The organism is Brevundimonas sp. CEF1 (genome assembly GCF_051353055.1).
In the GTDB taxonomy this organism is placed as follows: domain Bacteria; phylum Pseudomonadota; class Alphaproteobacteria; order Caulobacterales; family Caulobacteraceae; genus Brevundimonas.
The window spans coordinates 623383-676679 of sequence record NZ_CP195593.1; the positions used below are offsets into that span (position 1 = coordinate 623383).

Sequence of the window (53297 nt, forward strand, 5' to 3'; positions counted from 1 at the left end):
GCGCCCATGATGGACCTGACCATCGGCTAGGATGTGTATTTTTTACAATTGACGCCTTTGCCGTAGGGGGAGAAGGGCGTTAACGGCTCGAATCATGTTCGATGTTTCCACAGGCGGGCGCGTCACGCCGCCTCAGCGCATGGATAGCCTGGATCTGCTGCGGGGGTTCGCCCTGTGCGGCATCCTGTTGGTCAACATCATCTCCATGGGCGGCATCTGGGAAGCCTATGTGCCGCAGACGGCGCCCAGTCTCGGCAATCCTGACTGGATGGCCTGGCTGGTGCAGCATGTCTTTCTGCAGGGCTCGATGCGCGGACTGTTCACCCTGTTGTTCGGGGCGGGGATGCTGCTGATCACCCTGCGCGGCGACGGCGGCAAGGGCACGATCGAGGCGGCGGACGTCTATTTCCGGCGCTGCATGACCTTGCTGGTGCTGGGGATCGGCAATGTGACGATCCTGCTGTTTCCGGGCGACATTCTCTACGTCTATGGCCTGTCCGGCTTCTTCCTGTTCGCCTTCCGGGCGGCGCGGCCGCGCACCCTGATCCTGGTGTCGGTGCTGCTGATCGCCTTGCTGACGGGGATCCAGGGAGCCAGCGCCTACAAGCGGGCGATGGAGACTCGCGAGGGGCGGGCGGTGGCCGAGAGCCATCTCTCTGTCGATCGTCTGAACTCGAAGCAGCGCGAATCGCTGGACGCCTACCAGGCGGCGGTCGCCGCGCGCCAGCCGTCGCCGGAAGCCCGCCTGGAGCAGGCTCAGCTTCGCACCGGCGGACCGCTGGGCTTGCTGAAGTGGAGCGTCCACACCTGGATCGACTACGCGGCCTCCAGCTACACCATCATCCTGGTCATGGAATGCGTGGCCTTCATGCTGCTGGGCATGGCCCTGTTCAAGCTGGGGGTGCTGAGCGGAACGCAGTCGCTGCGCTTCTATCTGCTGCTGATGGCGGCGGGCTATGCGGTGGGGCTGACCATCAACGGCGCCCAGGCGGCGTCCCTGTGGCGCAACGACTTCTCGCCGGAGTTGTGGCTGACGCGCGGCAGCTATGAACTGGGGCGTCTGGGCATGACCCTGGGCCATGTGGGCCTGATCCTGACCCTGTGGAAGCTGCGCGCCCTCGGCTTTATCGGCACGGGGCTAAAGGCCATGGGGCGGATGGCGCTGAGCAATTACCTGGCCCAGTCGGCCATCACCTCGCTGTTGTTCTACGGCCTGCACCTGTGGGGGCGGTTCGACTGGTGGACCCTGTGGGGCATCGCGGTCGTCATCTGGGTGGTGCTGGCGATCGGCAGCCTGATCTGGCTGCGCGCCTTCGCCTTCGGGCCGATGGAGTGGGCGCTGCGGCTGATCGCCTATGGCAAGGTTCCGCCGCTGCGCCGTGCCCCGCCGGTCACAGCCCCCTGAAGGTGTCGCACGAGGCCGGATCGCCGGTCTGATAGCCGCGCTGCAACCATTCGACCCGCTGGGCCGAGGAGCCGTGGGTGAAGCTTTCGGGCGAGACGCGACCGCCGCCGCGACGTTGCAGGGTGTCGTCGCCGATGGCCTGGGCGGTCTTCATGCCTTCTTCCAGATCGCCGGGCTCCAGGGCCACCTGACCGCCGGACACGGCGGCGGCGTTGCGCGCCCAGACGCCGGCGTAGCAGTCGGCTTGAAGCTCCAGGGCGACGGAATACTTGTTGCCCTCGGCCTGCGAGCGCGCGGCCTGCTGGGCGCGCTGCACCTGCTCGCTGGCGCCGGTCAAGGTCTGGACGTGGTGGCCGAACTCGTGGGCGATGACATAGGCCTTGGCGAAGTCGGCGCCCGAGGCCCCCAGCTTGGTCTCCATCTCGCGCCAGAAGCCGAGGTCGAGGTAAACCTTCTGATCGGCGGGGCAGTAGAAAGGCCCCATGGCCGATTGGCCCATGCCGCAGCCCGTCTGGGTGCCTTGTTCGTACAGCACGGTGGTCGGCGGGGTGTATCCGCGCAGCTTGGTCTTCCACACATCGTTGATGTTGGAGCCGATGACCTCGACGAACTGGCCCGCCTGATCGTCGGGGGAGCCGACCTCGCCGGTCTGCTGACCCTGGCTTGCGGCGCCGAACTGGCTGGCGACCTGCTGGGTGGTGTTGGGGTCGATGCCGAAGACGAAATAGCCGATGGCCGCCAGCACCAGAACGCCGATGCCGCCGCCCGCCACGGCGCCGCCGCCCATGCCGCGCCGGTCTTCAATGCCGCCGCCGCGCCGTCCGCCCTGCCAACGCATGATGTCGTCTCCGCCCTGAAATCTCGCCCAAGCTAGGCGAAAACGCAGGGAGCAGGGAAGGGATGCAATTGTAACGGGGGGTCAGTTCGGCCGACGGTCCAGCCAGGCGTCGATCTCGGTGACGCCGCGCGTCATCTCCTCGCGGCGGGCGTCCTGCGCCGCGCGCGCCTGGCGTTCCTGTTCCAGCGTGCGCGGGGCATAGGCGGTTGGCGGAGGCAGGGGCGGCGTCGGCTGACGCGCGACCTGAAGCTGCTGGATCGTCAGCTGGGTCTGCAATCGCTGCTGCTGGGCCAGGGCGTCGCGCTCGGCGGCCTGATTGCGCAGGCGGTCCATCTCGAGGCGGTGCTGATCGGCGATGGCCGAGCCGGGATCGTATCCGGGCGGCGGCGGTCCCGGCCATCCGGGCCAGGTCTGGGCGGTCGCCGCCAAGGGCATGGCGGCCAGCAGCACGGTCATGAGGATCAGGCGGCGCATGAAGCGAACATGGGCGCCCGAAGGCCCCGCGCCAAGCGTGGCCCTAGATGGCGAAACTGACGCCGCAGCCGCAAGAGGACGAGGCGTTCGGGTTGCGCACCACGAACTGCGCTCCCGCCAGTTCATCGACGAAGGCGATCTCGGACCCCTTGAGGAAGGGGATGGAGACGGGGTCGATCACCGCCGCCTGACCGTCGCGGCGGACGACCAGGTCATCGGCCTCGGGCGCGTCGACCAGTTCGAGCCGGTACTGGAAGCCCGAGCAGCCGCCGCCGTCGACGGCGACGCGCAGCATGACGGGCCTGCCCTCGATCTCGGCCAGCCTGGCCAGACGTTTCGCCGCGCTCTCGGCCAGAAGGATGCCTTCCGGGGCGCGGGGGGAAACCGAAAGCGACAGGTCGCGGGCTGATTCTGTGGATTGGACGGTGCTCACGCCTCTCTATATGAGGAGCTGACAGGCGTTCGCAAAGGCCTGTGCTGCAATAGAAGTGCTGTCCGCCTTGAGCCAGACCCGCGCGTCCTTCGCCGAAGACCCCGCCGCCAGCCGCGGCCGCCACGTCTTTGAGCCCGCCAGCCGCACCCGAACCCCCTTCGCTCGCGACCGCGACCGCATCATTCACGCCACGGCGTTTCGTCGTCTGAAGGAGAAGACCCAGGTCTTCGTGGCGCACGAGGGCGACCACTATCGCACCCGTCTGACCCACAGTCTGGAAGTGGCCCAGATCGCCCGGTCCCTGGCCCACGCCCTGCGGCTGGACGACGATCTGGCCGAGACCATCGCCCTGGCCCATGACCTGGGTCACCCGCCCTTCGCCCACGCGGGCGAGGACGAGCTTCAGGCCCAGATGGCCGACTACGGCGGCTTTGATCACAACGTCCAGAGCTTCCGAGTCATTACCGAGCTGGAAGTCCGCTATCCGAAATTCCTTGGCCTGAACCTGAGCTGGGAGACGGTCGAGGGCGTCATCAAGCACAATGGCCCGGTCCTGCATCATCTGGACGACCCGGCCTGGAAGGCGGTCGCGGCCTATGCGCCGGGCGGGGCGGCGAACTGGGACCTGCGCCTCGACACCTTCGCCTCGCTGGAGGCCCAGTGCGCGGCCATCGCCGACGACATCGCCTATAACAACCACGACGTGGACGACGGGGTGCAGGCGGGCCTGTTCACCCTGGCCGACCTGGTCGAGGTGCCGCTGATCGGGCCCTGCCTGGCCGAGGTGCGCCGCGACTGGCCTGCGCTGGACGACCGCATGGTGCGTCTGGAGGCCGTGCGCCGCATGATCGGCATCATGGTCGATGACGTCCTGGCCGAGACCGAGCGACGTCTGGCCGCGCACCGCATCGTCACCGTGGAGGACGTGCGCCTGGCCCCGCAGATGATGGTGCAGTTCTCGCCGCAGATGATGGCGGACCTGGGCGTGCTGCGCCGCTTCCTGTTCGAGCGGATGTATCGCCACTATCGGGTCAACCGCACCCGCAGTCAGGCCCGCCGCGTCCTGTCGCAGCTGTTCCACCTGTTCATGGAAGAGCCCGAGGTCATGCCGCCCGAATGGTCGGCCCCGGCCCTGTCGGAGGACCCGGTCAAGCGGGCGCGGGCGGTGTGCGACTATATCGCCGGCATGACCGACCGCTACGCCATCGAGGTGCACGGCAAGCTGTTCAGTCTCGACCTGGCGCTTGATCTGTGATTCGAAAGCGGCCACGGGCGGGCTAGACTGATACTTCCCGGCGCCGATTCGCGCGGGGCCGATCCAGAAAGCGCGACCCATGTCCTACGACGACGATCACCGAGGCAACCCCAACGCCGGCCGCGAGCGGGGGGCCTATACGCCGCCCACCGACGACGACCTGCCGTTCGAGCGTCGCAGCTATGATCCGCGTCGTGCGCCGGCCGCCAAGTCGCCGCCGATCACCCTGATCATCAGCGCCATCGTCCTGCTGCTGCTGATCGTGGCCGTGGTGGTCTTCTATCGCTCGGGCGTGCGCTCCTCGACCGACGCCCCGCCCGCCGTGGGCACGCCGGTTGAAAGCATGAAGGTCGAGGCGCCGCTGGACGCCCAGCCGATCGACCCGGAAGCGGGCGTGCGCGTTTATCGCGACGGCGGCGAAGCCGTCGGCGCCGCCCCCACCTTCACGCCTGAGCCGGAAGCGGTCGCGCCGCGCCCCGCGCCCCAGCCTCTGCCCGCCGCGCCCACGGCCTTGCCGCCGGCCGCCCCGGCCGTCGCCGCACCCGCACCCGCGCCAGCCAAGCCCGCGCCCGTGACCACAGCCCCCGCCGTCAAGGCTCCGGCGACGCCTGCGCCGACGGCCCCGGCCGCCGCCGGCGGTTCCTCGGGCGTGCAGATCGGCGCCTTCTCCTCGACCGCCATTGCTGACCGTGAATACGCCGCCGTGGCCTCGCGCTTCGGCCAATACGCCTCGGGCGCCGAGAAGCGTGTGCAGGAAGTCACCGCCGCCAACGGTTCGACCGTCTATCGCACCACCTTCACCGGCATGAGCCGCGACCGCGCCGTCGCCTTCTGCAACGCGCTGAAGGCCGCCGGCCGCGACTGCATCGTCCGCTAATGACCAATATGTCCGCTCATCCCCGCGGAAGCGGGGACCCAGTTCTTTGGCTAGATGCACGAACGGGTGACAGGAGGCTTTCGGCCTTCGTTACGTGCGCGGCTCAAACCTGGGTCCCCGCTTCCGCGGGGATGAACGGGAGAAAAATATGACCTCCGCCGCCATCTACGGCTGTTCCGGCCACAAGCTGACGGCGGAGGAGCGCGCCTTCTTCGCTGAGGCCAAGCCCTGGGGCTTCATCCTGTTCCGCCGCAACGTGGACACCCAGGCCCAGGTGAAGGCGCTGGTTGACGATCTGCGCGACAGCGTGGGGCGCGCCGACGCCCCCGTCCTGATCGATCAGGAAGGCGGTCGGGTGCAGCGCCTCGGCCCGCCGCACTGGCCCAAGTACCCGCCGGGATCGGCCTACCTGAAGGCCGTCAACGATCCGATGGCGGCGCGTGAACTGGTGCGTCTGGGGGCGCGGCTGATCGCCCATGACCTGCGCGAACTGGGCATCACCGTGGACTGCGTGCCGGTGCTGGACGTGCCGGTGCCGGGCGCTCACGACATCATCGGCGACCGCGCCTATGCCCAGGACCCCGCCACCGTGGCTCAGCTGGGACGGGCGGCGGCGGAAGGTCTGCTGGCGGGCGGCGTCCTGCCGATCATCAAGCATATCCCCGGCCACGGCCGCGCCTTCGCTGACAGCCATCACGACCTGCCGGTGGTCGAGACGGATCTGGCCACGCTGGACGCCTGGGACTTCGCCCCGTTCAAGGCCCTGTCGGACATGCCGATGGCCATGACGGCCCACGTCGTCTTCACCGCCGTCGACGCCAAGCGCCCGGCCACGACGTCCAAGAAGGGCATCCGCCTGATGCGCGAGCATCTGGGGTTCTCTGGCCTGATCATGTCCGACGACCTGTCGATGCAGGCCCTGTCGGGGACCCTGACCGAGCGCGCCGAGCAGTCGCTGAAGGCGGGCTGCGACGTCATCCTGCATTGCAACGGCGACCTGACCGAGATGCGTCAGGTGGCTGAAGGAACCGTCAAGCTGAAGGGCGAGGCCAAACGCCGGGCCGAGGCGTCGCTGAACCGCATCGTCCACACCCCCGAACCGCTGGACGTGGCCGAGGCTCGCGCCCGGTTGGAGGCGGCCTTGTCGGGCCGCTTCGACGCCGCCAAGGGGCCGGATGTCGGCGAGGCGCAAGCCTAATGATGGATCAGGCGTTCCAGCCCAATCTGGACTTCGCCGCCGTCGATGATGCTGACGCCGCCGAGGCCTTCGTCGTCGATCTGGAAGGCTATGAAGGACCGTTGCACGTCCTGCTGGCCCTGGCGCGCACGCAGAAGGTGGACCTGCTGAAGCTGTCCATCACCAAGCTGGCGGAACAGTATCTGGCCTTCGTTCACGAGGCGCGGCGGCGCAACTTCGCCATGGCCGCCGACTATCTGGTGATGGCCTCCTGGCTGGCCTATCTGAAGTCGCGCCTTCTGCTGCCCCGTAATGAGAAGGGCAAGGCCGAGGAGCCGCCGGCCGAGGAAATGGCCGCTGCCCTGGCGTTTCGCCTGCAGAAGCTGGAGGCTATGCGCCGCTCGGTCGAGGCCATCACCAGCCGCCCGCAGCTGAAGCGCGACGTCTTCACCCGCGGCGACCCGGAAGCCACCGTCATCATCCCCTCCGACCGCGTGGACGCCAGCCTCTATGAGCTGATGGCAGCCTACGTCGCCCAGCGTCGCCGCGAGGAGCGCCGCAACTACGCCCCCGGCCAGCGGGTCGAGGCCTTCCAGCTGGAGGCCGCGCGCGACTGGCTGCGTTCCATGATGCCGCGTCTGGCCGACTGGACCCCGCTGGATCAGGTGGCGCCCGCCCGCGAGGACGAAGACGGGGAGGGGCCCAGCCAGGCCAGCTATACCGCCTCCACCCTGTCGGCCAGTCTGGAGCTGGTGAAGGAGGGGGCCATGGACGTGCGCCAGGCCGAGGCCTTCGCCGACCTTTTCCTGAAACGCCGGGGCTTCGGCCAACCGCTGGAGCTGACGCCGTGAGGCCTCAACATCCGCTCATCCCCGCGGAGGCGGGGACCCAGTGCTTTGGCCATGCCCCGGATCATTTGCAGTTTCTGACGCGCAGGTCGGTTGGCCGCAGCCGCGCCGCTCAAACCTGGGTCCCCGCCTCCGCGGGGATGAGCGGGAGTTTCCATGTCTGACCTCAGCTTCAAACCCGACGATACCGAGATCGAACGCCGGGTCGAGGCCCTGCTGTTCGCCGCCGCCGCCCCCTTGTCGGCGGCCGAGATCGCGCGCCGTCTGCCCGAGGGCGCCGACGCGGGCCGGGCCATCGCCGCCCTGCGCCAACGCTATCAGGGACGCGGCGTTGAGCTGGAGTGCGTGGCTGACCGCTGGCGCTTCCGCACCGCCGCCGACCTGGGCTTCCTGATGACCGAGGAGCGCGAGGAACCGCGCCGCCTGTCCAAGGCCGCGCTGGAGACCCTGGCCATCATCGCCTACCATCAGCCCTGCACCCGCGCCGAGATCGAGAGCGTGCGCGGCGTTTCCCTGTCCAAGGGGACGCTGGACCTGTTGCTGGAGATGGACTTCGTGCGGCTGCGCGGGCGTCGGCGCACGCCGGGGCGGCCCGTCACCTACGCCACGACCGACCGCTTCCTGGAGCATTTCAGCCTGGCCAGCCTCTATGACCTGCCGGGCGTGCAGGAGATGAAGGCGGCCGGCCTGCTGGACCTGTCGATTCCCGTCGGCTTCGAGGTGCCCGACCCGACCCGCAGCGGCGACTCGGAAGGCGAGGACCTGTTGGCCGGGCTGGACGAGGGATCGCCCGAGTTCGCCCAGGATTTCGTCAGCGAGGACTAGATTCTTTCGACCTGCGACGCCTTGGCGCGGGCGACGCGGCGTCCGCGACAGCGGCGCATCGCCACGCCTGGGTCGGCGTGGGAAAGAAGGCTAGATAATCCAAGGCCTTGCAGGTCTTCTTCCGTATCTTGACCTTCAAGCCCCTCGCCTATAGGTTCCGCGCCGAATTCAGACCTGCCACGGCGTCCTTGCCGGGGCGCTGAGCGCACAGGCCATGTCCCCAACGATGGAATCGCGCGAAGAGGCGATCAAACGTCTCAACGAGCAGGCCGATGCGCTCAAGGCCCGGGCCGTGCCGACGCCCCCCGACTATGGGGCGAACGCTGCGGGCTACGGCTATCGCCTGATGGGCGAGATGATCGCCGGCCTGGCCGTCGGTCTGGGGCTTGGGTGGGGTTTCGACCTTTGGGTCGGGACCATGCCTTGGGGAATTATCGCCGGAACCCTGATCGGTTTCGGCATGTCGATCTGGCTGGCGCTTCGTTCGGCCCGAAAGATGAGTGCGGCCGCGTTGAAGGAAATGGGGCCTCCCCAGGATCTTCCCGACGACGAGGTCGAGGACGAGCGGAATTTCTGACCAAACCGTCGTACGGCGGTTTGGCCTTTTGACTTAGGAGACCGGGCGGCATGGCCGATCCGATGCACCAGTTCCAGATCAGCAAGGTTGTTGATCTTCCGGCCGTCAACGTGCCGGGTCTCGGCTTGGTTGATCTGTCGATCACCAACTCGACGTTGGCCATGATGGTCGCCGCCGTGCTGATCACCCTGTTCTTCACCGCCGTGACGGCCAAGCCCAAGCTGGTGCCTGGACGCCTGCAGGTGGTGGGCGAGGGGGCCTTCGCCTTTATCGACGATCTCGCCACCTCGATCATGGGTGAGCAGGGCCGCGCCTTCTTCCCCTTCATCCTGACGCTGTTCGTCTTCATCCTGGCGCTGAACCTGCTGGGCATGTTCACGGTCTTCACCGCCACCTCGCAGGTCGCCGTCACCGCCACCTTCGCGGCCCTGACCATCCTGCTGGTCATCGGCGTGGGCTTCGTCAAGAACGGCATCAAGTTCTTCAAGCTGTTCGCCCCGACCGGCGTGCCGTGGTACCTGCTGATCCTGGTGACGCCGATCGAGTTCATCTCCTTCCTGCTGCGTCCCGTGTCGCTGGCCCTGCGTCTGTTCGGCAACATGCTGGGCGGTCACGTGGCGATGAAGGTCTTCGCCGGCTTCGTGGTTTCGCTGGGCGCCTTCGGCCTGGTCGGCATCCCCGGCGCGGTTCTGGCCATGGGCGGCGTGGTCGCCATCACGGCCCTGGAGTTCCTCGTCGCCTTCCTGCAAGCATTCGTTTTCGCCGTTCTGACCACCGTGTATCTGAACGACGTCGTGCATCTGGATCAGCACTAACGCTGGCCCAGCCCGCCAACCCCTTCTTTCAAACCATCCCAACCAGGAACTATTCCCATGGAAGCTGAAGCAGCAAAATACATCGGCGCTGGTCTCGCCACCCTCGGCATGATCGGTTCGGCCCTCGGCGTCGGCCTGATCTTCTCGGGCTTCCTGCAAGGCGCCACGCGTAACCCTTCGGCTGCTCCCGGCCAGTTCACCAACCTGATCCTGGGCGCCGCCCTGGCTGAAGCACTGGGCATCTTCGCCTTCGTGATCGGCCTGCTCTGCCTGTTCGCTTAAGTCGAACTGAATATCTGGGCGGCGGCGCGGTCTTGAGGACCGTTCCGCCGCTCGCGTCTTTCTGAGATCACCGGATAGAGCCCATGGCCGCCCCTATCGCGAGCGCCGTCTCGCAAGACCCGACCCAGCCTGCGCCGACCGTCGCCGTCCAGAACGGTGAGATCGCGCCCGTGGCCGCCCCCGAGGCGACCCATCAGGCCGAAGTCGCCCACGGCGACGCCCATGGCTCCGGCGGTCTGCCGCAGCTGGAGATGCAGCACTGGGCTGGTCAGATCATCTGGCTGCTGCTGATCTTCGTCGTTCTCTACATTCTGCTGTCGAAGGTCTTCCTGCCTCGCCTGCGCGCCGTTCGTGACGAACGCGCCGGGACGATCGCCGGCGCCGTCGACGCCGCTCGTCAGGTCCAGGCCGAGGCCGCCACGCAAGCCGACGCCGCCAAGGCCGAGGTCGCCAAGGCCCGCGCCGACGCCCGCGCCACCGCCGCCGCCGCCAAGGCCCGCGTGACCGAAGAGGCCAACGCCCGTCAGGCCGCCGAGGAAGCCGTGGTCAACGCGCGCATCGCCGAGGCCGAGGCCGCCATCGGCCAGACCCGCGACGCGGCCATGGCCAATGTCTCGACCATCGCCTCCGACACCGCCCGCGCCATGGTCGAGCGTCTGACCGGCAAGGCCGCCACGGCCGCCGAGGCCGACGCCGCCGTCAAGGGAGCCGCCTGATATGCCCGCCTTCTTTAACGCCGCCTTCTGGAACCTCTCGAACCCTGAGTTCTGGGTCGCCGTCGGTCTGGTGATCTTCCTGGGCATCCTGGTTCTGGCCAAGGTGCCGGGCGCCATGGCCAAGGCCCTCGACGACCAGGGCGCCAAGATCCAGTCGGAACTGGACGAGGCCGCCCGTCTGCGCGCCGAAGCCGAAGCCATGCTGGCCCAGATCCGTCAGGAAAAGGCTGAAGCCGAAGCTCAGGCCGCCGAGATGCTGGCCGCCGCCGAAGCCGACGCCCGCCGTCTGGAAGCCGAAGCCAAGGCCAAGCTGGAAGAAAGCCTGGCCCGTCGTCAGGCCCTGGCCGAGCGTCGCATCGCCCAGGCCGAGGCCCAGGCCACGACCGAGGTCAAGGCGGTCGCCGCCGACCTGGCCGCCAAGGCTGCTCAGGACATCCTGACCGCCCGCCTGGCCGCCGCCAAGTCGGACCCGCTGATCGACGCCGCCATCGCTCAGATCGGCGACAAGCTGAACTGATCGCGGTCACAGCGACAAGCACATCAGGCCCCGCCGGCGACGGCGGGGCCTTTTGCATTTGAGGTGGTGCGCCCTGGTTAGTGGGCGGGCGCGCCGTGGATGAAGCCGGCGGCGCGTTTCTCGCGGGCCAGCAGGCGGGCGAAGACGTTGCCCATCACCCCGCCGAAGACCATGTGAGTGATCAGCATCCAGGCGAAGGTGCCGAACCCGGCGCTGCCCGAGAAGGTGCGCGGGTCGCCCATCATGCTGATGATCAGCATCATCGCCACCCAGGCCGCCACCGCGAACAGGATGCCCTTGGTTTCAGGCGTATTGGTCGGCAGGCGGGGGTAGATGAGGGCGAAGATCGGCCCCATGACCAGCGAACCGATGACGAAGTGGATGGCCCAGCCCGCCGCCAGATTGTCGCCGAGCAGGAACATGCGGGCGACGACTTCGGGGAAGGGATCGAAGACCTTGGCGAACAACAGATTCGCCGCCTCGAGGATGGAAACCGCGACGGTCGCAATGAAGCCGGCGGCGATTCCCTGTTTTACGCGTGACATCATGAGAAAAGCGCCTCCCAACGCCATCTGCTTTTTGACTACGCATGGGAAGCATACGCCGTTCGGCGCAAACGCGATCGCACCGCCGTTCACGTTACCGTGTGCGGTGAAATGTCGCTTTCTATCGGAAGGCGCGGCGCAGGACGCGGCGGGCGCGCTTGCGCACCCGGATCAACTGGCGCGAAGGGCGCTTGCGCAGGACCACCTTCTCGGCGCGCAGGGCCTGCTGCCAGAAGACGGGCGCGATCTCGGGCTTCTTCCGCATCAGGCGGCGGAAGGGATAGACCCACTTGGGCCGGGCGTGCTGGGCACGGATGAACTGCCGCTTGGCCCACCAGGAGTTGCGCAGCAGCAGAACCAGGCCCAGGGCGATGACGGGAATGCCGCCGGGCCCAGGCAGGGGCGCGATCAGGATGCCCAGGCCGATGATCAGGAAGCCCAGGGCCATCATGCCCAGTCGCTTCGCACGACGCAGCAGTCCGGGCCTCGAGCGAGGCCGGCTGTCGGCGCGGAAGGGAATCAGGGCGAGGGTCACGAGCGTCACAGTCGGGGAGGAGGAGAGCGCTCCATCCTAGACACGCGCGACAAGGCCGAACCGTGGCGTCGGGGTGAAGCTTTCGTAAGAGCCGCTGAAAAGCAAAACGCCGTGTCCCGAAGGACACGGCGTTTCAACTCAGATCAGGATCGCGACCCTATTCGGCGGCGATGTTGGAGCCTTCCGGGGCCGACCAGCGCAGACGCGGCGAGCGCGCGGCGCGGGTCTCGTCCAGACGCCGCAGGGGCGCATGGAAGGGCGCGCCCTTGAAGCGTTCGACATCGCCGGCCTTGGCGGCTTCGGCCAGCAGACGCATGGCGTGGATGAAGCGATCCAACTCCTGCTTGGACTCGGTTTCGGTCGGCTCGATCAGCATCGCGCCATGCACCACCAGCGGGAAGTACATGGTCATCGGGTGGAAGCCCTCGTCGATCATCGCCTTGGCGAAGTCGAGCGTGGTGATGTCCGTGCCCTTCAGCCATTCGTCGTCGAACAGGGCCTCGTGCATGCAGGGACCCTCGGGGAAGGCCGGGCTCATCAGGTCCTCGAGACGGGCCTTGATGTAGTTGGCGTTCAGCACGGCGTCCTCGGCCACCTGACGCAGGCCGTCCGAGCCGTGGCTCATCATGTAGGACAGGGCGCGCACATACATGCCCATTTGCCCCTGGAAGGCGCACAGGCGGCCAAAGGCCTGGGCGGCCTCGTCTTCCTCGCGCTCGACCAGCTTGTAGCCCTCAGCGCCAGCCACGACCCACGGAGCCGGGGCGAAGGGCGCCAGGGCTTCCGACAGGACCACCGGACCCGCGCCGGGACCGCCGCCGCCGTGCGGCGTCGAGAAGGTCTTGTGCAGGTTGATGTGCATGGCGTCGACGCCCAGGTCGCCCGGGCGCACCCGGCCGACGATGGCGTTGAAGTTGGCGCCGTCGCAGTAGAAGTAGGCGCCCGCCTCGTGGGTCAGGCGGCTGATCTCCAGGATGTCGCGCTCGAACAGGCCGCAGGTGTTCGGATTGGTGACCATGATGGCCGCCACGTCCGGCCCCAGCTTGGACGCCAGATCGGCCACGTCCACGCGACCGTCGTCGGTCTGGGCGACCTCGACGACCGAATAGCCGACGAAGGCGGCGGTGGCCGGGTTGGTGCCGTGGGCCGAGGTCGGGACCAGAACCTTGCGGCGCTGCTCATGCTCGCCCTTGGCTTCGTGGGCGGCGCGGATGGCCATCAGGCCGCACAGTTCGCCGTGCGCGCCGGCCTTGGGCGACAGGGCCACCGCAGGCATGCCCGTCAGGGTCGTCAGCCAATGGGCCAACTGGTCCATCAGCTCCAGCGCGCCCTGAACCGTCGACTGCGGCTGCAGCGGGTGGATGTCCGAGAAGCCGGGCAGACGCGCCATCTTCTCGTTCAGACGCGGGTTGTGCTTCATCGTGCACGAGCCCAGCGGATAGATGGCCAGGTCGATGGCGTGGTTCTTCTGGCTCAGGCGCACATAGTGGCGCATGGCCTCGGGCTCCGACAGGCCGGGCAGGCCGATCGGGTCCTTGCGGACCAGGTCGCCCAGGTCCGAACCGTTGGTGGCGGGCTTGGGCAGGTCGACGCCGGTCTTGTTCCAGCCGTCGATCTCGAAGATCAGGGCCTCGTCCTGCAGCAGGCCGCGCGCGCCCGTCAGGGTCGGGTGCTTGTAGTCGTTGTCCGACGCAGCGTTCGGGGTGGTCGGACGGCCGACGTTGTTCATGGTGCTCATGCTTCTATCTCCCCTCAGGCCGCCAGGACCTTGGCGAGCGAAGCCGCCAGGATCTTGATGTCGGCGTCCAGCGTGGTCTCGGTGGCGGCGACCAGCAGGACGTCGTCCAGGCCCGCGTCCGGGTTCAGGCGGCTGTAGGGCACGCCGGCCAGGATGTGGTGGTCGGCCAGGGTCTGCACCACGTCCGCCGCGTTCTTGGGCAGCTTGACCGCGAACTCGTTGAAGAAGCGCGGGGTCAGGATCTCGACGCCCGGAATGGCGGCCAGGGCGTCGCGCGTGGCGACGGCCTTCTCATGGTTGAGTAGGGCCATCTGGCGCAGACCCGTCTCGCCCAGCAGGCTCATGTGGATGGTGAAGGCCAGGCAGCACAGGCCCGAGTTGGTGCAGATGTTCGACGTGGCCTTGTCGCGGCGGATGTGCTGCTCGCGCGTGGACAGGGTCAGGACGAAGCCGCGACGGCCGTCGGCGTCGACCGTCTCACCGCAGTAGCGGCCGGGCGTCTGGCGCAGCAGCTTCTCGCGGGTGGCGAACAGGCCGATGTAGGGGCCGCCGAAGTTCAGGGCGTTGCCGATCGACTGGCCTTCGGCCGCGACGATGTCGGCGCCCATTTCGCCGGGCGACTTCAACAGGCCCATGGACACGGCTTCGGTGACGACGACGATCAGCAGGGCGCCGGCGGCGTGGGCGGCCTCGGCGATCTTGGTCACGTCGGTGGCGGTGCCGAAGACGTTGGGGGTCTGGACGACGACGCAGGCCGTGTCCTTGTCGATGGCGGCGATGACGGCGTCTTCGGCGTCGACGGCGGGCGTCAGGGCTTCAGTCTCGACGCCGACGGCGTGAACCACGGTCTCGGTCGCCTTGACGTAGTGCGGGTGCACGCCGCCCGAGATGACGGCCTTGTTGCGGCGGGTCACGCGGGTAGCCATCAGCACGCCTTCGGCCATGGCGGTCGAACCGTCATAGAGGGAGGCGTTGGCGACTTCCATGCCGGTCAGGTTCGCGACCTGGGTCTGGAACTCGTACAGGTACTGCAGCGTGCCCTGCGCGATTTCCGGCTGATAGGGGGTGTAGCTGGTCAGGAATTCCGACCGCTGGATCACGTGGTCGACCGTGGCCGGGACGTGGTGCTTGTAGGCGCCGGCGCCGCAGAAGAAGGGCACGGTTCCGGCCGTGGCGTTCTTGCCCGCCATGGCCGAGAGGGCGCGTTCGACCTCCAGTTCGCCCGCCACGCGGGGCAGGTCGACGAAGCCGTCGCGGCGCGCGGCCTGCGGCACGTCGACAAACAGGTCGTCGATGGATTTGGCGCCGATGGCGGCCAGCATGGCCTCACGGTCGTCGGGCGTCAGGGGGAGGTAGCGCATCTTTGACTCCTAGCCCTTCCCCTCGAGGGGGAAGGGTTGGGATGGGGTGTGGGCAGGCGCTTGCCGAAAAAAGCTCGGGTGGCGCCGATCGGAGTTCAGATGGGAAGGGGGGATGCCTCCACCCCTCCCAACCCTCCCCCTCGAGGGGAGGGCTTCTTTTACAGCGTGGCGAGGAAGGCGTCGTAGGCGGCCTGGTCCATCAGGGCGTCGATCGCCGAGGCGTCCGCGACCTTGATCTTGGCGAACCAGCCTTCGCCTTCGGGGTCGGCGTTGACGGTTTCCGGGGCCGAGGCCAGGGCGGCGTTGCCCTCGACCACTTCGCCGGCGACCGGGGCGTAGACGTCCGAAGCGGCCTTGACCGATTCGACGACGGCGAAGCTGTCGCCGACCGAGACGGTCTTACCGGCTTCCGGCGTCTCGACGAACACCACGTCGCCCAGGGCGTCAGCAGCGTGCTTGGAAATGCCGACCGTGGCGACGTCGCCCTCGAGGCGAACCCACTCGTGATCTTTGGTGAAGCGCATGTGTTTGATCTCTCAGGCCCAGAAAATTAGGATTTGGGTTTGCGATAGTAGCGGGTGGCCACGAAGGGTGTGGCGACGACTTCGGCGGCGGCGGCTTTGCCGCGGACGATGACTTTCAGGTCGGTGCCCAGGGCGGCGAAGGCCGGCGGGACGTAGCCCATGGCGATGTTGTGACCCAGGGTCGGCGAGGGGCCGCCCGAGGTGACCTTGCCGATCAGATTGCCGTCCATGTCGGCGATCTCGGCGCCTTCGCGGGCCGGGGCGCCTTCCTTGACGTGCAGGCCGATGCGGACGCGCGAGGGGCCGTCGGCCAGTTCCTTGAGGATGCGTTCGGCGCCGTTGAAGTCGGCGGCTTCCTTGCGCGACTTGGACAGGGCGAAGGTCAGGGCGCCCTCGACCGGGCTGGTCGAGGCGTCGATGTCGTGGCCGTGCAGCGGCAGGCCGGCTTCGAGGCGAAGGCTGTCGCGGGCGCCCAGGCCGATCGGCTTCACGCGGGCGTCTTCCAGCAGCAGGGTCCAGACGCGCTCGGCGTCGGCGTTCGGCACCGAGATCTCATAGCCGTCCTCGCCGGTGTAGCCCGAGCGCGAGACGAAGCAGTCGACGCCGAACAGCATCAGGCGGGCTGAATCCATGAAGCCCATCTCGCCCAGGGCCGGCTCATGCTTGGCCATGACCTCGGCGGCTTCCGGTCCCTGGATGGCCAGCAGGGCGCGGTCGTCCAGGACGGTCAGCTTGGCGTCGCCGGCCAGGTTGGCGTTCAGGAAGGCGAAGTCGGCGTCCTTGTTGCCGGCGTTGACCACGACATAGAGGCCGTCATGGTCGGGCTTGCCCGCCATCAGGTCGTCCATGATGCCGCCCTCGGCGTTCAGCAGCAGGGAGTACTTCTGCTTGCCGGCCTTCAGGATCTGATAGTCGCCCGGCACGAAGCGCTGGAACTGGGCGATGGCGTCGTCGCCGCTGATGCGGGCCTGGCCCATGTGCGAGACGTCGAACAGGCCGGCGTGTTCGCGGGTCCAGCGATGTTCGGCCAGAACGCCTTCGTACTGGACCGGCATGTCATAGCCGCCGAACCCGACCATGCGGGCGCCGAGCGCGCGGTGCGCCGCGTTGAGGGGAGTGGTCTTCAAGGCCTGGTCGCTCATCGAGCATCCTCCGGTCGCGGGTTGCGGCGATAGCTTCGCCGTCGTCGCGCCCCCGCTGTCCTGAAGCCTGAGAGATTCCGACCGTCGCCCAGAGGACGAACAGCCTTGCTCCGTCGGCGCGCCATAAGGCGACTTTCCAGCGTCCGTGCGCCTTCGCGGTCCTTTTGCCTGAGCGTTTCCGGGGCGGTTGCGCCTTCGGCCCCGACGGCCGCTGCGCGACCGCCGATCTCTCCCGCGAGAGCGTGCGACCTAAGGCCCCGACTCCGAGCCGAAGTCAAGCGGCGCCGGGCTTGCCGCGAACGATCCGAAGGGCCATGAGGGGCGCGAACTGCTCTCGTGACAGGATTGAAGGCCGCCATGACCGCCCGCACCGACCTCGCCGCCCACCTGGCCTCCCTCGATTTGCCGCAGGGCCTGACCCAGACCCTGACGGTCGCCGCCGCCGCCTGCGTCGAGATTCGCAAGATCGTCTCGGGCGGCGCTCTGGTCGGGGCTCTGGGCGCGTCGGGCGCGGTCAACGTGCAGGACGAGGAGCAGAAGAAGCTCGACGTCATCTCCAACGACGTTCTGACGGACATGCTGCTGGCCTGTCCGGCCGTGGCGGGCGTGGCGTCGGAAGAAATGGACACGGTCCAGTCGGCGACCAACCCGGCAGGCGAATACCTGGTCTTGTTCGACCCGCTGGACGGCTCGTCCAACATCGACATCAACGCCCCCGTCGGCACCATCGTCTCGGTGCTGAAGTCGCCCTCGGCCACGCCGGGCGAGGCCGACTTCCTGCAGTCGGGCCGCCAGCAGGTCGCGGCCCTCTATTGCCTCTATGGCGGTCAGACCATGCTGGTGCTGACCACGGGTCGGGGCGTGGCGGGCTTCACCCTGTCGCAGGACGGTCAGTGGCTGATGACGCATGAGAAGATCACCGTGCCGGCGGACACCAAGGAGTTCGCCATCAACATGTCGAACCAGCGCCACTGGGCCGAGAGCGTCCAGCGCTACGTCGACGGCTGCCTAAAGGGCGCGGACGGTCCGCGGGGCAAGAATTTCAACATGCGCTGGGTCGCCGCCATGGTGGCCGACGTGCACCGCATCCTGATGCGCGGCGGCGTCTTCCTCTATCCGTGGGACAAGCGCGAGCCGAACAAGCCGGGCAAGCTGCGCCTGATGTACGAGGGCAACCCCATGGCCTTCCTGATCGAACAGGCGGGCGGCAAGGCGACGACGGACGGCGTTCAGGCCATTCTGGACGTGACCCCGACCGAACTGCACCAGCGCATCCCGGTCGCGCTCGGCTCGGCCAACGAAGTCGACCAGATCGCGGCGGCCTGAGCCATGAAGCTGCGCTCTACAGACGCCCTTCTGGTCATCGACGCCCAGAACGACTTCTGCGAGGGCGGGGCTCTGGCGGTTCAGGGCGGGGCGGGGATCATGCCCCTGATCAACCGCTTGGCCGAGCGCTTCGACACGGTGATCGCCACCCAGGACTGGCACACGCCGGACCAGATCAGCTTCGCCTCCAACCACGACGGCGCGGCCCCCTTCACCGAGATCGAGGTGGCCTACGGTCGCCAGATGCTGTGGCCGGATCACTGCCTGCAGGGAACGCCGGGCGCGGACTTCCACCCGGACGTGACGCCTGCGGTGACAAAAGCGCTGGCCGTGGTTCGCAAGGGCTACAACCCGGCGGTCGACAGCTATTCCGGCTTCTTTGAGAACGACCATCGCACGGCGACGGGTCTGGCGGGCCTGCTGCGCGATCGGGGCGTGACGCGCGTCTTCCTGTGCGGCCTGGCCTATGACTACTGCGTCTGCTTCACCGCCGAGGACGCCGTACGCGAAGGCTTCGAGGCCGTGGTGATCGCCGACGCCTGCAGGGCGATTGCTGAAGAGACAGCGACGGCCGCCAAGGCGAGCTTCGCGGCGCTTGGCGTGGCCGAGATCCAAGCCGCGTCCTTCCTCGACTGATCCCTTCGTCATCCTCCGGCAAGCCGCTTGCGGCGCAGACCGGGGGACCCAGCGGCGCCGCAGGCGATCCTTGCCGCGAGCACTTTGCGTGGCCCGTTTCGCGCTGACGCGCGCCGCTGGGTCCCCCGGTCTCGCTCCGCTCGCCGGAGGATGACGGAAGCAAGGGGGTTATTCGTAGAAGTCCTCGGCGTCCGGGATGCGGGTGAAGGCGATCTTGGCGCCGATGTAGTCGGGCAGGCCCGCATTGGGACCGATGCTGACGGTGTCCTTGCCATAGCGTTTGTTCAGCGCATCCAGCGCCTGCGACAGGCGCAGGGATCGGGCCTGGCCGCCCTGATCCGGGCCGATGTCGAACAGGTCGGCCTCGAAGGCGTCGAGGGCCTTCAGGCCGTGGACCCCGACCCCGACATGGCTCAAGCCGCCGGCTTGCAGACGGGGCTCGATCTGGCGCCACAGGCCGTCCAGGGCGGCCAGCAGGGCGAAGGTGTCCTGGGTCGGGGCGATGGCGCGGTTCAGGCCCGTCCCGCCCCAGGCCCGCTGGCTTCCCTTCGGCTCCAGATCGAGATGCAGGCTGATCCCGGCCCCGGTCAGCCCCATCCGCCGCAGCCGCGCCCCGCACTTGACCATCAGCCGTCGGGCCACCGCCCGCGCCTTGTCGGGGGTGCGCATCGCCTGGGCCAGGACGTGGCTGTGGCTGATCGAGGCGGGGGGCTTGGTCGGCGTCGGCTCGCTGTCCAGTCCGTGCAGGCCGCGCCAGATGCGTTCGCCCTCGATGCTGTTCCAGACGGTTCGGGCCTGTTTGGCGCTCATGGCCCACAGGCCCGCTGTGTCCGTGACGCCCGCCGCCGCCAGCCGCTCGCGCATCCGCGAGCCTATGCCCGGATATTGCGACAGCGGCAGATGCAGGATGGCGCCGGGCAGTTCGTGGGCGCGAAGGATCGTCAGCCCGGCGGGCTTCTGCATCCCGCAGGCGGTCTTGGCCAGAAAGCGCGACGGCGCCAGGCCGATGGACGACCGCAGGCACTCGCCCACATTCTCCATGATCCCCGCCTGGACGCGCCGGGCCAGGGCGACGGCGTTCGCCTCCTGCCGCTCTGGACCGAGCAGTTCGCACGAACATTCGTCGATGGAGCCGACCTTCCACACCGGCACATGGCGATCGATCTCGGCCATGATCTTCTTGTGGATCTCGACATAGAGGTCGGGCCGCGCTTCGGCGACGATCAGGCCGGGGCACAGCCTGCGGGCCTCGGCCACCTGCATCCCGGTGCGGACGCCGAAGGCCTTGCTCTCATAGCTGGCGGCGATGGCGCCGGAATATTCGCTGGCCGCCGGGCGGACGATGACCGGCTTGCCGCGCCAGTCCGGGTTCATCTGCTGCTCGACGCTGGCGAAGAAGGCGTTCAGGTCGATGAACAGCCAGCGCAGACCGGCGCTGTCTTCATCGGGCTGTCGGCCGGAGTGCTCCATGGTTGGAACATATCAGGAACAACTAGCAGTCGGAAGCAGCGGACTCTATCTTTCGTCATCCTCGGTCTGCACCGCTGCGCGGCTTGCCGGAGGGTGACGAAAGAAAAGGTCAGTGCGCCGCCGCGTAGGCGTCCACTTCGGCGATCCGGGCGGCCTTGTCGGCGTCGCTCAGGAAGCTGCCTTCGAAGCTGTTCCTGGCCAACTGCGTCACCTGTTCGCGGGTCAGGCCCACCGCGTTCGCCAGCTGGATGTAGTTGGCGTTCACATAGCCGCCGAAATAGGAGGGGTCGTCGGAGTTCAGGGTGACGTGCAGGCCGCGGCGCAGCATTTCGGGGACCGGGTGGTCCTTCAGATCCTTGACCACGCACAGCTTCAGGTTCGACAGCGGGCAGACCGTCAGGGTCATCTGCTCGGCGGCCAGACGGGCGATCAGGGCCTCGTCCTCCATCGAGCGGTTGCCGTGGTCCATGCGGTCGATGTGCAGCAGGTCCAGCGCCTCGCGCACATATTCGGGCGGGCCTTCCTCGCCCGCGTGGGCGCACAGCTTAAGCCCTAAGTCGCGGGCGGCGGCGAAGACGCGCTGGAACTTGGCCGGCGGATGGCCGACCTCGGACGAGTCCAGCCCGACGCCGATGAAGTGGTGCAGATAGGGCTTGGCGGCCTCCAGCGTGGCGAAGGCTTCGTCCTCGGACAGATGGCGCAGGAAGCTGAGGATCAGGCCGCTGGTGACGCCGAGTTCCGCCTTGGCCCGATCCATGCCCGCGATCAGGCCCTCGACCACGACGGCGAAGGGCACGCCCCGGTCGGTGTGGGTCTGGGGATCGAAGAAGATCTCGGCGTGGCGGACGTTGTCGGCGGCGGCGCGCTGGAAATAGGCGAAGGCCAGATCCTCGAAATCCTGACGGGTCAGCAGCACGGCCGCGCCCGCGTAGTAGATGTCGAGGAAGTCCTGCAGGTTCGAGAAGTCATAGGCCGCGCGCACGGCCTCGACGCTGTCGTAGGGGATGGCGACGCCGTTGCGCTGCGCCAGCTCGAACATCAGTTCGGGCTCAAGCGAGCCCTCGATGTGCAGGTGCAGTTCCGCCTTGGGCAGGCTGGCGATGAAGGCGTCGAGGGACATGAGGGGAGGCTCCGTAACAAGACGGAACCCTAGCGAACCTACGCCCCCTCGTCATCCCGGCCGAAGCGCAGCGGAGAGCCGGGACCGCCACATGTTCGACATTCACACGTTGCGCTTCCGGCGGTCCCGGATCGGCCCTTCGGGCCGTCCGGGATGACGTCAGGAGGTTACATCCGCTCGGGCGTCTCGATGCCCAGCAGGTTCAGCGCCGTTTCCAGCTGATGCAGGCTGGCGGCGGCCAGGGCCAGGCGCGAGCCCTTGGCAGCCGCGTCCGGCGCAACCAGGATCGGGCAGGCGGCGTAGAATTTCGAGAAGCTCTGCGCCAGACGATAGGCGTGCTCGGCGATCAGGTTGGGCGAACGCTTGTCGTAGGCGTCCGCCGTGGCCGCGTCGAAGGCGTCCAGCGTCAGGGCCAGATCGCGTTCGGCGGGTTCGGCGACGACGATGGGGGCGGTCTCGACGCCCTGATCGGCGGCCTTGCGCAGCAGGGATTTCACCCGCACGGCCTGATACAGCAGATAGGGGCCGGTCTTGCCCTCGAAGCTCATGAAGCGGTCGAGGTCGAAGACGTAGCTGGTGGTGCGGTTGTTCGACAGGTCGGCGAACTTCAGCGCGGCCACCGCCACCTTGCGGGCGATGTCCTCGAACTCGGCTTCCGGCAGGTCGTCGCCGAGTTTGGCTTCCTTCAGACGCTCGCGCGCCTTGTCGACAGCCATGGTGATCAGGTCGTGCAGCTTCAGCACGCCGCCCGCGCGGGTCTTGAAGGGCTTGCCGTCGGCGCCGTTCATGGTGCCGAAGCCGAGGTGCTCCAGCGACTTCTCCGGCGCGTAGCCGGCCAGATAGGCGGCGCGGAAGACCTGTTCGAAATGCTCGGCCTGACGCTCGTCGACGACGTAGAGGATCAGGTCGGGGCCGATCGACTTCTTGCGGTCCAGGATCGTGGCCAGGTCGGTCGTGCCGTACATGGCCGAGCCTTCCGACGACACCACCAGCAGGGGCGGCGGGGACGGGGCCTCGATGACCGAGCCGTCGGCCAGCTTCTTCTTGCGGGTCTCGCCGGGCTTGGCGACGTGGACCACCTGGGCGCCGTCGTCCTCGACCAGCAGGCCGGTGGCTTTCAGGTGCGCCAGCATTTCCGGCATCAGGGGATCGGCGTCGGATTCGCCGTTCCACAGGTCGAAGGTGACGTCCAGAGCGCCGAACTCGCGCTTCAGCGCGGTGCGGCTGACGGCGACGAAGTGGGCCCACAGGGCGCGGTAGCCGGGACGACCGCCTTGCAGTTCAGCGGTGGCCTTGCGGGCGCGGTCGCGGAAGGCGGGGTCTTCCTTGGCCTTGGCGGCGGCCTGGGGATAGAGGCGCTCCAGGTCTTCCAGCGTCACCGGGCTGTCGGCGGGGAAGGGCCCGTCGCCCTCGGCCATGAAGGCCTCGGCCAGGTTCTCGTCGCCGCAAGCGGTGATCAGCAGGCCCATCTGGAAGCCCCAGTCGCCGAAGTGGGCGTCGCCCCAGACGATGTCGCCGCGGAAGCGGAACAGGCGCTTCAGGCTCTCGCCGATGATGGAGGAGCGCAGGTGGCCGACGTGCATCGGCTTGGCCACGTTGGGACCGGCGTAGTCGATGACGACCTTGCGCGACGGCGTGTTCAGCGAGGTGCCGGCCAGGGTTTCGTCAGCGGCCACCTCGGCGGCGCGCTGGGCCAGGGCGGCGTCGGAGAGCTTGAGGTTGATGAAGCCGGGGCCGGCGACTTCGACCGACGACAGGCGCGGGTCGTTGCCGAGGCGCTCGGCCACCTTGGCGGCCAGCTCGCGCGGATCGGCCTTCAGCGCCTTGGCGGCGGCCAGCGCGCCATTGGACTGGAAGTCGGCCAGGTCGGGGCGGTCCGAAGCGACGACGCGGGCAAGCGCGGCGTCCACGCCTTCGGCGGCGAAGGCGGCGGCGACCGCTTCGCTGAGAGAGGTCTTGAGATCAGTCATGTTCTTAGGGGTTCGGTTGGGTCTGGCCGGCGGTGACGCGGAAGCGGCTGCCCGATCGGTTGAACTCGGCCATTTCAGGCGTGACCTCGAAGCCGATCAGGACCTCGAAATTGCTGCCCGCCGTGGTGGCGTCGGCGCGGGGAATGACGATGGACTGGGCCTGCTGGACCGAGGCCGTGGTCTGGCCCTCGAAGTTCACCGGCAGGTCGAAATATTCCTTGGCCAGGACGGCCGAGTTGCGCTCAGTCACCGCCACCCAGTAGCGATAGGTGCGGGCGTCGCCGCTGGCCTGCGGGCCCTTGCCGAGGTTGAACAGGACGTTGAAGTCCAGACGGATCGGATCGGCTTCGCGATAGACGCAGTCCGCCGAAACGCCTTCGATTTCACCCGTGAAGCCGATGCCGGCGACCGACGGGCGCGTGAAATCCGCCAGTTCGACGTAACGAGCGGCGTCGTAGAGCACCTTCACATAGGGGCAGGGGCCGGCGTTGGCGCGTCGGCTCAGAGGGGCGATTCGCGTGGGGCGGGCGTTGGCCTCTGCCGGTTGCTGCTGCTGGGTCGGGCGCTGCTGACCGCCATACTGGGCGGCTGCGGTGGAAGGGATCAGCGCGGCTGTCACGGACAGGGCGGCCAGGGCAGTGAAGACGCGACGCATCAATTTCATTTCCGGCAAGCGAAAGGGAGCGCGCGACAGTCGGCGCCGACCGCTGCACGCTCAATGCTGATAGCGGCTAAAGCGAGGCGCGGCAAACGCGACCATGCAGCCAGTGGCGGTAAGGCGCGGGAGCGACTAGGTTCCGGCCATGAACGCGCCCGTACCGCCCTCCAGTTTTGATCGCCGCCCGCTGAACGTGCGCCTCGCCACGCCACGCGGTTTCTGCGCCGGGGTGGATCGAGCCATTCAGATTGTCGAGCGCGCCATCGAGAAGTTCGGCGCCCCCGTCTATGTGCGGCATGAGATCGTCCACAACCGTCACGTCGTCGAGCGGCTGAAGGGCCTGGGCGCGGTCTTCGTCAAGGAACTGGACGAATGCCCCGACGACCGGCCCGTGGTCTTTTCGGCTCACGGCGTGCCCAAGTCGGTGCCGGCCACGGCGCGGTCGCGTGACATGCTGTTCCTGGACGCCACCTGCCCCCTGGTGTCCAAGGTTCACGTCGAGGCTGAACGCCACCATGCGGCGGGCCGGCACATCGTTCTGATCGGCCACGCCGGCCACCCCGAGGTCGTCGGCACCATGGGCCAGCTGCCGCCGGGCTCGATCAGTCTGGTGGAGACGGTGGCGGACGCCGAGGCGTTTCAGCGACCGGGCGATCAGCCCCTGGCCTACGCCACCCAGACCACACTGTCGGTGGACGACACCGCCGACATCCTGGCGGCGTTGAAGCGGCGCTTCCCGGAACTGCCGGACCCGCACAAGGAAGACATCTGCTACGCCACCACCAACCGGCAAGAGGCGGTCAAGCGTCTGGGCGAGGGCAGCCAGTTGGTGCTGGTGGTCGGGTCCAAGAACTCGTCCAACTCGGCGCGTCTGGTCGATGTGGCCTTGAAGGCCGGAGCGGGCGACGCCCGTTTGGTCGATGACGCCGGGGACGTGGACTGGGCCTGGTTCGACGGCGTGACCACGGTCGGCGTCACCGCCGGGGCTTCGGCGCCGGAACCCCTGATCGAGGCCCTGATCGACGCCATTCGCGACCGTTTCGATGCGATCGTGACCGAGGACGACGGGGCGCGAGAAACCGTCTCGTTCAAGCTGCCCCGCGTCTTGACGGCTTAAGCCCGCTCCATCACCAGGCAGGTCGAGGTGGCGGTGGCGTAGAGCGTGCCGTCCAGGCCGCGCAGGTCGGCCTCGGAGAAGGCGGCGCGACGACCGGCCTGAACGATGCGGCCCTCGGCGCGGACCGGGGTTCCCGCCTTCAACGCCTTATGGAAGACGGTCTTCAGCTCCAGCGTCGTATAGGCCTGACCCGGCTTCAGCACCGAATGCACCACGCAGCCGCAGGCTGAATCGAGCAGAGTCGCCATCCAGCCGCCATGCACCGATCCGATGGGGTTGTAGACGGCCAGCGTCGGCTCGCCCTCGAAGGCGACGCGGCCCTCGGCCAGTTCGGTCAAACGAAACCCGACCGTCTCAGCGATCGGGGCGGGGGGCAGACGTCCGTCCAGCATCAGGCGCAACTGGTCCAGCCCGGACAGGGCGGCGAGATCGATCTTGTCGGACATGCAGAAGTTCCCCGAGGTTGGGCGCAAAGAAAAGGACGCGCCGGTCGCGAGACCAGACGCGTCCTGAAATCCCAGGCGATGACGCCCGTAAAGTCTTAGAGGCCCGGCAGCTTGAAGCCGCGGTCCTGACGGGGCGTGATCGAAATGCCCTCGCGGCCGCCGGTTAGGGCCTGCAGGCGGGCGTGTTCGGTGCTGGCGTCGATGGTGCGGGCGCCTTCGGCGGTCTGGCTGACGGTCGGCGCCTGAGTGGCCGGGTCGTTCTTGCGCCAGAACATGATGCGGTTGGCCCAGCTTTCTTCCTTGTGGGCCAGGTCGCCGAATTCGTCATCGACGACATAGCGGGCCAGGGGATCGGCGCGGTCGGCGCCGGCCTGGGCGACCAGGGCCTGTTCGCCGCCGGTGCGGGTCACGGCCTGGCGTTGACCCAGCAGGATCTGACGGGCGGCGCTTTCGGGGGCCAGTTCTTGCGGGCGCGGCTGGCCTGGCGACGGCGGGGTCAGGCCGTATTCGGGCGGCACGGCCAGCGGGGCGCTGGCGACGGTGACGAACTCGTCCGGCACGACCTTGGTCAGACCGATGCTCTGTTTCATGCTCCCGCAGGCGGTCAGGCCGAGGGCGGTAGTGGCGAAAAGGGCCACGGTAGCGGCGTTACGAATACGCATAAGGTCAGCTCGGCTCCGGGAGGCGCGCCCAACGGCGCTGGCTCGGGACGATAACGAAGAGGGGGTGATTACGACTTTTCGTTGGCCGCGCCAACTGTGGAGCGGCGTTCGGACAGGAAGCTGTCGAGGATCAGCAGGACGACGCCGACGGTGATGCCGGCGTCGGCGATGTTGAAAATCCACGGAAACAGGCCAGAGCCCGAGAAGTCGAGGAAGTCCACGACCCCGCCGAAACGGATGCGGTCGAAGACATTGCCCAGGGCGCCGCCCATGACCAGGCCGATGGCCGCGACCATTAGCTTGCGATCCGAACGCGTCGCCCAGACCGCCAGGGCCGCCGCCACAAGGACGGAGAAACCGCTCAAAATCCAGCGCCCCGACCCGCCGCCGAACAGGCCGAAGCTGACGCCCGTGTTCAGCACATAGGTCAGGTTGAAAAGGGGCGGCGCGACCTCGGCGATGCGATAGCCGTCGGGGATCTGCGAGATGTGCGCCGCGTCGATGGCGCCCAGAACCCAGGCCTTGGTCAGCTGGTCCAGCACGATGACGACGAGGGCGATGCCGTAGGCGGTGTAGGCGAGGCGAGAGATTTTCATGTCTCAAGCCGGTTAGCAGGAAGCGAGGCGAGGGCGAAGAGGGAAAGCGTATGGCGCCGTCCAATGACGGGGAGGGGCGGTTGCGGCCTTTCCCCCTGCGTCTCGACGGCTATAACCGACCCCATGACCCTGCCTCACGCCTTGCCCCGCCTGTCCGCCGTCGCCGACGACTATGACATCCTGCTGTGCGACGTCTGGGGGGTGATCCACAACGGCCGCGAAAGCTGGCCCGTGGCCTGCGAGGCCCTGACCAGATTCAACGAAAAGGGCGGCCATGTCGTCCTGATCTCCAACTCGCCGCGCCCCTCGTCGGACGTGGTGGCGCAACTCGATGCGCTCGGCGTGCCGCGTAGCGCCTGGAAGGCCTTCGTCACCTCGGGCGACGCCACCCGCGCCGAGCTGGCCCGCCGCGCCCCCGGTCCGGCCTGGATCATCGGCCCTGATCGCGACTTCGTTCTCTATGAGGGGCTGAACCTGACCAGCGCCCATGACGCCTCAGACGCGGCCTTCCTGTCGGTCACCGGCCTGTTCGACGACGCGACCGAGACGCCCGAGGACTATCGCGCGCGCCTGATCCCCGCCGTCGAGCGTGATCTGGAGCTGATCTGCGCCAACCCCGATCGTATCGTGCAGAAGGGCGACAGCATCATCTATTGCGGCGGCGCCATCGCCGATCTGTATGAGGAAATGGGCGGGCGCGTGGTCATGGCCGGCAAGCCCTTCGGCCCCATCTACGAACTGGCCCTGCGTGAGGCGCAGGCCCTGATGGGCCGTCCCGTCGATCGCTCGCGGGTCCTGTGCATCGGCGACGGCGTCATCACCGACGTCCTGGGCGCCGCCGAGCAGGCGTTGGACTGCCTCTTCATCGCTCAGGGCATCCACGGCGACGCCGCCAAGGGGCCGGATGGACGTCTGGACCCGGCGCTCGCCGCCGAATTGCTCCGAGCCGAGACGACCTTTGCGCGCTACGCCGCGCTGGAACTGGCATGGTGAGGCTCGCCATTTCGTCGCACCTGCCGTAAAGGCCGCACATGGTCGAATACGTCACACAGCATCCGTCGGGCGGTTACATCCTCGACGAACTCCACGTCGGCATGGCCGCGCAGAAGACGGTCCACGTCACCGAGGACCGGATTCGCCTGTTCGCCGAGGCCTCGGACGACTTCAATCCGGTCCATCTGGATGAAGCCTTCGCGTCCAAGACCGCCTATCGCGGCCGCATCGCCCACGGCCTGCTCAGCGCCGCCTTCGGCTCGGCGGTGGTCGGCACCATCCTGCCGGGCGCCGGCTCCATCTATATTTCGCAGACCCTGGCCTTCCACTTCCCGGTCCGCATCGACGACATGGTCCGCATCGTCATCACGGTGATCGAGATGGAGACCGACAGCGCCCGCGTCGAGCTGCGCTGCGAAGGCTTTGTCGGCGACAAGCTGATCATGGACGGCGTGGCCGTCGTGCGCGTGCCGCGCCGCCGCAAGCCCTCGGCCCGCTGAGTCTCCGAGGTGGTCCCCAAGGTGGTTGAGGTCATCCGCGGCTGGCGCGATCTGCCGGCCTCGCAGCGTGGGGCGGCCGTGGCCGTCGGCGCCTTTGACGGGGTGCATCGCGGCCATCAGGCGGTCATCGCCTCGGCCCGCGAGGCGGCCCAGCGCCTGGGCGTCCCTCTGGCCGTGGTCAGCTTCGACCCGCACCCGCGCCGCCTGTTCCAGCCCGAGGCCGCGCCCTTTCGCCTGATGACGGCGGACCAGATGGCCCAGGCCCTGGCGCCGCTCGGCGTCGACCGCCTCTATCTGATCCCGTTTGACGCCGAGATGGCGGGCATGACGGACGAAGAGTTCGCCCGTCGCGTCCTGTCCGAAGGTCTGGGCATCGCCCACGCCGCCGTCGGCTTCGACTTCACCTTCGGCAAGGGCCGTTCGGGTTCGCCCGCCCTGCTGCGGACCTATGGCGAGAGCCTGGGCTTCACCGTCTCCGTCACCGACCGCATCGACGACGCCTCGGGCCTGAAACTGTCGTCGTCCGCGGTGCGCGAGGCCTTGAAGGCCGGCGACATGGACCGCGCCGCCGCCATCCTGGGCCGTCCCTACGCCATCCAGGGCGAGGTGATCCACGGCGACAAGCGCGGGCGCACCATCGGCGTGCCGACCGCCAACGTGGCCATGGGCGACTATATGCGCCCCGCCTATGGGGTCTATGCGACCCGCACCCGCCTGCCCGACGGACGCGTCATCAAGGGCGTCGCCAACCTGGGCGTCCGCCCCATGTTCGAGATCGAACAGCCCCTGCTGGAAGTCTGGCTTCTGGACTTCGACGAGAGCCTCTACGGCCAGACCCTGGAAACCGAACTGGTCGCCTTCCTGCGCGGCGAGATGAAGTTCGACGGGCTGGACGCGCTCAAGGTGCAGATCGAGGCGGACGCGGCGGCGGCGAGGGCCGTGCTGGGCTGAACGCCCGCTCGACTTTCAGGCAGATTGCTGATTTCGTAGAACGGCGTTTGGAGTCGTTCAATGTTGCATCCGGGCAATCTTGACCCAGTTGGGTTTGGCTTTTTCTCGATATTCGCGGTGATTGGCGGGCTGACCTTGCTGGTCGGTGCAGATCATGCCGCGCCGGGATGCACGGGGCCTGCGGTTCAGCGATGTGACTACATAGCGACGGCGAGGGCTGTCATGGCCACTTCAAGTTCCACTCATGCGGTGCGCCACCCGTTTACATCTGACCGTGGCTTTGAGGTGTTCGATCAAGGTTCATTGGTCTTGGTGCAGCAGACCGCTCCGTCTGGCCCCGGCTGGCTGAACCACGCCTCAGCCGTGCGGATCGACAAGAAAAGCTGCCGCCCGTGCGAGGTCGGCTACGCCCAGTCCGCGCCTTGGGCGCCCGACCATCCGCAGCGAGGGCGTCTCATCATGCATCTTCCCGCCGAAGATCCGATTGCGGCAGCGAAGCTGACTGCACAGATCCGCGCGATAGAAGCCGAGGTCGCTCAGCAGGCTACGACAGCCGGTCGCGGAACTCCGTCCAGTCGAACTCTCTGACCATGCGCAGCTCGTCCGTGGCGCTGTTCCACAGGGCGATGGCGGGCAGGGGGACGCCGTTGAAGGTGTTGGTCTTCACCATCGAATAGTGGGCCTGATCGAGGAAGGCGAGGCGCGTTCCGGGCGTCGGGCGTTCGGCGAAGACATAGTCGCCGATGATGTCGCCGGCCAGGCAGGACGGGCCGCCCAGACGCACCGTGACGCCGTCCTCGGGCTCATGCAGCATGGCGGGGCGATAGGGGGCCTCGATCACGTCCGGCATATGGCAGGTGGCCGACAGGTCGGTGATGGCGATGGGCATGCCGTTGTCGAAGACGTCCAGCACCTCGCCGATCAGGATGCCGGCGTCCAGGGCCACGGCCTCGCCCGGCTCCAGATAGGCGGTGACGTCGTAACGCTGTTGAATGTCGTTGAGGAAGGCGACCAGTTGGTCGATCTGATAGTCGGCGCGCGTCACGTGGTGACCGCCGCCCAGGTTGATCCACTTCACGTCGCCCAGCAGCGGAGCCAGCTTCGGCTCCACCGCCGCCCAGATGCGCGACAGGGGCAGGAAATCCTGTTCGCACAGGGCGTGGATGTGGACGCCGTCGATGCCGACCATCTTTTCCGGCGTCAGCTGCGACACCGGATAGCCCAGACGCGAGCAGGGCTGGGCCGGGTCGTATTTGGCGACCTCGCCCTCGGAATGTTCGGGGTTCAGCCGCAGGCCGATCTCGAACGCGTGACCCTCAGCCCGCGCCTTGGCGATCAGGTCGGCGAAGCGCGTCACCTGATCCGGCGAGTTGAAGATGACATGGTCGGACAGGCGCAGGATCTCGGGCAGATCCTCGGCCTTGTAGGCTGGCGAATAGGTGGTCAGTTCGCCCTTGTAGAACTCACGCGCCAGCCGCGCCTCCCACAGACCGGAGGCGCAGACGCCGTCGAGGTATTCCCCGACGACGTCCGCAAGCGACCACATGGAAAAGGCCTTGAGCGCCAGCAGCACCCGCGCATTGCCTCGGTCGCGCACGTCCTTCAGCACGGCCAGATTGCGCCGCACCGCCGCCTCGTCCACCACGAAGGCAGGCGAGGCGACACGGTTCAGGTCGAAGTGCGCAAAGGCGCCCGGATCACCGGCCTGGGTCTCCATGTGTCTTGATCCCCAGTCTTAGAAGGCCAGCGGAGCGTCCAGCTCCTCGACCGTCCACGGCAGGCCATGCTTGTTCAGCATGTCCATGAAGGGATCGGGGTCCAGCTGCTCCATGTTGAAGACGCCGTCGCCCTTCCACGCGCCGGTCAGCATCATGGCCGCGCCGATCATGGCCGGAACGCCCGTGGTGTAGCTGACGGCCTGGTTGCCGGTTTCGGCATAGGCGGCTTCGTGGTCGCAGATGTTCTTGACGTAGAAGGTCTTGGCGACGCCGTCCTTCTCGCCGGTGGCGATGGTGCCGATGTTCGTCTTGCCCTTGGTGATCGGACCCAGCGAGGCCGGTTCCGGCAGCAGGGCCTTGAGGAACTCGATCGGGATGATCTCGCGGCCCTGGAACTGCATCGGCTCGATCGAGGTCATGCCGATGTTTTCCAGCACTTCCAGGTGTTTCAGGTAGCTGTCGCCGAAGGTCATCCAGAAGCGGATGCGTTTGATTTCCGGATAGAACTTGGCCAGGGACTCCAGTTCCTCATGATACATGAGGTACATGTTCTTCTGACCCACGCCCTCGAAGTCGAAGGCCTGCTTGTGCGACAGCGCGGGGCCCTCGACCCACTGGCCGTTTTCCCAGTGGCGCGAGTTGGCGGTCACTTCGCGCAGGTTGATTTCCGGGTTGAAGTTGGTGGCGAAGGGCAGACCCGTGTCGCCGCCGTTGCAGTCCAGGATGTCGAGCGTGTCGATCCGGTCCAGCAGGTGCTTCTTGGTGTAGGTGGCGAAGACCGAGGTCACGCCGGGGTCGAAGCCCGAACCGAGCAGCGCCATCAGGCCGGCTTCCTTGAAGCGCTCCTGATAGGCCCACTGCCACTTGTATTCGAACTTGGCTTCGTCACGCGGCTCATAGTTGGCCGTGTCGAGATAGTTGACGCCGGCGGCCAGGCAGGCGTCCATGATGGCCAGGTCCTGATAGGGCAGGGCCAGGTTGACCACCAGGGCCGGCTTGACCGACTGGATCAGGGCTGTCGTCGCGGCGACATCGTCGGCGTCGATCTGGGCCGTGTCGATGGTCACGCCAAAGCGCGACTTCACGGATTCAGCGATGGCGTCGCACTTGGACTTCGTGCGGCTCGCCAAGGTGATATGCGAGAAGATGTCGGCATTCATCGCCATCTTGTGGACCGCGACGGAGCTGACGCCGCCTGCACCGATAACCAGCACCCTGCTCATGTGTGGCTTCTCCTGAAGTCTGAAACTGCTTTGGCGACACCGCCGCCGCTATAAAGGGCGGGGCTCTTAACACGATGATGACAGGATCGCTAACGGTCGCGTGTCGCAGGGGTTGCGGGGGTCAGCCCTCGGCCTTCTCGGCGATGGCCATCAGGGCGTCGTGCAGGGACTTGCCCTGGCCGTCGATGACGTCGGCGATGCGCCACATGGGACCTTCCCTGACCAGCTTCAGCGTCTGCTGGTGCGTCTGGCCATGGTTGGTGAAGGTCACCTCGGCCGTGGCCGCCTTGTCGCCGTCGGGCGTCATCTTCAGCGCGGTCAGGGCGAAGCCGTCGGCGTCCTGACAGGCGCAGATCGGGTCATAGTTCAGATAGGGAACCTCGCCCTTGGCCGCGTGGAAGTCGGCGCCGACCAGAGCATTCAGGGTCCGCGTATAGAGCGGATCGCGGCCGGGGGTGATGCTGGCCGCGGCCGGATCATTGGCCAGAGGCGCGGCGGCGTTGGCGTAGAGGGCGCGGACGAAGGCCTCGGCGTTCTGTTCGCCCGCCGCATAGATGGCGGCCCGTCCGGCCAGCGGCGCCTCGGCCGGCGCAGGGGCCTTGTCCTCGGCGGGGGAACAGGCCGCCAAAGCCAGAACCGCCGCCGTCATGATCGCCTGAACGCGCATCTGATCGCCTCCTGTCTGTTCGCATCGACTATGGCGCAGGCGCCGCCCGGTCTGCTAGACCGTTTCAACCATGACCGTTCGCGTGATCCGTCCGATTTCGATTAGCCGCCCGGCGTAGCGCCAGGGCTTGTCAGCCCCGCGCACGTCGGGATCGAATATCGCCGATGCCGTTCAACGGCCTTCACGCTAGACTGCGTCCGCGCCGCCTCCTCGGCGCCCGCGCAAAAGACAAAGATTACCCCATGGCCGACGCCACCAACGACACCGCCTCTGAAGCAGCTGGCCGCGACTATCGCGACACCGTCTTCCTGCCCGAGACGCCCTTCCCCATGCGGGGCGGGCTGCCGAAGAAGGAACCGGAAATCCTGGCCCAGTGGGGCGACCTCTATGGTCACCTGCGCAGCGTCCGTCAGGCCCAGAATGCGCCGCTCTATGTGCTGCACGACGGCCCGCCCTACGCCAACGGCGACATCCACATCGGCCACGCCCTGAACAAGACGCTGAAGGACTTCGTGGTCCGCTCGCGCTTCCTGCTGGGCTATGACGTCGACTACGTCCCCGGCTGGGACTGCCACGGCCTGCCGATCGAGTGGAAGATCGAAGAGCAGTTCCGCGCCAAGGGCCGCCGCAAGGACGAGGTCTCGAAGGAAGAGTTCCGCACCGCCTGCCGCGAATACGCCGGCAAGTATATCGACCTGCAACGCGACCAGTTCCTGCGCTTAGGGATCACCGGCGACTTCGCCAACCGCTACGCCACCATGGACTTCACGTCCGAGGCGGCCATCGTCGCCGAGTTCCACAAGTTCAAGAACTCGGGCCAGCTGTATCGCGGCTCCAAGCCCGTCATGTGGTCGCCGGTCGAGCGCACGGCCCTGGCCGACGCCGAGGTCGAGTATCACGACCACGTCTCGCCCACGATCTGGGTCAAGTTCCCGGTAGTCGGCGCGACCGACAGCCACCCCGACGACCTGCTGTCCTTCCGCGCGGCCACGCCGTCGATCGTCATCTGGACGACCACGCCCTGGACCATCCCGGCCAACCGCGCCATCAGCTACGGCCCCGAGATCGCCTATGGCCTCTATGAGGTCACGGCTCTGGAAGAAGGCCTGGACTATGAGCCCTGGGCCAAGCCGGGCGACCGCTTCATCATCGCCGACAAGCTGGCCGAGGATGTGTTCAAGGCGGCCAAGATCAGCGGCTTCACCCGCATCGACGCCATCAACCCGTCGGGTCTGGAATGCGCCCACCCGCTGGCGGCGCTGGACAGCGGCTATGGCTTCTCCGTGCCCCTGCTGGCCGGCGATCACGTCACCGACGACGCCGGCACCGGCTTCGTCCACACCGCGCCCGGCCATGGCGCGGACGACTACAATGTCTGGCTGGCGCATGGCCACCGTGAGGTGCCCGAAACGGTCGATCCCGACGGCGCCTATTACGAGCACGTTCCCCTGTTCGCCGGCCTCAAGGTGCTGGAGACCGAGGGCAAGAAGACCGGCAAGTTCGGTCCCGCCAACGGCGCGGTGATGGACAAGCTGATCGAGGCGGGCAACCTGCTGGCGCGCGGCCGGATGGAGCACTCCTATCCGCACTCCTGGCGCTCGAAGGCGCCCATCATCTTCCGCAACACCCCCCAGTGGTTCATCCGCATGGATGAGACCCTGGACGACGACAACACCCTGCGCGACCGGGCGCTGAACGCCATTGACGCCACCGCCTTCCACCCGGCGGCGGGCAAGAACCGCATCCGCTCCATGGTCGAGGGCCGCCCCGACTGGCTGATCAGCCGCCAGCGCGCCTGGGGCACGCCCCTGGCCATGTTCGTGGACAAGCAGACCGGCCAGCCCCTGCACGACCCCGAGGTCGACGCCCGCATCGTCAAGGCCGTGGCCGAGGGCGGCGCCGACGTCTGGTTCTCGGCCCCCGACGCCGACTTCCTGGGCGCGCACGATCCCGAGCGCTTCGAGAAGGTCACCGACATCCTCGACGTCTGGTTCGACTCCGGCTCTACCCACGCCTTTACCCTCGACCCGCGCACGGCCGCGCACGGCTATGCCGGCGACCGCCCGTCGCACTGGCCCGCCGACCTCTATCTGGAAGGCTCAGACCAGCACCGCGGCTGGTTCCAGTCGTCGCTGCTGGAAGGCTGCGGCACGCGTGGTCGCGCGCCGTTCAAGGCCGTCCTGACCCACGGCTTCACCCTGGACGAGAACGGGGAGAAGATGTCGAAGTCGCGGGGCAACACCACCGACCCCCTGACCATCATCAAGGAGTCCGGCGCCGACATCCTGCGTCTGTGGGTGGCCCTGGTCGACTATTCGGACGACCAGCGCATCGGCAAGCAGATCCTGCAGACCACGGTCGACGCCTATCGCAAGCTGCGCAACACCGTCCGCTATCTGCTGGGCGCCCTGAACGGCTTCGACGAGGCCGAACGCCTGCCCTATGACCAGATGCCGCCGCTGGAGCAGTTTATCCTGCATCAGTTGTGGGGATTGGATGCGACGGTTCGCAAAGCCTATGAGGACTACCGCTTCCAGGACGTGATCCGTCCGGTGCTGGAGTTCTGCTCGGGCGACCTGTCCGCCCTTTACTTCGATATCCGCAAGGACAGCCTCTACTGCGATCGTCCAGACAGCGTCCGCCGCCGCGCCGTGCGCACGGTGATGGACGAGGTCTTCATGCGCCTGACCGCCTGGCTGGCCCCGCTGACGCCCTTCACCATGGACGAGGCTTGGACGACGCGCTTCCCCGAGGCAGGCACCAACTGCGCCCGTGTCATTCCGGAAACCCCGTTCGAGTGGACCAATGAGGCCGAACGCCGACGTTGGCTGGGCGTTCAAGCGGTGCTGGAAGTGGTCAACGAGGCGCTGGAAGCGGCGCGTCGCGACAAGCTGATCGGCGGCGCCCTGGACGCCTGGCCGGTGGTCACGGCCCCGGCTGAGCTGCTGGCCCCGTTCGAGGGTCTGGACGCCGCCGAGGTCTTCCGCACCTCGGGCGCTGAACTGGCGGTCGGCGGCGACGCCGTCGCCGTCGAGGTCAAGCTGGCCGACTATCCCAAGTGCGCTCGTTCCTGGCGCCGGGTGCCGGACGTCGGCTCCGACGCCGACTTCCCCGACCTGTCGGCCCGCGACGCCGACGCGGTCCGGTGGTTGGACGCGCAGAAGGCCTAAAGGATCAGGCCCCTTCGCTCCGGCGGAGGGGCCTTTTTCTTGAGCAGGACCCCAATGCCCGCTCATCCCCGCGGAGGCGGGGACCCAGTGCTTTGGCTGCAGGCGCCGCGCTTGGGCTTGGGCAGGATTTCAAACGGACTGCGTGAGGCTCTCACTGGGTCCCCGCCTCCGCGGGGATGAGCGGGATTATTTCTCATGCCGCATCATGAAAGATCAGCCCCAGGGTCATCCGCTTGCCTGACCGTACCGCGCTGACCCCGTGGCGCATCTGCACGCGATAGTCGCCGCGCGTCCCGGCGACCGGGCGTTCGCGCACGGCGAAGATCACGGCCTCGCCCTGTTTCAGCGGCGCGACATGGGCCTGTGACTGCGAGCGGGGCTTCTGCTCAACCAGCACGAACTCGCCGCCCTCGAATTCGGACGGCTCGCTCAACAGGACGGCCGCCTGCAGCGGGAAGACCAGATCGCCGTAGAGGTCCTGATGCAGCCGGTTGTAGTCGCCGGGGCCGTAGCGCAGCATCAGCGAGGTCGGCCGCGTCTGGCCCGCCGCCTGGCATTGCGCGGTCAGGTCGTCGAGGCTGTCGGGAAAGCCCGACCGATCCAGCCGCGCCGCCCAGCCGTTGGCGATGGGCGCCAGACCTTCATAGAGCCGCGCCCGCAGCCGGGGCAGGGGATCGGGCAGGGGATTGGCGAAATACTGATACTCGCCCTGGCCGAAGCCGTGGCGCTGCATGACGATGCGGCTGCGGAACCGCTCGGGCTGGTCGTAGAGGGCTTGCAGGGCCTTGCAGGTCGCGGGCGTCAGCAGCGGCCCGACCACGGCCCAGCCCCGGGCGTTCAAGTCATCGGCGATGCGGGGCCAGTCGAGGGAAGAAGCAGCGTCGGTCATGACCCCGTATTTGCGAGACGCCGGCGGCCTCTGTCTGGCGGTTATCGGCGGTGGTTTAGGTCGGGCAACTGATCCAGCTCCCGTCCTTGAGCTTGATCCTCAACTCAGGATCGAGCCAGACCTCGATGTCCCTGTTGCGATAGTAGTCTTCGAGAATGCTGCCGTGGACGAACTGAACCGCCTGCTTGGGAAAGGTCGCGCCGCTGATGACCAGGGTGCGGCCCTGATCCCGCGTTTCCACAACGAGGGCTTCGCCAGATACGCAGCGAGCCGAATACTGCTGGTTCTCGCGTTGGAAGGTTGGCGTGTCGCTGCATCCGGCGATCATCAGGCTCAGGCAAGCGGCTGCCATCAGGCGCGGCGTGAGCATGATCCTAGAACCGGCGGCGTTGCTCGGCCGACTTCAGCGTCGAGCGGACGAACTCGACCGGGGGGTCGGTCTCGGCCAGAACGGCTTCCTTGATGGCGCGGGGCTCGCCGAACAGGTGGCCCTGACCCATGCCGACGTCCAGTTCGAGGATGTCGACGACCTGCTTCTCGCTCTCGACCTTCTCGGCGATCAGTTCGAGGCCGTAGCGGCGGGTCAGGGGGGCGAAGTCGGCGGCCTGGATGTCGGGCTGGGTGGCCAGGGGCGTGGCGCCGTCCAGATCCAGCAGTTGCTCGATCAGCAGGTCGGCGGCGATCTTGATGAAGCGCACGTCCGAACGTTGCAGGTCGGCGAAGTCCAGATCCAGGGTCTGGACCTTGTCGATGGAGAAGCGGAAGCCCAGGTCGGCCAGCTTGGCCATGTTGCGCGCTTCGGCGGCGCCGCGCGCCTCGAACGTCGCCTGACCCAGTTCGAAAATCAGGGCGTCCTTCAGGTCGCGGTTCTGGCTGAGGAAGTCGAGGAACTGCGGGAAGAAGGTCTCGTCGCCCAGCGAGGCCAGGGAGATGTTGCAGAAGACCCCGACCTTGCGATCCTGACGCGCCAGACGGCGCACGATCTGGGCGCAGCGGAACAGCAGCAGGTTGTCGATGGCGGGCAGCAGGCCCTCGCCCTCGGCCACCGACAGGTATTCGGCCGGCATCATGACCCGGTTCGACGGATCGCGCAGACGGGTGAAGCTCTCGTAGAAGACGGTCCGACGCTGCGGCAGGGTGACGACCGGCTGCAGATAGAGGTCGATGCGGTTTTCCGTCAGGGCGTCATGGACGGTCTTCAGCAGGGTGTTCGACTGGACCTGGCGGCGGCCCTCATAGGTGTCGGCGGTGATCGGCGAGGAGGCCAGGCGCTCGTCGATCGAATCGCTCATCTGCTGGACCAGACCCTCCAGCATCCGCACCTCGCCGGTCAGGGCCTCGGTCCTGGACAGGGCGCCGCTCTCGATGGCTTCGGCCAGCTCGGTCAGGGCGCCTTGCGTCGACTCCATGGCGTCGGCCAGCAGGCGATGGGCTTCGCGAACCTTGGCGATCTCCTTGCGCAGGGCGCGTCGATCCAGAACCCCCGCGACGACGGCGTGCAGTCCGACCAGAACGCCCAGGGCGCCCAGCACCCCGGCGGCGCCCGCGCCCGCGCCCATACCGGCGCGCCAGATCGCCGCCCCGATGGTCAGGGACAGGAAGAGGTAGCCGAAGAACAGAAAACCGCCGGTGATCTTGCGCATGGGGCCGGTGTCGAGCCGCCTTTCCCTTATGGAATCGGCCGAGTATCGGTCTAACTAGAGATAACGGCTAGGGTTGCGGCGCATAAATCCGGCTTCAAGGAGGTTAACGCATGGAATTGTTCGATCTGAGCGGCAAGGTTGCGGTCATCACCGGCTCCTCCAAGGGCATAGGCAAGGCCATCGCCGAACGTCTGGCCGAGCACGGCGCCCGCGTCGTCATCTCTTCGCGCAAGGCCGGGCCGTGCGAAGAGGTCGCCGCCGCCATCAATGACAAGCACGGCGTCGGTCGCGCTATCGCCATCCCCGCCAACATCGCCTCGAAAGAGGACCTGCAGCGGCTGACGGACGAAACCAACGCTGCCTTTGGCCAGATCGACATCCTGGTCTGCAACGCCGCGACCAATCCCTATGCCGGGCCGATGGCGGGCATCGCTGACGACCAGTTCGAGAAGATCCTTCAGAACAACGTCATCTCCAACCACTGGCTGATCCAGATGGTCGCGCCGCAGATGCTGGAGAGGAAGGACGGCTCTATCCTGATCATCTCGTCCATCGGCGGGCTTCGCGGGAATGCTTTGATCGGCGCCTACAACATCTCCAAGGCCGCCGACATGCAGCTGGCGCGCAACCTGGCGGTGGAATACGGCCCGTCGAACGTGCGGGTGAACTGCATCGCGCCCGGCCTGGTCCAGACCGACTTCGCCAAATACCTGTGGGAGAACCCCGAGCTGTTGAAGACGGTGACCGAGCCCGCTCCGCTGAAAAGGATCGGCCAGCCTGATGAAATCGCGGGCACGGCGGTCTATCTGTGCAGCCCTGCCTCGGCCTATGTGACCGGGCAGACCCTTGTGGTGGACGGCGGACTGACGATTGCCTGGTGAAGATCAAACGCGCTCAAGCAGCCCGAAGGGCGGTAGTGCACCTAAAGAGATCGGGTTCTTTCAGGACCTGAGCTGGCGGCTGGAGGCGGCGGCGTTCAAGGCGCTGTTCGTCTTCCTGCGGACGCTTGGCGTCGAAGGGGCCTCGGGTTTCGGCGGCAAGCTGCTGCGCTGGCTGGGGCCGCTGACCGGCACGCACAAGACGGTGACGCGCAACCTGCGCATCGCCTTCCCGGACATGGACCCCGCCGAGCGCGCGCGTCTGGCCGTGGACCAGTGGGAGCAGACCGGCCGCACCTTCGCTGAACTGGCGGTCATGGATCGCCTGACGCCGGAAAGCGGCCGCATCGACATCGTCGGCCTGGAACGGCTGCACGCCGTGCGCGACGCTGGCCGGGCGGTGGTGCTGATCTCGGGCCACCTGGCCAATTTCGAGGTCATGGCGGCGGTCATCATGGCGGCGGGCGTGCCCTGCCAGGTCACCTATCGCGCGGCCAACAACCCCTATGTCGACGCCCTGATTCGCGAGAGCCGCGAGCGCTACGGCATCAAGCTGTTCGCGCCCAAGGGAGACGGCACGCGTGAGCTGATGGCCGGCATGAAGCGCGGCGAATCCATCGCCCTGCTGGTCGACCAGAAATACAGCCAGGGGCCGGAGGTCGAGTTCTTCGGCCAGCCGGTCAACGCCTCGCCGGGCGCCGCGCGTCTGGCGCTGAAGTTCGGCACGGTGATCCAGCCCCTGTCGGTGACGCGCCTGCCCGGCGTGCGTTTCCGCGTCACGGCCCATGAACCCATCGAGGCGCCTGATACGGGCGACAAGGCCGCCGACGTCGTAGCCGGGGTCCAGGCGGTCAACCGCTTTGTCGAGGATCGGGTGCGCGAGCATCCGGTGGACTGGTTCTGGGTCCACAAGCGCTGGCCGCCCAAGGTCTATGAGGCCCTGAAGGCGGCCGAAGCCTAGCTAGTCGATCACGGCGTCGTCGGCTCGGCGGAACGGGCCGGCGTAGTGTTCGCGCTGGGTGCGGCGGCGCTCCGGACCGAAATAGTCGCCGCCCCGGATGAAGGCGCGGGGCCGCATGATCACCGCCTCGATGCGCGCCAGAAGCGCCGGGGCGTTCACCGGCTTGGTCACGAACTCGGTCACGCCCGCGTCGCGCGCCTCGGTCACGTGCCGCTTCTCGGAATGGCCCGTCATCATGATGATCGGCAGATAGGGGTTGGGGCTGTCCTCGGCCTTGCGGATCATCCGCGTGAAGGTCACGCCGTCCATCGGCGACATGCGGAAGTCCACGATGGCCATGTCGGCGGGACGGATCCTCAGCGCCTTCAGGGCGGCAGAGCCGTCTTCCACCTCGCGCACGCTTCCCACGCCCACGGACTTCAGCATGGCCGAGACGATGGCGCGCATGTTGGGATTGTCGTCGGCGAGGAGGATGTCGAGCGACTGAAGGGCGGGCATGGTTACACGACGCGAGCTGGTGGCCGAATGAAGCGAGGCGGGATGGCGACCGGAAGGCCTAGTCGTCGCGCGCTGCGGTCATGAATTCCAGGGGACTGGCGTAGGCCTCCTGCCGCTCTACGGACCAGTAACGCAGGGCCGCCAGCGGGATGGGCACGCCGCTGACCGCGCAGGTCACATAGGCGCCGGGGCGCAGGACGGCGAACTCGCCGTCGCCGTAGTGCAGCGTGGCGGCGGACGGAGAAACAGGAAGCGGAGCAGGCGTCGTCATGAAGCGATGATTGGCATGGCTCGCGGCGCGAGACGAGAGGCGAATCGCTGTCATTTGAAAACAAGTCGATGAGAGGAGCCGTCCATGATCCGCCCCTGCCTTGCACTTTCCGCCTTCGCCCTAGCGATGATGGTGGCGACCTTCCCGGCTGTCGCCCAAACAAACGCGGCGCGGCCGACGATTCGCGACCTGGGCCGGGCGCCCGGCGTCCTGTCGCCGGGACCGCTAAACGCCATCACCGACGTGGCGGGCGTGCGGGTGGGGCAGGTGACGCTGAGCGCGGGCGACAGCGTCCGCACCGGGGTGACGGCTGTCCTGCCGCACGGCGGCGACCTGTTCCGCGACAAGGTGCCGGCGGGGCTGTCGGTGGCCAATGGCTTCGGCAAGCTGGCCGGGGCGACCCAGATTCGTGAGCTGGGCGAGATCGAGACCCCTATCGTCCTGACCAACACCCTGTCGGTGGCGCGCGGCATCGACGGGATTCTGGACTGGACGCTGAAACAGCCGGGCCATGAGGACATCCGCTCGCTCAACGCCGTGGTGGGCGAGACCAATGACGGCGGGCTGAACGACATCCGGGCGCGGGTCGTGACCGCCGCCGACGTGGTGCGGGCCATTGAGACGGCCACGCCAGGTCCGGTCGAGCAGGGCGCGGTGGGCGCCGGGACGGGCACCATCGCCTTTGGATTCAAGGGCGGCATCGGCACCAGTTCGCGCCAACTGCCCGCCGGCCTGGGCGGCTTCACCGTGGGGGTGCTGGTCCAGTCCAACTTCGGCGGCGTCCTGAGCATGGACGGGACGCCCGTCGGCGTGCCCCTGGGGCGCTACTATCTGCGTCAGGAGGTCGAGGCCGAGCGCGCCGACGGCTCCATCATGATCGTGGTGGCCACCGACGCGCCGCTGTCGGACCGCAATCTGGAGCGGCTGGCTGCACGCGCCTTCGCCGGTCTGGCGCGGACGGGGGCGGCGTTTTCGAACGGGTCGGGCGACTACGCCATCGCCTTCTCCACCCATGATGGCGTGCGCCGGACGCCCGAGCGGCGGGCGGGTGCGGCGACGGTGGCCGACTGGCCCAACGACCGCATGTCGCCCCTCTTCGTCGCCGTGGCCGAGGCGACCGAGGAGGCCATCCTCAACTCCCTGCTCAAGGCCGAGACCACGACCTCGGTGATCGACGGCAAGGCTGTGACGGTCGAGGCCCTGGACGTCGAGGCGGTGAAGGGGCTGATGGCCGCTGAACGTTAGGCTGGCTTCGTCACTCGTTCCTGAGCAGAAGAACCACGCCCGCCGGGTCCGAAGTCCAGAGCCCGTTCACCTCGTCCAAGGGCTCCAGTTCATCACGCCGCGGGCTTTCCAGATGCTCCAGCGCGCGGTCCGGGTCGTCGGTGAACAACTCCAGCCATACGTCGACCTGGCTCTGCTTCTCGACGCGATCCACCCACAGGGTCATGTCGCCAAAGACGAAGCCTGTGCTGTTTTGCAGTTCTTTGGCCACCTTGAGGCCGACCTTGTCGCGGTAGTAGGCGACCGTTTCCGCCCATCTGTAGAGCGGAACCTTGATGGCGATGTTCTTGCCGGGCCTGATGTCCATGACGGCCTCCCTCTTTCAGAATGAGACCCTCGGACATCGCAAACCGGACCGCAACCGTGTCTGCGGATTGGGCTGAGGCTCTAGAAGAGATCCCCCTGGCTCGGAGGCGCAGCTTTCGGGGCTGATGCGGGCTTGGCGGCAGGGGGGGAGACGCTCCGTCGCGCCGCGCCCTCGCCGTCGATGGTCGCGCCCCGCGCGCCGTCGCCGAAGACGATCCGCACCGCCTGACCCGGCGACAGACCGGCGGCGGAGGCGATCATGGCGCCCGCCTCGTCCTCGATGCGGGCGAAGCCGGGCTTGGGCCGTTTGGGATCGAGCGTGGCCAGCGCGCGCGACAGGGCGGCCAGCCGGGTCTCGTCGCGGTCCAGCCGACGCTTCATCGCCGGAGCGAAGCGGTCGGCATAGGCGGCCAGCCGGTCGCCGCGCCGTTCGATGGCGCGGTCCAGCAGGCCCCTGGACAGACGCCCGCCGACCACGGCCAACTGACGCTCGTGCACGGCGACGTTGCGGTGCAGGCCTGAGCCGAGGCGGCTGGCGGCGTGGTCGAGGCGTTGCTGCGGCAGCGCCAGCAGGTCTTCGGGCCGGGCGGGCAGGCCGCGGGCGGCGGCGCGCAGGCGGGTGCGCCGGTCCTCCAGCAGACGCGAGCCGGACCGGGCCAGTCGGCCCTCCAAATCGCTCAGGGCCCAGCGCAGGTCGGCCAGGACCGGGGTGGCGATCTCGGCGGCGCCGGTCGGGGTGGGCGCGCGACGGTCGGAGACGAAGTCGATCAGGGTGGTGTCGGTCTCGTGTCCCACGGCCGAGATGATGGGGATGCGGGCCTCGGCTACGGTGCGGGCCAGGCCCTCGTCGTTGAAACACCACAGGTCCTCGACCGAACCGCCGCCGCGCGCGACGATCAGCAGGTCGGGACGCGGGATCGGCCCGTCCGGCCTCATCTGGTCGAAGCCGCGAATGGCGTTGGCGACCTGCCCGCTGGCGGCGTCGCCCTGAACCACGACGGGCCAGACGATGACGCGGCAGGGCCAGCGCTCGGCGATGCGGTGCAGGATGTCGCGGATCACCGCCCCGGTCGGGCTGGTGATGACGCCGATGGTCGCGGGGAAGGTCGGCAGGGGCTTCTTGCGCGACGGCTCGAACAGGCCTTCGTCGCGCAGGCGGGCCTTCAGCCGTTCCAACTGGGCCAGCAGGGCGCCGGCGCCCGCCGGCTCCATGCTCTCGATGACGATTTGGTAGGAGGATCGGGCCGGGTAGGAGGTGATCTTGCCGGTGACGATGACTTCCAGACCGCTTTCCGGCTGGGCGCCCAGGCCCCTGACCACGCCCTTCCAGATGACGCCGTCGATGGCGGCCTTGTCGTCTTTCAGCGTCAGATAGACATGGCCCGAGGCGTGGCGGTTCACCTTGGAGATCTCGCCGCGCAGACGCACGTGGCCGAAGCGGTCCTCCAGGGTGCGCTTCAACGCGAAGCTGAGCTCCGAGATCGACAGGGGCGGATTGTTGTCGCGCGCGGCGGCCGGCGCCTCGGCGGGGCCTTCGAAGGCATAGTCGTCGTCGGAGATCATGGCGCGACCTTAGCCCGTCTTGTCGCAGGCGGGAACGGGGCGAGGCCGCGCCCGTTAGCTTGACCATGGAACCCGCCGATCCGCCCGGAACCGACCCGACTGAGCGCGCCCCGCGCGAGCGGCAACTGTCGCGCCGCAGCAATGCGCCTTCGGTCAGTCCGTGGCTGATCCTCTTCGCCATCGCCCTGCTGGGGGCCGTGATCTACGTCCTGTCGGCGCTTCTCTAGGCCGCTAACCCTTTCGCGCGCTTGACCCGGACGGCCGGTGCGGTCATTGCGCGCGTATGAACATTCTGCTCGTCGGATCCGGAGGGCGTGAACACGCCCTGGCCTGGAAAATCGCCCAGTCGCCGCTGGTCACGCGGCTTGTCGCCGCGCCCGGCAATCCTGGCATGGCCAAGCACGCCGAGCTCAAGCCCGAGATCAAGGCGACCGACGCGGAAAGCCTGGCCGCCCTGGCGCGCGAGATGAAGGCGGACCTGGTCGTGGTCGGCCCGGAATCGGCCCTGGCCGAGGGCCTGGCCGACCGTCTGAACGCGGCGGGCATTCCCTGCTTCGGACCGACAGCCAAGGCGGCCCAGCTGGAAACCTCCAAGGCCTTCTCCAAGGCCTTCCTGCAACGTCACGGCATCCCCACGGCGGGCTACGGCGTCTATGAGGACGTGGCCGAGGCCAAGGCGGCGCTGAACCACTACGCCGCCCCCTATGTCATCAAGGCCGACGGCCTGGCGGCGGGCAAGGGCGTGGCCATCAGCCCCGACAAGCAGGACGCCGAGGCCGAGATCGAGCGCATGCTGGGCGGCCGCTTCGGCTCGGCCGGATCGCGCGTCGTCATTGAAGAGTTCATGGACGGCGAGGAGGGCTCGCTGTTCGCCCTGTGCGACGGCCAGCGCGCTGTCCTGTTCGGCGGCGCCCAGGACCACAAGCGCGCCTTCGACGGCGACCTGGGCCCCAATACGGGCGGCATGGGCGCCTATTCGCCGGCCCCGGTCTTCACCCCGGAACTGGTCCAGGCCGCCAACGATCAGATCGTCCAGCCGACCATCGCCAGGATGGCCGAAGAAGGCGCACCCTATCGCGGCGTCCTCTACGCCGGGCTGATGGCGACGAGCGAAGGCCCCAAGGTGGTCGAGTTCAACGCCCGTTTCGGCGACCCGGAATGCCAGGTGCTGATGATGCGCTTTGACGGCGACATCGTGCCCCTGCTGCTGGCCTGCGCGCGTGGCGACCTGACCAAGGCCCCGGCCCCCCGGTTCAAGGACGGGGTGGTCATCACCGTGGTTCTGGCGGCCAAGGGCTATCCCGACAGCCCGCTGGAGGGCTCGGTCATTCGCGGCGCCGATCAGGACTTCGGCCCCCACGTCCAGGTCTTCCACGCGGGCACCAGGAAGCGCGACGACGGCGCCCTGGTGGCGGCGGGCGGCCGGGTGCTGAACGTCTGCGCCTATGGCGCCGACATCGCCGAGGCGCGCACGCGGGCCTATGAGGCGGTGGCCAAGATCGACTGGCCCGGCGGCTTCCACCGCAGCGACATCGGTTGGCGGGCGCTGGAGCCGCGTTAAGCGGCTACGCGGCCCCTAACAACGGCGTCACCCTCGGGCTTGTCCCGAGGGCCCATGGCGGCCTCTGGCGCGGCGCTCGGCCTTGAGGGCGCGTCCACGGTCCAGAGGTGAGCCTTGTGGAACGATAGGCCCTCGGGACAAGCCCGAGGGTGACGATCGAACGGTCAGGTCATGGCGAACAGAAGCCGGCCCTCGCCCATGCGTTCGCGAAGAGGAACGAGGTCGGCGTGGGACACCGAGAAGCAGCCGTAGGACCGGCCCAGCTTGCCCTCGCGCGCCAGGAAGGCCGGGTCGGCGTAGTCGGCGCCGTGGATGATGATGGCCCGCTCGCGCGCGCGGCTGTTGGAATATTCCAGCCCGTCCAGCAGCACGTTCGGTCCCTGTTGCGATCCCCAGTTGGCGCCCGCCGTGGCGTAGGCGCCGATGGAGGACATGTGGCTGTCCATCTGGTTCGAGAAGCGCTGAGCGAAGCCCGAGTGCGCCGGATCCGAGCCGCGGCCGTGGCTGGTGCGATAGGCCGTGACCCAGCCGCCTTCCAGATCGACCTCATAGAGGCGGTCCTCGCCCGAGAACTTCTGGAAATCGACCAGATACATCCGGTCGCGTTTGGAAATCTTGTGGCCGTGGGTGTCCAGGGCGGCGTGGGCGCGCTCCATCAGGTCCTTGCGGACGACGCCGTGCGGATCGATGATCGGGCCTCTGGCCTTGGCCACAGAAACGGGCTGCGGCGTCGCGGCGGGAACCGGAACGACGGGGAGGCTGGCAGGCGCGGCGCCGGCGAGCTGGAGGTTGGTGGTCGAAGCGGCGGAAGAACATCCCGCCAACAGGGCCGAACCGCCCAGGATCAAGCCACGTCTGGAAAGCCGCATGCGACGCCCCTCGCACGATTTAAACAACTGTATCGGCTTGTTTCACAAAGCCCCGTAACGACGCAACCTGAGCCTTGGCGAAAGCCGACGACCCGCTAAGGTGCCGCCCGTAGTTCTGGGAGGGACCGATGAAGAAACTGGCCTTGATTGTGACCGCTGCCGTTCTGGCCGCCACCTCGGCGCAGGCGCAACAAGCCCCTGCGGTCGCAGCCGTTTCAGCGGAACAGCCGACCACGTTCGTCCAAGTGGGGCGACTTCTGGCCGATCCGGCCAGCGGCCGGGTGCTGCGAGATAAAACTCTCGTGATCAGAGGGAACCAAGTCGTCGAAATCCGCGACGGCTTCGTCGGCGAGGGCCAGGTGGTCGATCTGCGCGGCGCCTTCGTCCTGCCTGGCCTGATCGACAGCCACGTCCACCTGACCAGCCAGCAGAGCCCGACCGGGCGGCTGGACGAGGTCACCCAGTCGACCGCCACCCAGGCCATGGTCGGCGCCCGCTACGCCCGCCGCACCCTGAACGCCGGCTTCACCACGGTCGCCGATCTGGGCGCTAGCAACGAGGCCATCTTCGCCCTGCGCGAGGCCGTGAAGCGCGGCGACGTGCCGGGACCGCGCATCATCGCCGCCGGCTCGGCCGTCTCGGTCCACGGCGGCCACGGCGACACCAACGGCTATCGCGAGGACATCATGCATGTCCTGTCGCCGGAAAGCGTCTGCTCGGGGGCCGAGGACTGCATGCGGGCGGTCCGCCTGCAGGTCCGCAGCGGCGCCGACATCATCAAGATCACCGCCACGGGCGGCGTCCTGTCCAACACGGCGGCCGGTCTGGCCCAGCAGTTCAGCGAGGACGAACTGGCCGCCATCGTGGCCTCGGCCCACCGCATGGGGCGTCAGGTCACGGCCCACGCCCACGGCGTCGACGGCATCAACGCCTTCCTCAAGGCGGGCGGCGACTCCATCGAGCACGGCACCTATCTGGACGACGAGTCCATGCGCCTGTTCAAGGCGCACAACGCCTGGCTGGTCCCGACCCTGATGGCCGGGGACTATGTGGCGCGCATGGCGTCCGGCCCGGACAACTTCTTCACCCCCGCTCAGACCGCCAAGGCGCTGGAGGCCGGGCCCAAGATGCTGGACATGGCGCGTCGCGCTCATGCGGGCGGCGTCCGCATCGCCTTCGGCACCGACTCCGGCGTTTCGGCCCACGGCGACAACGCCCAGGAGTTCGCCCTTCTGGTCCGCGCCGGTCTGACCCCGCTGGAGGCCATCCAGTCCGCCACCGTCGGCGCCGCCGAGCACCTGAAGATCTCGAACGAGGCCGGTCGTCTGGCGGCGGGAATGCCCGCCGACCTGATCGCGGTCTCAGGCGACCCGCTGAGCGACGTCACCGAACTGCAGCGCGTCCGCTTCGTGATGAAGGGCGGCCAGGTCTTCCGCGCGGATTGAATCCTTCTCCCCTTGCGGGAGAAGGTGGCCCGCGTAGCGGGTCGGATGAGGGGTTTCTGGCGATCGGATGAAGGGTGGCGTCTGCAAGTGCGGCGCGACCCCTCATCCGTCAGCCTTCGGCCGCCACCTTCTCCCGCAAGGGGAGAAGGAATGAAGTCAGTAGTCCCACAAAGCCTTCTTCGTCCCCGAACTTCGCAACGACCGGCCAGGCGACGATCCGGTCGCGCCATGGCGGCGGCAGACGCACCCAGTCCTTCTCGGTCGTGACCAGGCCCGCGTCGAACAGGGCCGCCCGTTCGTTCAGGAAGGCGAAGTCGCGCTCCGACAGTTCGGCGTGGTCGGGGAAGGGAACGAAGTCCTTCAGGTCGCAGCCGGCGGCGATCAGCGAACGCTCGACCTTCCACGGCTTGGCGATGCCGGCGAAGCCGACCTGAGGCCCCGTGGGCGGGGCGGCGGCGGGCTCCAGCCGGGCGATGAAGACGGGCAGGTCGCCGAAGGTTTCGACCAGTTCGGGGTCGGCCTCGGCCAGGTCGGCGGGCAGCAGGATGATGACGGCGTCGGTCCGCGCCAAGCCAGCCTTCAGCGGCTCGCGCATCGGGCCGGACGGGAAGACGGAGCCATCGCCAAAGGGCCATTCGTCGCCGCGCGTCTCGCCGTCGACGACGATCAGGCTGAGGGTCTTCTTCAGCGCCGGGTTCTGATGGGCGTCGTCCAGCACCAGGGCCTCGGCCCCGGCGGCGACGGCGGCCTTGGCCCCGGCGACGCGGTCGCGGGCGATCCAGGCGGGGGCGTCAGCGGCCAGCATCAGAGGTTCGTCGCCCACCTCGGCGGCGGTATGTATGGCCAGATTGACCTGAACCGGCCCGTCCAGCGTCCCACCATAGCCGCGCGACAGGGCAGCGGCCTCGACGCCCTGGGCGCGCAACAGACGCAGGACCTCGCGCGCGATGGGCGTCTTGCCCGAACCGCCGACGGTCAGATTGCCGACGGAGACGACAGGCGCGCCGGGATCGACCGGCGTGGCCCTGGCGATGCGCCGGGCGGTGACGCCGGCCCAGATCCACGAGGCGGGCTTGAGCAGCAGTCGCGCCACCGGGGCATGGCGGCGGTCGCGGCTGTACCACCAGCGGGGGGTGTTCAGCTTCATCGACGGCCTCGCGACGGAGCGGCGGGCAAATGCGCCTGCAGCGCCAGCCACAGGCGGTCCAGTCCGGCGGCGGCCTCGGCGGCGGCGCGACGGGCGCGCTCGCCCATGTCGCGCGCGGCCTCGGGATCGGCCAGCAGGGGGGCGACGATCCCCGGCAGTTCCGCCGGCGACAGCACCGAGACCAGGCCGCCGGAGTTTTTCAACATCCGCGTCACGGCGTTCCAGTTGCTGGCGTCGGGGCCGGTGACGATGGGCTTGGCCAGGCGCGCCGGCTCCAGCGGATTGTGCCCGCCGACGGCGCCGCCGCCCAGCGCGGGGGCGAACGACCCGCCCATGACCACCACGTCGGCCAGGCGCAGAAACAGGCCCAGCTCGCCAAGGGTGTCGGCCAGATAGATGTCGGTGTCGTCGGTGATCGGCTGACGCAGGCTGCGCCGAGCGAAGCTGTAGCCGTCCTGAGCCAGGGACCGCGCGATCTCGTCGGCGCGGTCGGGGTGGCGCGGCACGACGATCAGGAACAGGCGGTCGGCCAGATGGTCCAGCGCCCCGACGATGGCCATCTCCTCGTGCTCGTGGGTGCTGGCGGCGACGACGACGGGGCGGTCGTCGATCAGCGCCGACAGGCGGCCGAACTCGCCCTTGTCATAGGGCAGGGGTTCGCCGGACAGCTTCAGGTTCACGTGACCGTCGACGCGGGCGCCCAGCAACGTCAGCCGGTCGGCGCTGGCCTGATCCTGCGGCCAGACATGAGCGAAACAGGCCATCAGGGCGCGCGCCATGCCGGGGGCCTTCTTCCAGCCCTCGGCGGTCTTGTCGGTGATGCGGGCGCTGACCAGGGCCAGGGCTGTGCCGCGCTTGCGGGCCGCCGTCAGCAGGTTGGGCCACAGCTCGCTCTCGACAAAGACGCCGATGGTCGGCCGCCAGTGATCGAGGAAGGCGGCGACGGCGCCGGGGCTGTCGACCGGGGCGAACTGGTGAATGACGCCCGCGGGCAGGCGCTGGGCCAGAATCTGCGCCGAGGTCAGGGTCCCGGTGGTGACCAGAACCGTCACGTCGGGGCGGTCCTTTCGGATACGCTCGGCCAGGGGCAGGATGGACAGGGCCTCGCCGACGCTGACGCCGTGAATCCAGATCAGCGGCCCGTCAGGGCGCGCCACACCGGCCAGACCCAGGCGTTCATCGACCCGCTTCGGGTCCTCCTTGCCTTGCTTGACGCGGGCGTCGAGCAGGCGCGGGGCCAGGGGCTCCATCAGCCGGGTCAGCAGGCGATAGGCGATCAGGGCGGGGCTGAAGATCACGGCTAGACCCGCTTCAGACCGGTGAGGACGTCGGCGCGGGCCTCGACGGCGGTCAGGCGCTCGGTCCAGGCGGCGGCGACCTCGGCCATCTCCGCCCCCTCGGGATACCAGGCCTTGTCCCAGACGACGGCGCCCTTGCCGAAGGGCAGGGGGACGATCGCCTTGTCCCAGCTGTTCAGCCGGATGGCGGGCTTGCACGACAGGCCGATGAACAGGACGGGGGCCCCCGAGATCTTCGCCATCAGGGGCAGGCCCTCGGCCATCTGCCGCGCCGGACCGCGCGGACCGTCGGGGGTCAGGGCCAGACCGCCGACCTTCAACTGTTTCAGCCCCTCGCGCAGAGCCTGGGTGCCGCCCTTGGACTGCTTGGCCTTGTCCTTGTTGCTGGAGGAACCGCGCACGGCGGGAATGCCGAGACGCCCCACGGCGCGGGCGAAGAACTCGCCGTCGGCGCTCAGCGACACCAGACCCTTGACGGGTTGGGCTCGTTCCATAGGCCAGCAGGCCGGCGCCAGGGCCAGCCGCGAATGCCAGAAGGCGCACAGCACGCCGCCGCCTTGCGCCCAGACTTCTTCGGCGAGCTGTTCGTTCTCGTGCTCCCAGCGGATGGTGGCGAAGCAGAACCGCATCCATTCCGAGAGCAGCCAGGCCATCGAGGTCTGGATGATCGGATTGCGCAGCGGCCTCATGCGCCAGTCTCGTCGGGCAGGGGCGAGGCGAGGACGGGGGCGGGACCGTCCAGCGACTGCTGCCGGGCCAGACGGGCGTAGAGGCCGCCCTTCTTGACCAGGGCGGCGTGGCTGCCCTGTTCGACCACGCGACCGGCCTCGATGACATAGATGCGGTCGGCGTTCTGAACCGTCGACAGGCGGTGGGCGATCAGCAGGGTGGCGCGGCCATGCATCAGACGCTCCAGCGCCGCCTGAACCAGGGCCTCGCTCTCTGTGTCGAGCGCGCTGGTGGCCTCATCCAGCAGCAGGATGGGGGCGTCCTTGAGGAAGGCGCGAGCGATGGCGATGCGCTGGCGCTGCCCCCCCGACAGCCGCATCCCGGCCTCGCCGACGCGGGTGGCGTAGCCCTCGGGCAGGGCGGTGATGAAGTCATGGGCGGCGGCGGAACGCGCGGCCTCGATGATCTGCTCTGCGGTCGCGCCCTTGCGGCCATAGGCGATGTTGGCGGCCACGGTGTCGTCGAACAGGAAGGGCTCCTGCGTCACCAGGGCGATATGGTCGCGCAGGGACTGCAGCTTCAGTTCGCGGATGTCGCGGCCGTTGACGGTCACGGCCCCGGCGGTGACGTCATAGAAGCGCGGCAGCAGCGACAGGATGGTGGACTTGCCCCCGCCCGACGGGCCGACCAGGGCGATGGTCTCGCCCGGCGCGACATGCAGGCTGACGTCCGACAGGGTCGGCGCGGCGCCGTCCTCGCTGGCGGCGTAGGCGAAGGAGACGTGATCCAGGGCGATGGTGACGGGACCCGTCTCCAGCTCGATGGCGTCGGCCGCCTCGCGGATTTCCGGCTCGATGTCCAGGGCGGTGAACAGGCGCCGCGCTGCGGTCAGACCCTCGCTGAGGACGGTGGTCAGGTTGGTCACCTGACGCAGGGCCTGACCGGCCAGCAGCAACATGCCGATGAAGGAGGCGAAGGCGCCGACCGTCATCTCGCCCTGGCTGGCGCTCCATCCGGCATAGGCCATGACGGCGGCGACGATGCCGTAGGCGACGATGTCGCTGGCCGGTCCGGCGAAGGCGCGGCTGTCGGCGCCCTTGATGATGTGGCGCTGGCGCCGGGCGATGACCTCGCCGACGCGGGCCTCCTCGGCGGCTTCGCGGTTCTCGATCTTGATGACGCGGACGCCGTCCAGGTTTTCCATCAGGGCGCTGGACAGGGCCTCGGTCTCGACCATGGCGCCGCGCGCGGCCTTGCGCGACTTCTTGCCGAAGCGGCGGATGATCCAGCTGACCACCGGCACGCCCAGCAGGACGATCAGCGTCAGCGGCAGGTCGATGAAGCCCATGGCGACGATCACGCCCAGCAGCATCAGGGCGTTCTGGGTGTAGTTGACCACGCCCGAGGTGAAGGCCTCGCGCACCAGGTTGGCGTCGAACAGGACCGAGGAGACGAAGCTGCCCGAGTGTTGCCCGCGCAGGCGCGACAGGTCGGCCCGGATCATGCCCGAGAAGAGCTGCTTCTGGATGTCGCCGACGATGCCGTGGCCCAGTCGGTTCACCAGGGCCGACTGCGCCGCCATGGCCAGCGACCGGATCACCGCCACCACGATGATGAACAGCGGAATGAGGATCAGCACCTTGTCCGCCGGAATGGTGACCAGGCCCCAGACCTTCACCGGACCCTCATGCCGGGTGAACAGCAGGTCGATGGCCGGTTCCAGGAACTTCAGCAGCAAGGCGGTCAGGCCGCCGGAAACCGCCGCGAAGAACATGGAGGTGAAGAAGGCCGGCTTGTGCCGGGCCAGGTAGTCGCGCCAGATCCGGGCCAGAAGCGGCCGCAAGGGTTCGCGGGTGTCGGAGGCGGGCGCAGGAACGGTCATTGGTTCTCGGTCGAACGGGACGGGCG

General features: G+C 68.0%; 57 protein-coding genes and 1 riboswitch (1 of these 58 running past the window's edge). Of the genes, 26 read left to right on the forward strand and 31 right to left on the reverse strand.

Going from position 1 to position 53297, the window contains the following annotated elements; all coding sequences use genetic code 11:
- A protein-coding gene (locus ACR9FL_RS03145) for an aspartyl protease family protein (RefSeq protein ID WP_436357120.1) crosses the window boundary here: on the forward strand, nt 1-30 show its 3' end. It extends 915 nt beyond the left edge of the window; the window shows 30 of its 945 coding nt (coding positions 916-945); its start codon lies off the left edge, out of view; its stop codon occupies nt 28-30.
- A gap of 64 nt (nt 31-94) precedes the next feature.
- A complete protein-coding gene (locus tag ACR9FL_RS03150; protein WP_296175078.1) occupies nt 95-1405 on the forward strand; it encodes a DUF418 domain-containing protein in 1311 nt (436 codons plus the stop codon).
- On the opposite strand, the gene ypfJ is transcribed toward ACR9FL_RS03150, so the two are convergent.
- The 3 genes from ypfJ to ACR9FL_RS03165 form a co-directional block, all read right to left on the reverse strand.
- Nucleotides 1392-2243: a KPN_02809 family neutral zinc metallopeptidase gene (gene ypfJ / locus ACR9FL_RS03155; protein ID WP_436357121.1), complete on the reverse strand. Its 852-nt coding sequence runs from the start codon at nt 2241-2243 to the stop codon at nt 1392-1394. The two genes, ACR9FL_RS03150 and ypfJ, sit on opposite strands and share 14 nt — an antisense overlap.
- Nucleotides 2244-2324: 81 nt before the next feature.
- Nucleotides 2325-2717, reverse strand: a complete 393-nt coding sequence (locus ACR9FL_RS03160; RefSeq protein ID WP_436357122.1) for a hypothetical protein — start codon at nt 2715-2717, stop codon at nt 2325-2327.
- A gap of 43 nt (nt 2718-2760) precedes the next feature.
- Complete coding sequence (locus ACR9FL_RS03165) at nt 2761-3114, reverse strand: HesB/IscA family protein (RefSeq protein ID WP_296175118.1); 354 nt, start codon at nt 3112-3114, stop codon at nt 2761-2763.
- A 103-nt stretch (nt 3115-3217) separates the two neighbouring features.
- Between ACR9FL_RS03165 and ACR9FL_RS03170 the strand changes: the two genes are divergently transcribed.
- The 10 genes from ACR9FL_RS03170 (at nt 3218) to ACR9FL_RS03215 (ending at nt 11039) form a co-directional block, all read left to right on the forward strand.
- Nucleotides 3218-4405 (forward strand): deoxyguanosinetriphosphate triphosphohydrolase, encoded by a 1188-nt coding sequence (locus tag ACR9FL_RS03170; protein WP_436357123.1) that lies wholly within the window; start codon nt 3218-3220, stop codon nt 4403-4405.
- 79 nt (nt 4406-4484) lie between these two features.
- Nucleotides 4485-5282 (forward strand): SPOR domain-containing protein, encoded by a 798-nt coding sequence (locus tag ACR9FL_RS03175; RefSeq protein ID WP_436357124.1) that lies wholly within the window; start codon nt 4485-4487, stop codon nt 5280-5282.
- Between the two features lie 148 nt (nt 5283-5430).
- Nucleotides 5431-6480, forward strand: coding sequence for a beta-N-acetylhexosaminidase (gene nagZ, locus ACR9FL_RS03180; protein WP_436357125.1), 1050 nt, complete (start codon nt 5431-5433; stop codon nt 6478-6480).
- Nucleotides 6481-6482: 2 nt separating this feature from the next.
- Nucleotides 6483-7310, forward strand: coding sequence for a segregation and condensation protein A (locus ACR9FL_RS03185; RefSeq protein WP_296175119.1), 828 nt, complete (start codon nt 6483-6485; stop codon nt 7308-7310).
- Between the two features lie 153 nt (nt 7311-7463).
- Entirely contained in the window at nt 7464-8132 is a 669-nt protein-coding gene (gene scpB, locus ACR9FL_RS03190; protein WP_436357126.1) for an SMC-Scp complex subunit ScpB, read from the forward strand.
- A 214-nt stretch (nt 8133-8346) separates the two neighbouring features.
- Nucleotides 8347-8709 carry an AtpZ/AtpI family protein gene (locus tag ACR9FL_RS03195; protein ID WP_105562972.1) on the forward strand — a complete coding sequence of 121 codons (363 nt, stop codon included), beginning with the start codon at nt 8347-8349 and terminating at the stop codon, nt 8707-8709.
- A gap of 50 nt (nt 8710-8759) precedes the next feature.
- Nucleotides 8760-9524, forward strand: a complete 765-nt coding sequence (locus tag ACR9FL_RS03200; RefSeq protein WP_436357127.1) for a F0F1 ATP synthase subunit A — start codon at nt 8760-8762, stop codon at nt 9522-9524.
- 57 nt (nt 9525-9581) lie between these two features.
- Nucleotides 9582-9806, forward strand: a complete 225-nt coding sequence (locus ACR9FL_RS03205) for a F0F1 ATP synthase subunit C (RefSeq protein WP_105562970.1) — start codon at nt 9582-9584, stop codon at nt 9804-9806.
- Between the two features lie 83 nt (nt 9807-9889).
- Nucleotides 9890-10522: a F0F1 ATP synthase subunit B family protein gene (locus tag ACR9FL_RS03210; protein ID WP_296175096.1), complete on the forward strand. Its 633-nt coding sequence runs from the start codon at nt 9890-9892 to the stop codon at nt 10520-10522.
- A 1-nt stretch (nt 10523) separates the two neighbouring features.
- The gene (locus ACR9FL_RS03215; protein ID WP_436357128.1) at nt 10524-11039 is read left to right on the forward strand and encodes a F0F1 ATP synthase subunit B; all 516 of its coding nucleotides are present in this window, start codon (nt 10524-10526) and stop codon (nt 11037-11039) included.
- 77 nt (nt 11040-11116) lie between these two features.
- On the opposite strand, the gene ACR9FL_RS03220 is transcribed toward ACR9FL_RS03215, so the two are convergent.
- The 6 genes from ACR9FL_RS03220 to gcvT all read right to left on the reverse strand — a co-directional run bounded on the left by ACR9FL_RS03220 (nt 11117) and on the right by gcvT (nt 16884).
- Nucleotides 11117-11587, reverse strand: coding sequence for a DUF6789 family protein (locus ACR9FL_RS03220; protein WP_296175098.1), 471 nt, complete (start codon nt 11585-11587; stop codon nt 11117-11119).
- Nucleotides 11588-11705: 118 nt separating this feature from the next.
- Entirely contained in the window at nt 11706-12119 is a 414-nt protein-coding gene (locus tag ACR9FL_RS03225; RefSeq protein WP_296175100.1) for a PGPGW domain-containing protein, read from the reverse strand.
- A 157-nt stretch (nt 12120-12276) separates the two neighbouring features.
- A complete protein-coding gene (gene gcvPB, locus ACR9FL_RS03230) occupies nt 12277-13857 on the reverse strand; it encodes an aminomethyl-transferring glycine dehydrogenase subunit GcvPB (RefSeq protein ID WP_436357129.1) in 1581 nt (526 codons plus the stop codon).
- 14 nt (nt 13858-13871) lie between these two features.
- Nucleotides 13872-15218 (reverse strand): aminomethyl-transferring glycine dehydrogenase subunit GcvPA, encoded by a 1347-nt coding sequence (gene gcvPA / locus ACR9FL_RS03235; protein ID WP_436357130.1) that lies wholly within the window; start codon nt 15216-15218, stop codon nt 13872-13874.
- A 158-nt stretch (nt 15219-15376) separates the two neighbouring features.
- Nucleotides 15377-15742 (reverse strand): glycine cleavage system protein GcvH, encoded by a 366-nt coding sequence (gene gcvH / locus ACR9FL_RS03240; RefSeq protein ID WP_296175106.1) that lies wholly within the window; start codon nt 15740-15742, stop codon nt 15377-15379.
- A gap of 26 nt (nt 15743-15768) precedes the next feature.
- A complete protein-coding gene (gene gcvT / locus ACR9FL_RS03245) occupies nt 15769-16884 on the reverse strand; it encodes a glycine cleavage system aminomethyltransferase GcvT (RefSeq protein WP_436357131.1) in 1116 nt (371 codons plus the stop codon).
- 146 nt (nt 16885-17030) lie between these two features.
- Nucleotides 17031-17129: riboswitch (glycine riboswitch) on the reverse strand.
- Nucleotides 17130-17241: 112 nt separating this feature from the next.
- Here gcvT and ACR9FL_RS03250 point away from each other — a divergent pair.
- Both ACR9FL_RS03250 and pncA read left to right on the forward strand, forming a co-directional pair.
- A complete protein-coding gene (locus ACR9FL_RS03250; protein WP_436357132.1) occupies nt 17242-18210 on the forward strand; it encodes a class 1 fructose-bisphosphatase in 969 nt (322 codons plus the stop codon).
- Nucleotides 18211-18213: 3 nt separating this feature from the next.
- The gene (gene pncA, locus ACR9FL_RS03255) at nt 18214-18846 is read left to right on the forward strand and encodes a bifunctional nicotinamidase/pyrazinamidase (RefSeq protein ID WP_436357133.1); all 633 of its coding nucleotides are present in this window, start codon (nt 18214-18216) and stop codon (nt 18844-18846) included.
- A 168-nt stretch (nt 18847-19014) separates the two neighbouring features.
- On the opposite strand, the gene ACR9FL_RS03260 is transcribed toward pncA, so the two are convergent.
- The 4 genes from ACR9FL_RS03260 to ACR9FL_RS03275 form a co-directional block, all read right to left on the reverse strand.
- The gene (locus ACR9FL_RS03260; RefSeq protein WP_436357134.1) at nt 19015-20316 is read right to left on the reverse strand and encodes a DinB/UmuC family translesion DNA polymerase; all 1302 of its coding nucleotides are present in this window, start codon (nt 20314-20316) and stop codon (nt 19015-19017) included.
- 109 nt (nt 20317-20425) lie between these two features.
- On the reverse strand, nt 20426-21436 hold the full coding sequence (locus ACR9FL_RS03265; protein WP_436357135.1) for an adenosine deaminase: 1011 nt from the start codon (nt 21434-21436) through the stop codon (nt 20426-20428).
- 167 nt (nt 21437-21603) lie between these two features.
- Nucleotides 21604-23406, reverse strand: coding sequence for an arginine--tRNA ligase (gene argS / locus ACR9FL_RS03270; protein ID WP_436357137.1), 1803 nt, complete (start codon nt 23404-23406; stop codon nt 21604-21606).
- Nucleotides 23407-23410: 4 nt separating this feature from the next.
- Nucleotides 23411-24061 (reverse strand): Tat pathway signal sequence domain protein, encoded by a 651-nt coding sequence (locus ACR9FL_RS03275; RefSeq protein ID WP_436357138.1) that lies wholly within the window; start codon nt 24059-24061, stop codon nt 23411-23413.
- Nucleotides 24062-24209: 148 nt separating this feature from the next.
- Between ACR9FL_RS03275 and ispH the strand changes: the two genes are divergently transcribed.
- The gene (gene ispH, locus ACR9FL_RS03280) at nt 24210-25181 is read left to right on the forward strand and encodes a 4-hydroxy-3-methylbut-2-enyl diphosphate reductase (RefSeq protein WP_436357140.1); all 972 of its coding nucleotides are present in this window, start codon (nt 24210-24212) and stop codon (nt 25179-25181) included.
- On the opposite strand, the gene ACR9FL_RS03285 is transcribed toward ispH, so the two are convergent.
- The 3 genes from ACR9FL_RS03285 to lspA all read right to left on the reverse strand — a co-directional run bounded on the left by ACR9FL_RS03285 (nt 25178) and on the right by lspA (nt 26885).
- Nucleotides 25178-25627, reverse strand: a complete 450-nt coding sequence (locus ACR9FL_RS03285) for a PaaI family thioesterase (protein ID WP_436357141.1) — start codon at nt 25625-25627, stop codon at nt 25178-25180. The genes ispH and ACR9FL_RS03285 overlap by 4 nt on opposite strands.
- A gap of 95 nt (nt 25628-25722) precedes the next feature.
- The gene (locus ACR9FL_RS03290; protein WP_296178376.1) at nt 25723-26289 is read right to left on the reverse strand and encodes a DUF3035 domain-containing protein; all 567 of its coding nucleotides are present in this window, start codon (nt 26287-26289) and stop codon (nt 25723-25725) included.
- Between the two features lie 68 nt (nt 26290-26357).
- Complete coding sequence (gene lspA / locus ACR9FL_RS03295; protein WP_436357142.1) at nt 26358-26885, reverse strand: signal peptidase II; 528 nt, start codon at nt 26883-26885, stop codon at nt 26358-26360.
- A gap of 123 nt (nt 26886-27008) precedes the next feature.
- Here lspA and ACR9FL_RS03300 point away from each other — a divergent pair, with 123 nt between their 5' ends.
- Genes ACR9FL_RS03300 through ACR9FL_RS03315 form a run of 4 tightly spaced genes read left to right on the forward strand, consistent with a single transcriptional unit; the run spans nt 27009 to nt 29917 of the window.
- Entirely contained in the window at nt 27009-27878 is an 870-nt protein-coding gene (locus ACR9FL_RS03300) for a TIGR01459 family HAD-type hydrolase (protein ID WP_436357143.1), read from the forward strand.
- Between the two features lie 38 nt (nt 27879-27916).
- On the forward strand, nt 27917-28378 hold the full coding sequence (locus ACR9FL_RS03305; protein ID WP_296177636.1) for a MaoC family dehydratase: 462 nt from the start codon (nt 27917-27919) through the stop codon (nt 28376-28378).
- Nucleotides 28379-28399: 21 nt separating this feature from the next.
- Nucleotides 28400-29329, forward strand: coding sequence for a bifunctional riboflavin kinase/FAD synthetase (locus tag ACR9FL_RS03310; protein WP_436357144.1), 930 nt, complete (start codon nt 28400-28402; stop codon nt 29327-29329).
- Nucleotides 29330-29389: 60 nt separating this feature from the next.
- Nucleotides 29390-29917 (forward strand): hypothetical protein, encoded by a 528-nt coding sequence (locus ACR9FL_RS03315; RefSeq protein WP_436357146.1) that lies wholly within the window; start codon nt 29390-29392, stop codon nt 29915-29917.
- On the opposite strand, the gene ACR9FL_RS03320 is transcribed toward ACR9FL_RS03315, so the two are convergent.
- From ACR9FL_RS03320 to ACR9FL_RS03330, 3 genes are all read right to left on the reverse strand, one after another.
- On the reverse strand, nt 29874-31046 hold the full coding sequence (locus ACR9FL_RS03320) for a carboxynorspermidine decarboxylase (protein ID WP_436357147.1): 1173 nt from the start codon (nt 31044-31046) through the stop codon (nt 29874-29876). The genes ACR9FL_RS03315 and ACR9FL_RS03320 overlap by 44 nt on opposite strands.
- A gap of 18 nt (nt 31047-31064) precedes the next feature.
- On the reverse strand, nt 31065-32270 hold the full coding sequence (locus tag ACR9FL_RS03325) for a saccharopine dehydrogenase family protein (protein ID WP_436357148.1): 1206 nt from the start codon (nt 32268-32270) through the stop codon (nt 31065-31067).
- A 121-nt stretch (nt 32271-32391) separates the two neighbouring features.
- Nucleotides 32392-32937, reverse strand: a complete 546-nt coding sequence (locus ACR9FL_RS03330) for a DUF3828 domain-containing protein (RefSeq protein WP_436357149.1) — start codon at nt 32935-32937, stop codon at nt 32392-32394.
- A gap of 242 nt (nt 32938-33179) precedes the next feature.
- Between ACR9FL_RS03330 and ileS the strand changes: the two genes are divergently transcribed.
- On the forward strand, nt 33180-36107 hold the full coding sequence (gene ileS, locus ACR9FL_RS03335; RefSeq protein WP_436357150.1) for an isoleucine--tRNA ligase: 2928 nt from the start codon (nt 33180-33182) through the stop codon (nt 36105-36107).
- Between the two features lie 193 nt (nt 36108-36300).
- Here ileS and ACR9FL_RS03340 read toward each other — a convergent pair whose 3' ends face one another.
- The 3 genes from ACR9FL_RS03340 to ACR9FL_RS03350 are packed head-to-tail and all read right to left on the reverse strand — an operon-like array spanning nt 36301 to nt 38639.
- Entirely contained in the window at nt 36301-36996 is a 696-nt protein-coding gene (locus tag ACR9FL_RS03340) for a 2OG-Fe(II) oxygenase (RefSeq protein WP_436357151.1), read from the reverse strand.
- A gap of 55 nt (nt 36997-37051) precedes the next feature.
- Nucleotides 37052-37366 carry a hypothetical protein gene (locus ACR9FL_RS03345; protein ID WP_436357152.1) on the reverse strand — a complete coding sequence of 105 codons (315 nt, stop codon included), beginning with the start codon at nt 37364-37366 and terminating at the stop codon, nt 37052-37054.
- 4 nt (nt 37367-37370) lie between these two features.
- The gene (locus ACR9FL_RS03350; RefSeq protein WP_436357153.1) at nt 37371-38639 is read right to left on the reverse strand and encodes an EAL domain-containing protein; all 1269 of its coding nucleotides are present in this window, start codon (nt 38637-38639) and stop codon (nt 37371-37373) included.
- Nucleotides 38640-38749: 110 nt separating this feature from the next.
- Here ACR9FL_RS03350 and ACR9FL_RS03355 point away from each other — a divergent pair, with 110 nt between their 5' ends.
- Complete coding sequence (locus ACR9FL_RS03355) at nt 38750-39520, forward strand: SDR family NAD(P)-dependent oxidoreductase (RefSeq protein WP_296174050.1); 771 nt, start codon at nt 38750-38752, stop codon at nt 39518-39520.
- Nucleotides 39521-39569: 49 nt separating this feature from the next.
- The gene (locus tag ACR9FL_RS03360; protein WP_436358111.1) at nt 39570-40478 is read left to right on the forward strand and encodes a lysophospholipid acyltransferase family protein; all 909 of its coding nucleotides are present in this window, start codon (nt 39570-39572) and stop codon (nt 40476-40478) included.
- On the opposite strand, the gene ACR9FL_RS03365 is transcribed toward ACR9FL_RS03360, so the two are convergent.
- Both ACR9FL_RS03365 and ACR9FL_RS03370 read right to left on the reverse strand, forming a co-directional pair.
- Nucleotides 40479-40976, reverse strand: a complete 498-nt coding sequence (locus ACR9FL_RS03365; protein WP_436357154.1) for a response regulator — start codon at nt 40974-40976, stop codon at nt 40479-40481.
- Between the two features lie 58 nt (nt 40977-41034).
- Nucleotides 41035-41247, reverse strand: a complete 213-nt coding sequence (locus tag ACR9FL_RS03370; RefSeq protein WP_436357155.1) for a DUF2093 domain-containing protein — start codon at nt 41245-41247, stop codon at nt 41035-41037.
- Nucleotides 41248-41331: 84 nt separating this feature from the next.
- On the opposite strand from ACR9FL_RS03370, the gene ACR9FL_RS03375 reads away from it, so the two are divergent.
- Nucleotides 41332-42492, forward strand: coding sequence for a P1 family peptidase (locus ACR9FL_RS03375; RefSeq protein ID WP_436357156.1), 1161 nt, complete (start codon nt 41332-41334; stop codon nt 42490-42492).
- Between the two features lie 10 nt (nt 42493-42502).
- Here ACR9FL_RS03375 and ACR9FL_RS03380 read toward each other — a convergent pair whose 3' ends face one another.
- Nucleotides 42503-42838, reverse strand: a complete 336-nt coding sequence (locus ACR9FL_RS03380; RefSeq protein WP_296174037.1) for a hypothetical protein — start codon at nt 42836-42838, stop codon at nt 42503-42505.
- An 80-nt stretch (nt 42839-42918) separates the two neighbouring features.
- Nucleotides 42919-44400 carry an exodeoxyribonuclease VII large subunit gene (gene xseA / locus ACR9FL_RS03385; protein ID WP_436357158.1) on the reverse strand — a complete coding sequence of 494 codons (1482 nt, stop codon included), beginning with the start codon at nt 44398-44400 and terminating at the stop codon, nt 42919-42921.
- 59 nt (nt 44401-44459) lie between these two features.
- Between xseA and ACR9FL_RS03390 the strand changes: the two genes are divergently transcribed.
- Together ACR9FL_RS03390 and purD are read left to right on the forward strand one after the other, a co-directional pair.
- Nucleotides 44460-44627, forward strand: a complete 168-nt coding sequence (locus tag ACR9FL_RS03390; protein ID WP_296174060.1) for a hypothetical protein — start codon at nt 44460-44462, stop codon at nt 44625-44627.
- Nucleotides 44628-44683: 56 nt separating this feature from the next.
- Complete coding sequence (purD, locus tag ACR9FL_RS03395) at nt 44684-45961, forward strand: phosphoribosylamine--glycine ligase (protein ID WP_436357159.1); 1278 nt, start codon at nt 44684-44686, stop codon at nt 45959-45961.
- Between the two features lie 164 nt (nt 45962-46125).
- Here the strand turns inward: purD and ACR9FL_RS03400 are convergent, their stop codons facing one another.
- Nucleotides 46126-46830, reverse strand: coding sequence for a murein L,D-transpeptidase catalytic domain-containing protein (locus ACR9FL_RS03400; protein WP_436357160.1), 705 nt, complete (start codon nt 46828-46830; stop codon nt 46126-46128).
- 128 nt (nt 46831-46958) lie between these two features.
- Between ACR9FL_RS03400 and ACR9FL_RS03405 the strand changes: the two genes are divergently transcribed.
- Nucleotides 46959-48275: an amidohydrolase family protein gene (locus ACR9FL_RS03405; RefSeq protein ID WP_436357161.1), complete on the forward strand. Its 1317-nt coding sequence runs from the start codon at nt 46959-46961 to the stop codon at nt 48273-48275.
- A gap of 109 nt (nt 48276-48384) precedes the next feature.
- On the opposite strand, the gene lpxK is transcribed toward ACR9FL_RS03405, so the two are convergent.
- The 4 genes from lpxK to ACR9FL_RS03425 are packed head-to-tail and all read right to left on the reverse strand — an operon-like array spanning nt 48385 to nt 53271.
- Nucleotides 48385-49422: a tetraacyldisaccharide 4'-kinase gene (gene lpxK / locus ACR9FL_RS03410; protein ID WP_436357162.1), complete on the reverse strand. Its 1038-nt coding sequence runs from the start codon at nt 49420-49422 to the stop codon at nt 48385-48387.
- Nucleotides 49419-50720, reverse strand: a complete 1302-nt coding sequence (locus ACR9FL_RS03415; protein ID WP_436357163.1) for a 3-deoxy-D-manno-octulosonic acid transferase — start codon at nt 50718-50720, stop codon at nt 49419-49421. The genes lpxK and ACR9FL_RS03415 overlap by 4 nt, the downstream gene beginning before the upstream one ends.
- Nucleotides 50721-50722: 2 nt before the next feature.
- Nucleotides 50723-51409, reverse strand: coding sequence for a lysophospholipid acyltransferase family protein (locus ACR9FL_RS03420; protein WP_436357164.1), 687 nt, complete (start codon nt 51407-51409; stop codon nt 50723-50725).
- Nucleotides 51406-53271: an ABC transporter ATP-binding protein gene (locus ACR9FL_RS03425; RefSeq protein ID WP_296174021.1), complete on the reverse strand. Its 1866-nt coding sequence runs from the start codon at nt 53269-53271 to the stop codon at nt 51406-51408. The genes ACR9FL_RS03420 and ACR9FL_RS03425 overlap by 4 nt, the downstream gene beginning before the upstream one ends.
- Nucleotides 53272-53297: the final 26 nt, after the last annotated feature.

Coding starts and splice junctions, on each gene's coding strand:
- ACR9FL_RS03220 (WP_296175098.1), bottom strand. CDS start 11,587: ATGATGTCACGCGTAAAACAGGGAATCGCCGCCGGCTTCATTGCGACC.
- gcvH (WP_296175106.1), bottom strand. CDS start 15,742: ATGCGCTTCACCAAAGATCACGAGTGGGTTCGCCTCGAGGGCGACGTC.
- purD (WP_436357159.1), top strand. CDS start 44,684: ATGAACATTCTGCTCGTCGGATCCGGAGGGCGTGAACACGCCCTGGCC.
- ACR9FL_RS03350 (WP_436357153.1), bottom strand. CDS start 38,639: ATGCGCAAGATCACCGGCGGTTTTCTGTTCTTCGGCTACCTCTTCCTG.
- xseA (WP_436357158.1), bottom strand. CDS start 44,400: ATGATCTCCGACGACGACTATGCCTTCGAAGGCCCCGCCGAGGCGCCG.
- nagZ (WP_436357125.1), top strand. CDS start 5,431: ATGACCTCCGCCGCCATCTACGGCTGTTCCGGCCACAAGCTGACGGCG.
- ACR9FL_RS03195 (WP_105562972.1), top strand. CDS start 8,347: ATGTCCCCAACGATGGAATCGCGCGAAGAGGCGATCAAACGTCTCAAC.
- scpB (WP_436357126.1), top strand. CDS start 7,464: ATGTCTGACCTCAGCTTCAAACCCGACGATACCGAGATCGAACGCCGG.
- lpxK (WP_436357162.1), bottom strand. CDS start 49,422: ATGAAGCTGAACACCCCCCGCTGGTGGTACAGCCGCGACCGCCGCCAT.
- ACR9FL_RS03380 (WP_296174037.1), bottom strand. CDS start 42,838: ATGGACATCAGGCCCGGCAAGAACATCGCCATCAAGGTTCCGCTCTAC.
- gcvPA (WP_436357130.1), bottom strand. CDS start 15,218: ATGCGCTACCTCCCCCTGACGCCCGACGACCGTGAGGCCATGCTGGCC.
- ACR9FL_RS03185 (WP_296175119.1), top strand. CDS start 6,483: ATGGATCAGGCGTTCCAGCCCAATCTGGACTTCGCCGCCGTCGATGAT.
- ACR9FL_RS03300 (WP_436357143.1), top strand. CDS start 27,009: ATGACCCTGCCTCACGCCTTGCCCCGCCTGTCCGCCGTCGCCGACGAC.
- ACR9FL_RS03285 (WP_436357141.1), bottom strand. CDS start 25,627: ATGTCCGACAAGATCGATCTCGCCGCCCTGTCCGGGCTGGACCAGTTG.
- lspA (WP_436357142.1), bottom strand. CDS start 26,885: ATGAAAATCTCTCGCCTCGCCTACACCGCCTACGGCATCGCCCTCGTC.
- pncA (WP_436357133.1), top strand. CDS start 18,214: ATGAAGCTGCGCTCTACAGACGCCCTTCTGGTCATCGACGCCCAGAAC.
- ACR9FL_RS03260 (WP_436357134.1), bottom strand. CDS start 20,316: ATGGAGCACTCCGGCCGACAGCCCGATGAAGACAGCGCCGGTCTGCGC.
- ispH (WP_436357140.1), top strand. CDS start 24,210: ATGAACGCGCCCGTACCGCCCTCCAGTTTTGATCGCCGCCCGCTGAAC.
- ACR9FL_RS03205 (WP_105562970.1), top strand. CDS start 9,582: ATGGAAGCTGAAGCAGCAAAATACATCGGCGCTGGTCTCGCCACCCTC.
- ACR9FL_RS03305 (WP_296177636.1), top strand. CDS start 27,917: ATGGTCGAATACGTCACACAGCATCCGTCGGGCGGTTACATCCTCGAC.
- ACR9FL_RS03175 (WP_436357124.1), top strand. CDS start 4,485: ATGTCCTACGACGACGATCACCGAGGCAACCCCAACGCCGGCCGCGAG.
- ACR9FL_RS03210 (WP_296175096.1), top strand. CDS start 9,890: ATGGCCGCCCCTATCGCGAGCGCCGTCTCGCAAGACCCGACCCAGCCT.
- ACR9FL_RS03420 (WP_436357164.1), bottom strand. CDS start 51,409: ATGAGGCCGCTGCGCAATCCGATCATCCAGACCTCGATGGCCTGGCTG.
- ACR9FL_RS03340 (WP_436357151.1), bottom strand. CDS start 36,996: ATGACCGACGCTGCTTCTTCCCTCGACTGGCCCCGCATCGCCGATGAC.
- ACR9FL_RS03330 (WP_436357149.1), bottom strand. CDS start 32,937: ATGCGCGTTCAGGCGATCATGACGGCGGCGGTTCTGGCTTTGGCGGCC.
- ACR9FL_RS03275 (WP_436357138.1), bottom strand. CDS start 24,061: ATGCGTCGCGTCTTCACTGCCCTGGCCGCCCTGTCCGTGACAGCCGCG.
- ileS (WP_436357150.1), top strand. CDS start 33,180: ATGGCCGACGCCACCAACGACACCGCCTCTGAAGCAGCTGGCCGCGAC.
- ACR9FL_RS03375 (WP_436357156.1), top strand. CDS start 41,332: ATGATCCGCCCCTGCCTTGCACTTTCCGCCTTCGCCCTAGCGATGATG.
- ACR9FL_RS03200 (WP_436357127.1), top strand. CDS start 8,760: ATGGCCGATCCGATGCACCAGTTCCAGATCAGCAAGGTTGTTGATCTT.
- ACR9FL_RS03150 (WP_296175078.1), top strand. CDS start 95: ATGTTCGATGTTTCCACAGGCGGGCGCGTCACGCCGCCTCAGCGCATG.
- gcvT (WP_436357131.1), bottom strand. CDS start 16,884: ATGAGCGACCAGGCCTTGAAGACCACTCCCCTCAACGCGGCGCACCGC.
- ACR9FL_RS03265 (WP_436357135.1), bottom strand. CDS start 21,436: ATGTCCCTCGACGCCTTCATCGCCAGCCTGCCCAAGGCGGAACTGCAC.
- ACR9FL_RS03425 (WP_296174021.1), bottom strand. CDS start 53,271: ATGACCGTTCCTGCGCCCGCCTCCGACACCCGCGAACCCTTGCGGCCG.
- ACR9FL_RS03325 (WP_436357148.1), bottom strand. CDS start 32,270: ATGAGCAGGGTGCTGGTTATCGGTGCAGGCGGCGTCAGCTCCGTCGCG.
- ACR9FL_RS03250 (WP_436357132.1), top strand. CDS start 17,242: ATGACCGCCCGCACCGACCTCGCCGCCCACCTGGCCTCCCTCGATTTG.
- argS (WP_436357137.1), bottom strand. CDS start 23,406: ATGACTGATCTCAAGACCTCTCTCAGCGAAGCGGTCGCCGCCGCCTTC.
- ACR9FL_RS03370 (WP_436357155.1), bottom strand. CDS start 41,247: ATGACGACGCCTGCTCCGCTTCCTGTTTCTCCGTCCGCCGCCACGCTG.
- ACR9FL_RS03400 (WP_436357160.1), bottom strand. CDS start 46,830: ATGCGGCTTTCCAGACGTGGCTTGATCCTGGGCGGTTCGGCCCTGTTG.
- ACR9FL_RS03320 (WP_436357147.1), bottom strand. CDS start 31,046: ATGGAGACCCAGGCCGGTGATCCGGGCGCCTTTGCGCACTTCGACCTG.
- ypfJ (WP_436357121.1), bottom strand. CDS start 2,243: ATGCGTTGGCAGGGCGGACGGCGCGGCGGCGGCATTGAAGACCGGCGC.
- ACR9FL_RS03315 (WP_436357146.1), top strand. CDS start 29,390: ATGTTGCATCCGGGCAATCTTGACCCAGTTGGGTTTGGCTTTTTCTCG.
- ACR9FL_RS03355 (WP_296174050.1), top strand. CDS start 38,750: ATGGAATTGTTCGATCTGAGCGGCAAGGTTGCGGTCATCACCGGCTCC.
- ACR9FL_RS03215 (WP_436357128.1), top strand. CDS start 10,524: ATGCCCGCCTTCTTTAACGCCGCCTTCTGGAACCTCTCGAACCCTGAG.
- ACR9FL_RS03345 (WP_436357152.1), bottom strand. CDS start 37,366: ATGCTCACGCCGCGCCTGATGGCAGCCGCTTGCCTGAGCCTGATGATC.
- ACR9FL_RS03160 (WP_436357122.1), bottom strand. CDS start 2,717: ATGCGCCGCCTGATCCTCATGACCGTGCTGCTGGCCGCCATGCCCTTG.
- ACR9FL_RS03290 (WP_296178376.1), bottom strand. CDS start 26,289: ATGCGTATTCGTAACGCCGCTACCGTGGCCCTTTTCGCCACTACCGCC.
- ACR9FL_RS03365 (WP_436357154.1), bottom strand. CDS start 40,976: ATGCCCGCCCTTCAGTCGCTCGACATCCTCCTCGCCGACGACAATCCC.
- ACR9FL_RS03405 (WP_436357161.1), top strand. CDS start 46,959: ATGAAGAAACTGGCCTTGATTGTGACCGCTGCCGTTCTGGCCGCCACC.
- gcvPB (WP_436357129.1), bottom strand. CDS start 13,857: ATGAGCACCATGAACAACGTCGGCCGTCCGACCACCCCGAACGCTGCG.